Below are 50315 nucleotides of genomic sequence, written 5' to 3'. Positions count from 1 at the left end.
CGGTGATGTCTACCGCCAAGCCGGAGCTTGCTGTCGCTGTGACGTTATACGTGTCAGCTACTATCGGAGTTGATGGCAGGGTACTGCTAAAAGTAATGGTTTGGCTTTGTTTGCTTACCGTCATGGTTTGCTGCACTTGCGGTGCTGCATGGTATTGTGTATTACCCGGTTGATTGGCATTCACAATACAGGTACCTGTAGTATTAAATGTTACGGTGCCGCCACTGATTGAGCATACGCTGCTACTGCTGGCATCCACGGTGATGTCTACCGCCAAGCCGGAGCTTGCTGTCGCTGTGACGTTATACGTGTCAGCTACTATCGGAGTTGATGGCAGGGTACTGCTAAAAGTAATGGTTTGGCTTTGTTTGCTTACCGTCATGGTTTGCTGCACTTGCGGTGCTGCATGGTATTGTGTATTACCCGGTTGATTGGCATTCACAATACAGATACCTGTAGTATTAAATGTTACGGTGTCGCCACTGATTGAGCATACGCCAGCTACTGCTGGCATCCACGGTGATGTCTACCGCCAAACCGGAACTTGCTGTCGCAGCAACGTTATATGTGTTTCCTGGCATTAGGAGAGATGGTGCCACACTGGTAAAGGTAATGGTTTGGTTCTGTTGGCTTACCGTCATGCTTTGTTGCACTTGCGAGGCTGCATGGTGTTGTGCATTACCTGCCTGATTGGCATTCACGATGCATGTTCCTGTCGCGTTAAATGTTACGGTGCTACCACTGATTGAACATACGCTGCTACTGTTGTGGTCTACAGTGATGTCTACCGCCAAGCCAGAACTCGCTGCTGCTGTAACGAGATACGTGCCCCCTGGCATCGGGTTTGATGGCGCGGTACTCGTAAAGGTGAGCGTTTGATTCTGTTTCTGGGTACTTGAATTTAGATGAATTGCCACCGGCGTGTTGTTGGCAGCAAACAAACAATAGCGACCAGGACTAGACTGCAGAGTACATCCAGCTGGCTGATAGCCGTCAGTAAGGATCTTGAGTCCTGCATCAGGATAGTGCCTATTAGTCACTGTACTGATAAGCAGGTTTTGGGCTGATACATGGTAGTTCTGGCAGGATGCTGGGATTTTGCCATTTAAGCATAAAACCAGATCTATTGTTGCAGGAGGGCCTGATTCCGTAATCTTGAAAAAGAGCCCGGCATCGGCATAAGCCAGTGAGCTCAGTAAAATAATGCCCGTGATTAATAAGCTATTGATGATTCGTTGAATCATTATCGTTCCTTGATGTTTCAAATTAAACCTGCGCAACATGAGTGCCTGCTCGCGCGCTCATGTTGCGCTAAAAGCAAATGACTTTCTTTTTAAAGATTTTATTGGAGTCAGCTTAACAAATTAATTGGGTTCGTCAATACATGCCTAATGTTTTGTTGATATTCTGATAAAAAAGATTATAACTGTAAATTTAACAATAAGTTAATGTATTGTTGGCACCTCTACTTCTTATGTATTTGTAATCAGCGATTGACCTTGGGCTTCAGGTCTATAACAAGTCAGTGCTATCTAAAAAGTCTTTTAATTCTCTGTTTTAAAGTAATTTGCAGAACAGCGTTAACCCGTAAATTGTAAACAAGGTGCAAATGAGTGATTGGCATTTGAAGGAGGACTTGGCACTTCGTGGATTAAGGTAGGAACTTGTTGTTCGTTACAACCGAGTGTTGATGAGCAGCCCTGGTTGAAATTGAATGGTATCTATTTCCAATTTGTACGTGAAAAAAAACTGGATAAACTCAATTTCCCTAATCCTTGCTGCTCCACGAAAATATTTTGCAATGAATAAAACCAGGCTGTCTTTTTCCATATAGTCATTACAGTTGATTACCAGTTCTGTTTCGGACAAACTAATCATTTGGCATTCATAAATATTTTCGCCAATTTTAATCGTAACATATACAGGTTGTACGGGTTGAATTAACACCGCAATCTCCCTAATAATATAAAGCTCGTCACATGGCACAAATCGGTATGTTAATTGCCATGTGTTTTAATGGTTCATGCTGATCAATATGAGCTCATATTGTAAGTCTAGCTTAAAAAGAACATTTTTGAGTTTTTTGTCGGGTTCATGATATTGTTCGCGGCAGTAAAATTCGGCCTGTATACTGATGATAGTAATCCGATTTATTGTTCTTAACCGTACTAAAAACGATAAATTACATGATGAGCTAAATTGATTGCATCCAAAGTAATCCTAAGATAGGTTTTATGCACTATTCTTATTTCAAGGGACACATTCATTTGAGACAGGGATTAAATTATGCCAAATGTTGCAGAAGTTTTTGTTGATACTTTGGAAAATGCAGGAATCAAACGAATATACGGTATTGTTGGCGATTCATTAAATGGCATTACTAATGCGCTGCAAAAACGAAAAAATATAGCTTGGGTGCATGTACGCCATGAAGAAGCGGCTGCCTTTGCTGCTGGTGCAGAAGCTCAGTTAACGGGTGAGCTGACGGTTTGTGCCGGCAGTTGTGGACCGGGGAATTTACATTTAATTAATGGGCTCTATGATTGCCAACGCAGTCGGGCACCAGTGTTGGCAATCGCTGCTCATATTCCCAGTGCTGAAATCGGAGGGGATTACTTTCAGGAGACTCATCCGAATCTTTTATTTAAAGACTGCAGCTGCTTTTGCGAAGTAGTGGAAAGCCCGGAGCAGATGCCGAGATTATTGGAAATTGCCATGCAAACCGCGATTGCCAAATCAGGTGTGGCCGTCTTGATTATATCTGGTGATGTTGCTCTTCAATGCGCTCCTCATCTAGCGAACAAAAAAAAATCACTCTATGTCAAACCAGAAGTAGTACCGCCAGTGGCGGTATTACAGGATATCGCAAAGCGCCTGAATGACGCGAAAAACATAACATTATTCTGTGGCATTGGTGCGGCTGACGCTCATGATGTATTGATAAAAATATGTGACACGTTAAAGGCACCTGTTGTGCATACACTCCGTGGTAAGCCATATATTGAGTATGACAATCCTTATGATGTCGGTATGACAGGGCTAATTGGTTTTAGTTCAGGCTATTACGCAATGGAAGCTTGTGATACGTTGCTTTTACTTGGCACCAGCTTCCCTTATCGCCAATTTTATCCTGATAAAGCGCACATTATTCAAATTGATTTGCACGGGGAACAATTAGGAAAACGCACGACCATTGATTTAGGTGTGGTGGGAGACATTAATTGTACTTTAAATGCATTATTGTCGTTGCTAGAGCCCAAGAACGATAGTGAGCATTTAAATAAAGCCAGAGCTCATTATCTTAAAGCGCGTAAAGGATTAGACGCATTGGCAACAAAAACACCTGATAAATCGCCACTTCATCCTCAATTTGTTGCCCAATGTATTAATAGCATTGCTAATGACGATACTGTATTTACAGCTGATGTGGGCACTCCTACTGTATGGGCGGCCCGATATTTACAGATGAATGGTAAACGCAAAATATTAGGCTCATTTAATCATGGTTCCATGGCTAATGCTTTATCACAAGCTATCGGGGTTCAGTCTGTTTATTCTGAACGGCAGGTAATTGCACTGTGTGGTGATGGTGGATTTAGTATGTTAATGGGAGAACTTTTAACCCTGATTCAAGAACAACTCCCTATTAAAATTGTTGTATTTAATAATGGTACTTTGGGTTTTGTTGAAATGGAAATGCATGTTGGCGGTATGCTGGATTACAGCACTGAATTAAAAAATCCAAACTTTGCTTCCATGGCGGAGTCTATCGGTATTAAAGGCTTTCGAGTTGAAAGTGCTTCAACATTACAAGTTGATTTACAACAGGCATTTAGTCATAACGGCCCTGCTTTGGTGGATGTAGTCATTAATCGTAATGAATTAATCATGCCGCCTACTATTGGGATGGAGCACGTCAAAGGATTCAGCCTCTATATGATGAAAGCTATTATTAACGGACAGGGCAATACAATATTAGATTTGATGAAAACAAATTTATGGCGTCCTGAATAACGGAAACAATAATCAATCCAGTCATCCAAGGGAGCAATTGACGAGCATCCCTCGGAACAGTCGCATCTTCATCCGAAGAGCACTCGACCAACCATTGATTCTTCATTGTGAAATCGATCTTCATCTTGTTCCGCATATCCTTGTAGTGCGGTAACAATAGGGCGAGTCACTATACTTATTGCCGATTTTAGGAGGCTGGCAATGGAGAACAGAATCGATGCTACAGAAATCAATAAGAACCCTCCAGCATCGGTTAAATGATCTTCATTATCATTACGTGTAAAGCCTGTTTTAATAGCTAAGGCCTGTGTACTTTCCCATAATGCAGCACTTAATGAGGCGATCGATGTAATAAGGCACAATGCTGGAAGCGCCGTGGCGCCAAGGATTTCATCGAAATAATCGTAGCGATCACGTAGTTGTTCAAACATATTCAATCGTCTAAGCGCTTCTTTGCTTATAAAGTGCAACGCATTTTGTGCGGAGTCCATTTGTTGCAGTTGTAGAAATTTCTGTTCAAATTTTATAATAAGGAACCCTAAATGATCCGAATAGTTCTCAAAAAAATTCTTTTGGGGATCTGGGGTTTTTTGATTAATAAAAAATGAGGTTTTAGGAAAAAAATGGGAAGAGTTTGGCATTTCATAATCCTTATGCGAAAGAACACTGTCATAGCTGTCCTCATCTTATCATTAAGGGGGGCCCATGTGAATTTTGAACAACAACTATAAAGCCAACAATAATTCAAGGAAGGTGCGAACACCCGAGTTGGGCCTCTCCTGCCTCTTTTACCTTTACCCTCTTCAATCATACGTCACCATCAAGTGAACTAGAATAATCTGTTATCAGAATAAGTGATATAAGTTATAAAAAAATCATCTGGACAAGTATGTGCCACATAGATCAAAATTGTCTTGCGCAGTAAAGATATTAGATTGCGCAATATCAACAATTTTTCGACTACAAGGACTCAAACAATGCAAGCGAAGAACAAAGAAAAATCAGTAAAAGCGATGGATGCCAATCATCCTTCGATCAATCCATTTATTACCACACCGAACCATATGGCATTTTCTGCGCAATTACTTTATCCATATTGGGGTTCTTATGTACGCAACACCTTGATTCATTTTTTTCGTGCAGATGAGACGTCTCCATGGACAATAATTGCTCATTCCTGAAAATGATCGCTTCGCTCATGATGCAAATAACAATTCTTTGACCGATTTTGAACAACGATATTTCAAATTTTTAAGCGGCTCAAGGGGAGTGCATTTTACTGAAGAAAGTACTCCTGGGGAAACGGCTCAAAAGGCGTTTAATGCACTACTCGCTTGCTATCCTGCACAAAATCATAATGTTTTAACTGATCCACTCGCTCAACCCCTCTTAATCTCAGCTTTTGTTACAGGGTTTGCTGGCAAATATCCTCTGGTAGAACAAGAAGAAACACTCAAAAGCCCATCTCAAGTGAGAGCGGAACAGCATATACGACAAGCAGGTGTAACGGTTAACGATGTCAATGAATCAGTTAAAATTCATCATGAAAACGAACATCATACCAAGATATTTTTTGGTCCAACAACGTTTAATCTATACCTGATAGGCAATAAAGTGATTGTGCTTGCCGACACTAAGGGCTTTAATTCCTTGGATCAAGGGATGCTCGTTTTAGGTTCTGATCCTGCACAATGGGGCATGGAAATACAAAGCGCTTGGCTTAAGCAACAGGCTCATGTCTTTTTAGGCAGGAAATACAATCCAGAAACCAAGTACGAACCTTCCTATGTAATGCAAACCAGTGTTCCGTTAACCTCAATTTGTAATGCCGCCACGACACTAGTGCAAAACGATAAAGTAGCAAAAGAAGCTATTGGCGTTACGGAATTAGCTAAGAATGCCAATTCATTGACCACCACCTCAACTACCTCTTTGCGCGAAGAATTTAAAAGACAATTACGCTTAGTGGAGGGTAGTAACACCGCACCCGCAGCAATAATGCCAAGTGGTAAGCCTGTCTCTGCAATACAATGGTCTGAGATTGAGCAATACATTCAGGCAGAAAATATGGATGCATTAAACGAACTCATTTCTAGTACCCCAGATATTGTCAATAGCATGGAGAGAGGAGGCAATACACCGCTCATTTCAGCGATTTTAGCGTGTAAACCAAAAGTAATTGCCCTTTTTCTTGAGCATGGCGCTGATTTTAGTCAAAAAGATAATTTCCCTTCGATGTATGGAAGAAAGAGTGCTTGGGAACATGCTATTAGCATCAAAAAATCCTGATATAGCATTATTGGTTAAGTGTGTCGATAAGTATGGGCTTACAGTAGCTCAAGCGACTGCATTGGCCAATGCGAGTGATTCAGATTTTACCTGGATTACGCAAGGTTATGCGAGCACGCCAGGGCTTCTGTTCGATAACATCGTTGAGATTGCATCTCGATTGCTGCATGTTACTTATTATGATGCCACTCAAATTATGTTAACAGCACTGAATATAGTCGATGAGGAAAAAGAAGCGGTAAATTCTGAATCACAGCTTAAAGTAAGCAGCAATGCTTCGGGTTTCTTTTCAGTAAAAGCACCAATTAAGCAATTGGATTTAATTAAACATTTTATTATGGATGAATTATGTTCCAATGGACTCAGCCAAAAAGGCCAATTTAAAGAATTCCAAGCAGGCCACATTGCTGATCGTAAGTATGGCTTTCATCTTGGTATAGGAGCAAATACTGGTTTGGCTTATGTCCGAGACAGGAACTTCAGTATCGAGATTAAAAATGGTAAAGCTTGTTGTGCCAAAGCCGTTTCACGAGAAAGAGGCCAAATCGAATGGAAGCAAATGACTTCAGACGAAATTCAACAGGAGCTTAGAAACGAAAATTCTTTGATTGCTCAAATTGCCAATCATCAGGAAGCAAAACAATCATCGCAACACACACCTAAATAATGTTAAAAACCTCCAGGTTCTGTGTCCTTATTTGTTGTTCTACCCCATTGGGGAGCAGCCTAATGATAAGGGCACGGGTCAGGTGGCTATGAATGTCATCAAATTAGAACTCTTTCTAACAATAGAATTGTTTAAATAGTCATCCCTTTCTGCGTTGGAACAACAAAATTTGCGAGGTAGTGCTCCCCAAGGCACCTTTATGCGATAAATACAATTTGTTAACGGAACTTAGAAATTTGAGCAGACTCCTTTACTTCACAAGTGTCGGTTAACACCAATTGACCAGGCACTGGTTTTATCTTTATTTCAGGAAAAATCACGCGGAAGCCTGGCTCAAGAATTTGGCCTCGTCGATTTTTTGATAGTTCGGATGCTTTAATTTCTTCACGACGCTGCATCAACAATAAAAATAATTTTTTAACCTGCTCTTCGCTTTTTAATTGTTCTACACAATTCCTTAAGAAATTCATTTCGTTTTGCCGGTGGTATTCGGGAGTACGAGCTGCATTAGTGAGCTGGTTTACTAACTCCAGAGCAATGGCATCATGGGACGATTTAACCCCTTGAATAAATTTGTTTTTCCAATCGTTGGCCCAGGTGTTAGGAACATACTTTAGTAAACCACATCGTGCATTGGAGAATATGGGATTGGTCATGTCTACACTTAAAACATCATATGCAAATTTATCATCAATCAACCCTATTTTGATTAGGTGCTCAATTGCACGTTGATCTGATACTGCCTTGATAGGGGTTAACCATGCATGATCTGCATCAGGCAATAAGGTTTCTGGGAAATGACTTCCAGTTAAAGTCAGAGCATGTTCATAAGCGCTTCGCGTGATGGCAATAAATGCAATGTGATTGTCAGTTAATTTTTTATTAATAAAAAATTCAACAGGGATTTTAATATCATTTTCTTTTGCTTCATTTGGCTCCATATCTGATGCTAAGTTGATTTCAACAGGGCAAAATAGTGGCCGTAGTCTTTCTTGCAGTGAGGTTGCATTGTGTATACTCTTACTGTCTTCTAATTTATTCATTCCTAAAATGACGCTTTCTGCTAATCGGGCTGGAGGCAATAAATGTTCAACCATATCAAAAAGCGATTCATTTAATTTTCTCCCGTCAAAATCAAGTTGTCTGATGGGCTCCCACCAGTCATTATAAGGCGGATGAATTTCTTTCATAATCGGGCCGCAGAACCATGGCAACCTGAGCAACGCAGGCGGGTGCCAAATTGAGGATGGGAAGGATCGGGTTGGCGGTGTAACAGCATATTATCGGCATAGATATCGGCAGAATCACCGCGATAGAACCACTGATTATTATTCCCATCACCAATTAATTCATAAAAATTAAATAATTTTTTATTCGCATCCCAGGCAAACGCTTCTATCATAAGCCTGGGTTCAGCAGCAGGGCCTTGATCAGCGGTTAGCTCGTTGTTTTCATCAACCGTTGTAAAATGGCCAAAGAAAAAATCTCCACGTTGAATCATCGTTGCATCAAGCGTTCCTGTTACCACTTCAAAAAAGCTAAAACTTCCTTCTGAGGGATTATGATATCCCCGGTTTGCCACCATTGTGGTTTCAATGGTCAAATGCGCTGTTTTGATTTGTTTACGAAATTCAAATACATCTTTGGGGCATTCTTTGTTGGAAGACAGGAGGATGCTAATACCATCGTTTAAATGTGTAGCCTCTGTGCTCGAGGAAGTGAGAATCGTGCACACTGCAAACACGTTTTGCAGTGCAGTCAACATAACTATTAATGTAAATGATTTTACTATTTTATGATTCATAGAACATACCTATAATTGTCCAAATTCAGGTATGGGATTGTTCTATAGCATAACCGGTTTAAGTTTTATGCCTCGTTGTCGGTTCATTTTCCGACGCTCCCTTGCGCTCATCTCAATAACTTCCCGACATATTGCGATTTGTCCCTCTGCTATTAAGTTAAAATGTTGTAACCCGTCGTAATACAGGGATCCATTCACTAAGGCTGGGCAGTTTTTCCCGCATTACGCTAGGCTAATGCGGGCTACGAAGCAATGTGAAATCCCTTAATTTTTGATGGCAGCGGGGCTTGTTCGCGGTAAGCTGGTACAGTGTTTACCTGATTGATTGAGATGTTACCCCTTCCTTGGCTATTTATTTTTAATGAAAAATAATACTTAGTTTTTGGATCGTTAACAAGCTGATGTCTCGGAATAGTTATTTTCTTTTACCTAGGCTTATTAGAGGTTACGTAATCCTGTGTGTAATAATAGCCCTCTATGAAGGCATTTTTGTAATTGCTCTGGGAATCAAGCTAAGTTGTATTTCAGGATCCGTTCTGCTTAGTTCATCAGTTGTTCAAAAATTTTTTGCAGAGTATTGGGGTTCTCATAATGAATAACCAGAGAGCCTTTGCCTGATTTACCTGGCTTTAATTTAACCTGAGTTTGCAGATGTTGGGCTAAAGAGCTGAGCTTTTCTTTATATAGAGGAGCTGGTTCTTCAACTGGCACTGCTTCTGTTTTACCTGCCTTAACACGCTCTACCAATTTTTCAGTTTCTCTGACTGATAAATTTTTGGCAACGATCAATTGGGCAACCTGGATTTGTTGTTCTTCATCTAACATCAGTAGCGCACGCGCATGTCCCATGTCGATATCACCATGTTCCAACAGTTTTTTGACCGAAACAGAGAGTGAAAGCAAGCGCAGGAAATTACTTACTGCCGTTCTGGACTTGCATAATAAATCGGCAACTTGTTGATGAGTCAGAGCGAACTCGCTGGTTAGTCTCTGCATGGCACGTGCCTGATCCATCGCGTTGAGGTCTTCACGCTGCAGGTTTTCAACCAAAGCCATAGCCATGGCCGTCTCGTCATCAACCTGTCTTAAAATTACAGGGACTTCGGTCAATCCAGCGATTTGACTGGCGCGCCAGCGTCGTTCTCCGGCAATGATTTCGTACTGGCCGCTATTGAGCTTGCGTACTAATAAGGGTTGCAATAGTCCTTGCTTTTTAATTGATTCCGCAAGTTCTTGTAACGGAGCCTGCTCCATTTCACCACGAGGCTGATATTTCCCTGGCTGCAGGCAATTAAGTGCTAATTTAAGAGAATCAGACTGTGGTTTTTCATGTGGTTTCTCATTAAGTAGCGTGCTGCTCGACTGGCTTAATAAGGCGGATAAATTACGCCCCAAACTACTGCGTTTTACTGTCATACATTAACCCCAAATTAGCCTGCTACGGTTTGTTTACTTATCACTTCAGAGGCGAGCACCATATAAGCCGCGGCACCTGCTGATGTTTTATCATATTGTAATGCGGGCAATCCATGACTTGGAGCTTCTGCCAGTCTGACATTACGCGGAACTACCGTTCTATAAACTTTAGTGGAGAAGTGTTCTAATAATTGTTTAGATACTTCTGCACATAAACGGTTACGCGCATCGTACATGGTACGAAGCACACCCTCAAGATGTAAACGAGGATTTACTGATGATTTAACCTGTTCAATGGTTGATAACAGGGCTGCCAATCCTTCAAGGGCATAATATTCGCATTGCATAGGAATGAGTACTGAGTCAGCAGCAACGAATGCATTAATGGTCAGAGTGTTTAATGCCGGCGGACAATCAATGAGAATAAAATCATAATTATTTTTGATGGGCTGTAATGCTTTAAAGAGAAATGTTTCTCTATGGCTTCTATCCATCAGGCTTACTTCAGCTACGGTCAGATCACCATTCCCTGGAATTAAATCATAGCCGCAGGTAGTAGAAAGACAAGCTTGTTCTGCCAGGCAATCACGTAATAATACGTCATTAGTGGTATGAACCAGTTGATTTTTGTCAACGCCGCTTCCCATGGTTGCATTACCTTGAGGATCTAAATCGATGAGCAATACTTGCAGACGGTTTGCAGCAAGTGATGCAGCTAAATTAATTGCAGTCGTAGTTTTACCTACTCCGCCTTTTTGATTGGCAATGGCTATGACTTTCGCCATAATTATTCCTTGGTTGTGTTATCTATAATGATGCAGCAGCGTTCCCCATCAACACCATCTACAGTATAGCGTTCTACTCGGTATTTTTGATGGATCATATCCAATTCAGTATCTGGATAACGTCCTTTCATTGCCAGCCAGATTCCATCTTTGGCAATTAGGTGTTGAGTCCAATGAATCATTTGATCGAGGCTGCTGAATGCCCTACTTGTTACTGTATCAAAACCTTGAGCTGGGTGGTAGTTTTCGACCCGAAATTGTACAATTTCAAGATTTTTTAAATTAAGCTGACGTTTTACTTCGTTTAAAAACCTTATTTTCTTGCCATTACTGTCTAATAAGACAAATTGTTTTTCTGGTTGGGCAATGGCTAATGGAATGCCAGGTAATCCTGGTCCTGTTCCTACATCAAGAATATGGTTTCCTTTGAGCCAGGGTATTATGGCAAGGCTATCCAGTAGATGTTTATTGATCATGGATTCCAGATCACGAACTGCGGTAAGATTATAGGCCGCATTCCATTTTTTCAGCAGAAGCAAATAGTGCATTAATGGAGTGCTAATGGAATTTAATCCAAATTGCGCCAGTCCTTCATTGAGAAGCTGTTCTATTTTTAAATCATCACTCATGCGCTAAGCCGTTGTTTTTTTAAATGAACTAATAATAGGGATAATGCGGCCGGTGTGACTCCTGAAATTCGTCCCGCCTGTGCGATTGACGCTGGTTTTATTTTCGCTAATTTTTGCATCACCTCACTGGAGAGGCCGGTCACCTGGCTGTAATCTAGATGCTCGGGCAGAGCAGTATTCTCATACTTGCGTAACTTCTCAATGTCTTGTTGCTGTCGTTCTATATAGCCGGCATATTTATTTTGAATTTCAATTTGTTCGGTTACATCAACAGGCAAGTCTGGCAAATTTAAATCTTCAAGCATTAATAAGTGTTGGTAATTAATTTCAGGCCGTTTCAGAAATTCAGAAGCACGGTTATCATGCTGCATTGGTTTTTCCAGGACATTTTGCAATGCTTCATTATGTCCTGTTCGCACCCAGGTGTTATGCAATAAAGACTGAGTTGCTTCAATTGATTCCTGTTTCTTAGAAAAAATATTCCAGCGTATATCGCCGACCAAACCTAGCTCGCGCCCTTTAGCCGTTAAACGCAAATCAGCATTATCTTCGCGGAGCAGCAGGCGATACTCTGCCCGAGAGGTAAACATGCGGTAGGGTTCTTGAGTGCCGCAAGTAACCAAATCATCAATGAGCACGCCAATATAGGCTTCATCTCTTCGTGGGCACCATAATTCTTTTTTCTGGACCTGAAGGGCTGCATTCATGCCGGCAATCAGGCCTTGAGCTGCTGCTTCTTCATAACCCGTAGTACCATTTATCTGACCGGCAAAAAATAAATTGGGGATGGCTTTGGTTTGCAGAAATGAAGTTAATCCACGTGGATCAAAGTAATCATATTCTATGGCATAGCCTGGTCGCGTAATATGGGCTTGTTCAAAACCTTTAATGGTTCGTACAAACTGAACTTGAACATCAAAGGGCAGACTGGTTGAAATACCATTGGGGTAGATTTCTTCCGTGGTCAAGCCTTCTGGCTCAACAAATATTTGATGTGATAATTTATCAGCGAAACGAACAATTTTGTCTTCAATAGACGGGCAATAGCGTGGGCCAATACCTTCAATCACCCCTGCGTACATTGGTGATTGGTGCAGATTATTGCGAATAATATCGTGAGTGGCTTCTGTGGTATGGGTTATATGGCAGGGAACCTGCTGGGGGTGATCATCTACTGAGCCAATATAGGAAAAGACGGGCAGCGGCGTATCTCCTGGCTGAACGGTCATTTGACTGTAATCCAAAGAGCGTCTGTCTATGCGGGGAGGAGTTCCAGTTTTTAATCTACCAACAGGAAGTTCCAGATCACGCAGACTGTTGGCCAGAGCGATGGCCGGAGGATCTCCTGCTCGTCCGCCAGCATATTGGCTCATTCCTACATGAATTTTTCCACCTAAAAAAGTGCCTACCGTGAGTACTACGGCACGAGCGTGCATGGTAAAGCCCATTTGGGTCTTTACTCCAGTAACTCTCCCTCCTTCAATCAATAAATCATCAACAGCTTGTTGAAATATAACCAGATTGTCCTGGGATTGTAATTGTTCTCTTATTGCTTCTCGGTAAAGGACGCGATCTGCCTGCGCACGAGTGGCGCGAACCGCAGGCCCCTTGGAGGCATTAAGGATACGAAATTGAATACCTGCTTTATCGGCTGCTTTAGCCATTGCACCATCCAAGGCATCAATTTCTTTAACCAGATGACCTTTACCGATACCACCTATAGCTGGGTTACATGACATTTGGCCAAGCAAGTCCATATTATGTGTTAGTAACAAGGTTTGCATTCCCATGCGGGCTGAAGCGAGTGCTGCTTCAGTGCCTGCATGTCCGCCACCTACTACAATGACATCATAGAGTTTTTCAAGATTCATGTTTGACCATTTATTGTGTAACAAAAAGAGCAATTATACACTTTTTTAGCAATTGTCCCAAGCAAAATCATTTTTTTGCTGGATAAATTATGGTCTTATTTTGATTTTTCTGAACGTCTGTTATGCATATCCTTTGCAAGATCCCGATTCATCATCCTGCAAAGGGTGATCCGGGCTTATATTATCAATATCAGCTGCGTTCGTATCCTTGCTTGTTTTTTCTTCAACTGTGCCGGAAGTTGTATCTCCAGGTTTGAAGAATGTCTGTGTTGCTTTTGCTGTTTTGTTGCTCCAATGATCTGGGTCTTTACAAAAGGCCAAGTATTCTTTTTCATCAAACTCTTTTAAGGCTTCTTTTTCTGGGGTTAATAATTTATTAATTATATAATTGGTTAAAAATGCCAAGCCAATTGACGCACCAATCACTGCAAATCCTACACCTAAAGGCAAAAAGACCAGATTGACGAATATAATAGCCGGAATAAAGGTTTCCAAAATCAACGAACGAACCAAATGGATGCTTTGAAACACTATCATTTGTTGTTGATATTCTGTTTCTGCCATGGTTTTTTTGATCTCGAGGAAGAGCAATTTCTTCTCATTGTCGTCCAGATTGGGGTTCTTCGCTAATAGCTCATGAAATAAAACCAGCTTATTTTTATATTCTTCCCTGGCTTCTTTTTTTGATTCATAAGCTTTATAGATTTCCATGCCTCCTTTGACTGAATTATTAATCACCGTGAATGCAAAGCAGAGTACGGTGCCGGTCACCGCAAAAGCGACTAACAACGGACCCGTAACCGGAAGAAACGGCATGGCTAACATGGCAAACGCTAACATTAATCCGACTGCATAGGCTATATTAGTCGTTAAGGTGATGCCTTGATAATCCCACTCTCTTTGGCATTTCTTTTTGGTTTTTTCCAATGCCTCTAATTGCAAATAAAGCTCTCTTAATCTTTTTTTATCTTCCTCGGTTGCCAGAAGGTTGGACTCAATAGTATTAATCGTTTCTTTTGTCGTTTTTATTTCTTGGTCGAAATTCGCCATTTCTTTCATAAATTGCGTTCTTTGCTCTTCAAAATCCCAAACCGCAAGGCAGATATCAAAGACAAGAAGTCCTAATGTTAAAGCATCTCCCCAAGTACCTAGAGCACCTTTTCCGGTGAGTACGAAATAACAAAGACAATTTCCTGTCGCCCATACAAAATCGTTAAGAAGGGTGAATTTTCTTTGATCCCACTGGGTTAAGAAACGTTCGGTCCAGGGTGTATTGCTTTCTTCCTCACTCATCCAAGGCCCATTAATGGTATGCTTGAGCAATAATGATAAATTAAGGGCTCCTCGGAAATAGTATAATCCCCAGCTCAGTGCGCCAGTGTAAGGATCGGGAGCTCTGACTACGTCGTTTGCTTGCCCCAGATTGAAAAAGTCAGGAGGTAACAAATCCAGAACAGTTTTTAAAAGGCCTCCACCCCAAACCCAATAAAGACGCTTCTCATTAAACCATCCCATGGCCTCTTTAATGGTTTTAGTATGGCCGCTTGCAATAAGTACAATTTTTTCGCCAAACCATAAGGCCAGGTCCAGGAATAAATATTTTTCAATATTACCCTCAGTCAAGTGCCCATATTCAGGCGCCTCCTGAATTTTTTTAGCTTTACATGCGTTTTGATAATTCAGGGCATCGATCAATTGCTGACATTTCTCAATGCTGCTGTCATAGGATTCCAGGTTTTCCGTTTTCTGATGGGTTTGTTCATGTCTTTTTTGCGCAAGTAACAGTAAATAGGTTACTTGCAATTCACGCAGAAGCGCATCTTTTTGCTCCTGACTCATGAACGCAAACAGTACTTTGTCAGTATCTTCCAATACACCAAGGTAATAGGTGAGGGGAGTTAAAAAATCGACGCTTCCCTGCTGTTTTCGACGGACAATAAGATCATCAACCATTTTGTTACGGCGCAGCTCATCCATCTTATCCATATCTACTGTTTGAAGGTAAGATTCTACAATTAAGCTGCCTGTTGCCATAACATCACCCCTTGATTATGTTTATGAGTTTTTGGTGATCACCTTTTAATTATACTAAAAAAAAGCATAAGTGTTCTTTTTTATAACATAGCATGTATTTTAAAAACAAGGATAATGTTCATGGATTTACATTATTGATACTAAATTTTGCATAAATTAGCTAAATTATTACCAATGAAAATCCTGAAATGGGTATTATGGGATAAAATAAAAATTTTATAAGGACTACAGATATTCAGGATGGAACAATACAGTTCCTCTCATTACAGAACAGGCCAATGAGAGGAATTAGTCAAAAGCATTTCAAACGGGTACTGGCTCAAGCCCTGTTCTTGCGTAAATATCATCGAAACGTTTAATATCGTCTTCGCCTAAATAAGAACCACTTTGTACTTCAATGACATAAAGAGGAGTAGTTCCCGGATTACTCAATCGATGCAGTGTATTTTGTGGGATATAGGTGGATTGATTGACGGACAGCAGGATTTTTTGCGTGCCGTTGATGACTTCTGCTTCGCCACCAACAATAACCCAGTGTTCCGCTCGGTGCTGATGTGTTTGTAATGATATTTTTGCTCCGGGTTTAACCATAAGGCGCTTTACCTTAAATGCACCACCTTCGGCCAATATTTCATAATAGCCCCATGGCCTGGGAACCCGTTGGTGATCCTGAGTCAGATGGTGATGGTCTTTGCGTAATGAGTTAACCAATTCTTTCACTTGTTGCGAATATTGTTTATCGGCAACTAAAACGGCATCACTGGTTGCAACAATAATCTGATTTTGAATTCCCACCGTCGTTACAAGTAGGTTTTCACTATTGATTAAGCAGTTATGGCTGTCTTGAGCGATGACTTTCCCGGTAATTGTATTTCCATGTTCATCTTGTTCGTTCGCATCTGCAACAGCAGTCCAGCAGCCAAGGTCACTCCATTGCATGGCGACTGGAATTACCACTGCCTTCTTGGTTTTTTCCATTATGGCATAGTCAATTGATTCTTCTTTGCATTGCGAAAAAGCATCCAGATCAAGCCTTAAAAAATCATGATGTTGTTGCGCTGCGATTAGAGCCTGATTGCTCAAATGATGCATGGCAGGTTCAAATTTATTTAACTCATCCAGATAGGTACCGGCAGTACAGACAAACATACCGCTATTCCAGAAATAATTCCCATCGGCTATAAATTCTGCGGCAGTACGAACATCCGGTTTTTCTCTAAAGCTTGATACCTCTTTTACGTGTTTATTTAATTCGGAACCTGCTTCTATATAGCCATACCCTGTTTTAGGACTGTCGGGTGCGATGCCAAAGGTAACGATTGCTTTGTATTCCTGAGCAAACTGAGCGCCAGCAAGCATGGCCTCACTCCAGGCCTTATCATCAGCTATCCAGTGATCTGAGGGCAGTACTAACATCACGGCATCTTCCCCGGCAATCTGAGCCAGGTGGTGCGCTGCGCAGGCAATCGCCGGAGCGGTATTGCGGACACAGGGTTCCAGCAAATAAGTGGTTTGGGCAGCAAAGTCCTGTAATTGCTCCTGGCAAAGAAAATAATGCGCGTCATTGCTCACGATAATCGAATGCCGGTTTTGGAGGCTTTGAGCACGTTTCATTGTTTGTTGCAGCAAGGACAGCTCGCCGTTTAATGCCAGGAATTGTTTAGGGAAGTTCTGGCGCGATAATGGCCATAAGCGGGTGCCAGAGCCTCCGGCAAGAATTACAGGAAAAAGATTAGTCGTCATCACATTCCAAGTTGTGGCATAATTGGGCAGCATTTTAACAGAGTTTTTTAATAGCAGGCAATGCTCTAAATCAATGAGGCAAAAAATTATGAAAAAGGCGGTAGTGTTACTTTCTGGCGGATTAGACTCTACTACTTGTCTGGCTCTTGCCAAAGCAAAAGGATTTAGCTGTTATGCCTTGAGTTTTTCTTATGGACAAAGACACTCTGCTGAACTTCTCGCCGCAGCGAGAATCGCAGCCCATTTTGAAGTGGCTGACCACAAAATAATAACTCTGGATTCACAATTGTTTACTGGCTCTGCTTTGACTGATGAGCGTATTGACGTCCCTTATTTTCAGGGGAGTTCATCAATACCGGTTACTTATGTGCCTGCTCGTAATACGGTTTTTTTGTCTATGGCTTTAAGTTTTGCTGAGTCCATCGGAGCCAGGGACATCTACATCGGTGCCAGTTCGGTTGATTTTTCTCATTATCCTGATTGCCGGCCAGAGTTTATTGAGGCTTTTCAAACTATGGCCAATCTGGCAACCAAAGCTGGACTTGAAGGGGATGTCTTTCACATTAATGCTCCTTTGCAGCATTTAAGCAAAATTGAAACCATTCAACTGGGGGTTCAATTGGGAGTTGACTATCGTTTGACGGTCTCCTGTTATCAGGCTAACCAAAATGGAGAGGCGTGTGGAACTTGTGATAGCTGTACTTTTAGAAAGCGTGGCTTTGCTGGGGCCGGAATAGACGATCCTACCGCATACCAAAATTCTGTTCATAAATGATTCATTTAGATGGGAAAAATGATATAATCTGAAAAATTTTGCCTTGAGGTCTGGTTATGTGGGTTATGGTAAAGGAGTGGTTTAATCGAAATAAAGGGTATTTGGCGATGCTTTTTCTTTCTTCTTTAGCTATAGGAGCTGGTGTGGCGGCTTTAAGTGCCACATATCCTGCCGTTTTGTCAGCGTTTGTTGGCCTGACCCTTTACGGTGTTGCCCCACTGGCTTTTTTGACTTCGCTGAGTATTCCCTTAGCCGTTTTTACTTTGGGGGTTATCATGGCGGGCGCCAGTTTTGTCTTGTTGTCAGCAAGCCTCGCGTCAATGAAACAATTGATCACTATTGGCAGCCATGTGTATCCTCTTTTGGTCAAGGAAGAGGACGTGGACATAAAGCCTTTATCTGAAGCCTCGTACGATATTTTTAAAAATCATTTAAAGCTACAGACTCCTGAGCATTTTGATGATGTAGATGCTGAAGAGTTTCATGAATTGAGTTCTGACTGCTCTGATGAAGAACAACCACGACCAATCCCTTTAATCTGTCCAGAGGTAACAGGAGCTATCGAGCTCGAAATAGCAACCAACTCTATGTCATTTCGCTAAGGTGGAGAGATTCCAATACCACCTTTGGTTCTGAAGTTTCGCATGCTGTCGACCGATCGCGGTACGTAATTTTACCGCATTTATTGAGATGTGACTAAAAGGAAAATTATTTTAATATCGGTGCAAAATCACCCCACATTATTTTACACTTCTGATACAATGTCTTGCGCATTTTTGGTTCACTTTTAACAACGTCGTTGCTACAATCCGCCTCGATTTATAACCCATTGGAGTAATGACATGATGTTTAAAGACTTTGCAAAAGGTGTGTTTTATCTGCCTGCATATGCTGTTTCCGGTATCAGTGCCTTATTGTTAGGTGCCACTTACCTTGACCAGGAAGGAGAGAAACAGAATTTCCGTGGTATTTTTGGTTTGGCTGTTGATGCCGTTCGATTTGTTGGCAACTTTATTCTTGACGCAACCAAATTTGTTGCACGAGGAATTACGAACTTTATCACAAACCATCAGAAAGCTATTGCCGTTGCATTTTGGTCATCCCTTGTTCTTGCCGGCGCTGCTGCTCTAACCGTCGCATTCTGGCCTGCCGCCTTGGCTGCGGTTACTGAGTTTACTGTAGCCGGTGTTTCAATTGCTTCTCTCGTAGGAACAGGCTATCTGGCTCAGGTGGGTGCAGTTGCTGCTGCTGCAACTGTTGCTACTAGTGCTGTTGTTTATGTTGGCGCTGCTGTTATTAATACATTTACTGCTATCGGGGCGTTCTTTTCTGGTCGTAAAAAGGGTAGTCCATCTGATTTTGAAAAATCAGGAGAGGAAAACCGTACCAAGCTGGATGGCCAATCACGTCGTAACCCCCTATTTGACTTAAATGCCAAGCCAGGCAACACTTCAGGTTTGAATCGTATGAATAGATCAGGTACTTCTTCTGAATCATCTTCAGAGTCTTCTGCTGAAGATACGCAGCCAGTCTATTCTGCTGCTTTATTCCGTAAAGCTCCTGTTAACTTAGAAGCCGTTGGCAAATCAGCTAGTGATGAGCTAGATTCAACCGTAAATGTGACTGCAATGAACGGCACTGGATTTTAAATTAGATTCTATCTAATAATTGGAGACGCGGCTTAGGTCGCGTTTTTTATTCCTCGCCCCACCGTTTAACCAATCCGCTCTCCAAATCAAATAAATCAAGTACCCTTCCTACAGTCTCATCAACCAGATCCGCTATGCTTTGCGGTTTTGTATAAAATGCCGGTACTGGCGGACAAATAATGCCCCCCATTTGGGTAATACTGACCATGTTGTTCAGATGCCCTAAGTGTAATGGGGTTTCGCGCGGCATCAGCACCAGCTTGCGCCGTTCTTTCAACACCACATCAGCCGCTCGGGTGAGCAGGGTGCTGCTGATGCCGTGAGCAATTTCTCCCAGGGTTTTCATGGAGCAAGGGGCGATGATCATGCCTAAGGTTTTAAACGAGCCACTGGCAATGCTGGCACTGATGTTGGTGCAAGGATGATATACATCGGCCAATGCTTTTAACTCGGCGGCACTTAGCTCCGTTTCATAAGCGCGGGTTAATTGTCCTGCTTTGCTGACCACCAAATGGGTTTCAATAGGTAAGTTTTTTAATATCTGTAATAGCCTGATGCCATAGATAATACCTGATGAGCCACTGATGCCTATAATAAGCCGTGGATTATTGGTCATTGTAGTTCACTATCTGAAGTAATTAATTTGATATTAGCAAATTATAAACAATAAAACCTGTCTCAAGCGAGACGTATTGTCAGCCTGCTTCCTATTTTTATTAACGCTGCCTTATATGTTTACAGCATTTAGTTTCTCTTTGCGTTATAATTAGCCGTTTTAAATTTGAGAGTATTCTATATCTATGTCGACACAACGCAAAATGCTGGTGACCAGCGCTCTTCCCTATGCTAATGGACATTTACATCTTGGACATTTGGTGGAACACATACAGACAGATATATGGGTACGTACCCATAAAATGTTGGGAATTGAATGCATCAGTGTGTGTGGTGACGATGCTCACGGTACCCCTATTATGCTTAAAGCAGAGCAGATGGGTATTACTCCTGAAGAGTTGACTGCCGAAATCAAATTAAGTCATGAAAATGATTTTAAGGCCTTTGCCATTGATTATGATTGCTATCATACAACTCATTCACCAGAAAATCAGGCCCTGGCTTCTGCTATCTATGAACAGCTGCAAGCTGGTGGCGATATTGTCAAAAAAACAATTCGTCAGGCTTTTGATCCTGAGAAAAAAATGTTCCTGCCCGATCGTTACGTAAAGGGGACCTGTCCTAAGTGCAGCGCTAAAGATCAATATGGCGATAATTGTGAAGTCTGCGGTGCGACCTATGCCCCTACTGATTTAATCGATCCTGTGTCTGCTATATCTGGCGCCAGACCTATAGAAAAGGATTCGGAACATTATTTTTTTGATTTACCTAAATATGAATCATTGTTGAAAGAATGGACCAAAAATGGTCATTTACAAACAGAGGTAGCTAATAAGCTGGATGAATGGTTTGACGCGGGATTAAAGCAATGGGATATTTCGCGTGATGCTCCTTATTTTGGTTTTCCTATACCAGGAGCCCAAGATAAATATTTTTATGTTTGGCTTGATGCGCCAATAGGGTATATGGCCAGCTTTAAAAAATATTGTGATGAACATGGTGTTGATTTTACCGAGTTTTGGAATAAAGAGTCCCAAACTGAACTTTATCATTTTGTTGGTAAAGACATCGTTTATTTTCATGCCTTGTTTTGGCCTGCGTTGTTGGCTGCCAGTGGCCATAGAATGCCAACGGCAGTGTTTACCCACGGATTTTTAACCGTTGATGGACAAAAAATGTCAAAATCACGTGGAACCTTTTTGGAAGCACGTACTTACCTTGCTCATCTCAATCCCGAATACCTGCGTTATTACTTTGCTGCAAAATTAAATGGACGGGTGGATGATCTGGATCTGAATTTTGACGATTTTACCAATAGAGTCAATGCCGACTTGGTAGGCAAAGTGGTTAACATTGCCAGCCGCTGTGCAGGATTTATCAACAAACGCTTTGATAATCAATTAAGCGATTCTTTATCTGAGCCACAATTGTATGCGGATATATCCGGTGCCAGGGATGCGGTGATTGAGTCATTTGTTGCCCGGGACTATGCACGTGCCGTCCGACAAATTATGGAGTGTGCGGATAAAGTAAATCAGTACATTGATGCTAATAAACCCTGGGTCTTAGCGAAGGAAGCCGATCGTTTGCCTGAGGTTCATGCTATTTGCACCATGGGGATTAATCTATTTCGTATTTTAATGACTTACTTAAAACCGATTTTGCCACAGATGGCACAGGCTGCAGAACACTTTTTAAATTGTGAGCCGCTGACTTGGGAGTCTATCAATAATCCGTTGCTGAATCACAAGATTAGTGCATTTCAACCCTTAATGGTGCGAGTAGAAAAAGAAAAAATTGATGCAATGTTTGCCCAGACTAAGGAAGATGTAATGACAACGGTTGTAGAAAAGGAACCAGTAGCTGACGAAGGCACGATAAGTATTGATGAGTTTGCAAAAGTAGATTTACGAATCGCAAAGATAGTTGCGGCAGAACCAGTGGAAGGCGCTGACAAATTATTGCGCTTAAGCCTTGATTTAGGCGATGCAAAAAAACAGGTCTTTGCCGGAATCAAAAGTGCATATGCTCCTGCAGATTTAGTGGGACGATTAACCGTAATGGTTGCTAATTTGGCTCCACGCACCATGCGATTTGGCGTCTCGGAAGGTATGGTTCTGGCTGCTGGTGATGGTAAAGGGATTTTCTTATTGCAACCTGATGCAGGAGCACTTCCAGGCATGAAGGTGAAGTAATGGCAACAGTAAAAGAGGTGGATGCACTGCTACCGCAAACGCAATGCGGTGAGTGCAGTTATCCCGGATGTATGCCTTATGCCGAGGCTTTGGTGCAAGGCACTGCTTTAATCAATAAATGTCCTCCTGGAGGGATTGCCACGGTCAAATCACTAGGCGCTTTGCTGAGGATAGATCCAGCACCGTATTTGGATGGGGCACGGGAACAAATGCGTCAACCTTCGGTTGCGGTAATCCGGGAGGCAGAATGTATTGGGTGTACCAAATGCATTAAAGCCTGTCCGGTTGATGCAATTATCGGTAGCGGCAAATTGATGCATGCTGTGATTACTCACGAGTGCACCGGGTGTGGATTATGTGTAGAACCATGTCCTGTGGATTGTATTGACATGGTGTCTTTAACTGATTCGCAATATGACCAGGATCTGGCTCGTACCCGATTTAATGCCAAGCAAGCTCGTTTGTTGCGGGAAGAACATGAACAGCAACAAAATTATAGAGAAAAACGTCAGTTGGCGATGCAATCTCAAGATCACGTTGAAGACTTACGAGCAAAACAGGATTATATTCAACAAGCATTGGCTCGAGTAAAAGCGAAAAAAAGTACATGAACAAGCAAAAGCGTCGTGAGATTTTTGAGCGGTTTCGCCAGCAAAATCCTCATCCCACCACTGAATTGAATTACAGTTCTGATTTTGAATTATTAATTGCAGTAATTCTCTCGGCGCAAGCAACTGATGTGAGTGTGAATAAAGCGACTGAACATTTATATGCTGTAGCGAATACACCTCAAGCCATTCTTGACTTAGGGCTGGATCAATTAAAAAATTACATCAAAACTATAGGGCTCTATAACAGCAAAGCCCAGAATGTGATTAAAACCTGTGAATTACTGGTTAAACTCTATAATGGAGAAGTCCCCAACCAGCGCGAAGCATTAGAGTCCTTGCCGGGCGTAGGCCGTAAGACGGCAAATGTAGTGCTTAATACCGCTTTTGGATATCCAACTATGGCCGTAGATACTCATATTTTTCGCGTATCGAACCGAATAGGCTTTGCAAAGGGAAAAACTCCCTTGGCTGTTGAGATGGAGCTATTAAAAAATATTGAACCTGAGTTCTTACAAGATGCACACCACTGGCTTATTTTACATGGACGTTACGTCTGTACGGCTCGTAATCCTCATTGCAGTACCTGTCTGATTCGCGATCTGTGCGAATATAAAAATAAAAATTTATAAATCATTCAGCCTCAAGATACTGGTCAATTTATCGGGTGTTACTGATTGTTAATAAAATATATTTTATATTCTCGCTAAAAAAATTTTAGAGACGCTTCACTGTTCTCAACAGCAGTTTTTTTTTAAAATTGGCTGAATAAAGCCTATTAAAACCTCTGGTATTTCTATTTTTTTACCCCTAGAATGAATTTCCGCTGTTGCAAGGAGAGCATTATGAGCTGGTGGTCATCGGTTGTTGATGGATTTACATCTGTTGGTACGAAAATAAGTAATGGAGTCAAATGGGCTTGGAGCAATGCTTCCCTGTCCAGCATCACTGTAGGGGCAGTTACTTACACCGCAAATACAGCGTTCCAGGTTCTGGAACAAGGTCTCGCCTTACGCAAAGCTGTCCCTACTTTAATCAATAATGCTTCTGCCCGGAAAATTGTCAATGGAATGGGCTATATCCTGGTAAACGGAGTGATTCCCATAGTCGCATTAAACTATGCTAATAATAGTGTCCAGACTTACTTTCGAGAAGGCCATGAAGCTGACGAATGGTATGCGCCGTATTCCATTTTTTTAGGTACTTTATCTCTGGTCGGTTATGGTGTGCAAGCCTATACCATGCGCCAAGGAGCGCAGACCCTTGTTCAAATTACTGTTCTGAATTCAGTGGGGCCTGCAGCATTTAATTCAAACAAACTCGTGCTTCCTCCTTCTTTATGTAAGGAGCAGAAGTGCAATTTTAAGCGCCAGATGAAAGGCGATGGGCGAGCCCCGATTATCCTTGCTGCTAATGATGGGGCTGCTGCTTTGATTAGTTTAATTCCTTATGGAGGGGAGGCAACTGCCTCTGTTCTACGGATTTTTTTCAATGGCCGTTATATTACTCGCTCAGTCACTCCGGAGCGATGTGAACGTCACAAGGCAATGATGTCGGAGTCTGTTCTGGCTTTAGGTTTAACTTATGAAGCGTCAAGCATGCTCATGGATTATGTGCTTGAATCTACTGTTGGCATGCCGCCATTCCTCTATTACAGAACGATGAAATATTTACTGTTGTTATTGCATATGAATGTTGCTGCGCATATGAGCATTCCTTTAGTTGAGGACAAAGATGCGACGTTACCATTTGATCCTTTAAATGCTTATGAACGTGTCTGCCGCTTCATTGCTGATGTTATTTTTGCCGGAGTTATGAAACGAGTGCCTATTGATTTTAAACCAGATAAGGATGCTCCTCCTTTGATCCCCTTATCTCCTGCGTTAAGATACGGCAGCCGTCTATTGAATAGTGATCTGGAAACGGTAAAAAAAGTGTTCCCGGGATTAGTTAAACAGTCATTAATTACAGCACGTGAATGGATTGTACCTCCTATTTTCCAGGCCAATGGTTTGGTTAATGATCCGGTTATTGCCATGTATTGGCCTGATATCCAGAAAGGAAGCTTATATGCCGTAGAAACTTTATTGTCCTACCGGGAAAGCAAGACGAAAACAACGTTGGACTGGATCCCGCCCAAAGGGGTTGCTTTAGCCATCAATCTCAAATTTGGTGTACCCAAAAAATTAACTCAATTTCTCATCATGTTAAGTAAAGAGGAGGATTTTTGGGATTTCTTAAGTTCATTAAAGCACTGGTTGCAACGAAATAAAGTGAAAACGATAGTTGAATTAAGTTCTACCCCACATCTGACTTTGTTGGGAGCTAAATCTCTTGTTACTCTTTTGCCTGAGGAACGCGATAATACTCCAAGCCTTCCGGCAAATCGCTTGGTTTCAGCAAGAGTACAGCCTCTGGCCTTGCTTGGTAGTGAGAAACAAACGGCACTTATTCCATCGTCCAGTGAAGAGTCGCCTACTCTTTCGGCAGAACAATTGATGTCAGCCAGAGCACATCAGCTGGGTTTTTTTGGTAATAAAAGACCAGAGCCTGTTCTTAACTACAGTGATAAAACACCGCATCCTGATGAGGCTCCATTAAGTGCAACAAAACACGAAGTAGCCAGCGCGTCGGTATTAAGGCCTGTACAGAAAGAAACGAACACCATTCATGCTTCTAATTTATTTACTACCAGACGCCGCGTGGTAACTCTTCCTGATACCGAGCCTAGCTCCGGGATACAAGCCACATTAAATGCATCTCAGTAAAAACATCTTAAATGCAGAGTGCTCCAAAAGCACTCTGCCTCGGTTACTGTGAACAAATTTTGTTTATCGCATAAAATCCTACACTAGATTGCTTCACTTTGTTCGCAACGACGACTTATTTGCAACGAATTAAACTTTTGCTAACAGAACCTAGTATAATTTTTTTCGTTTGAAATAGTACAACATGAACACTGCCAGAAACGCCATCCCTGTCATTACTGTTGGATAGCCATAGCGCCATCCTAGTTCAGGCATGTATTCGAAATTCATACCGTAGATACCAACAATAAAAGTTAAAGGGATAAAGATACTGGCAAACATCGTAAGAATTTTCATGGTTTCATTCATGCGGTTGTTAATCGTTGAGAGATAAATGTCCAACATGCTGGAGGACATTTCACGATGTAAATCAATAGATTCAACTAACCGAATACAATGATCGTACAAATCACGAAAATAAAGATTGTAACGATCGTTAATCAGGCCACCGTCATCTTTTAATAACAGATGTACTATGTCGCGCAATGGAGCTATGGTTTTTCTTAAGGTGATTGTACGTCTTTTCGTTGTATATAATGTTTGTAGTTCTATCGTTTCTGGTTTATTGATTAATTGATCTTCTACGCTTTCCAGCAAGTTACCAGTTTCTTCTACAAAATTAAAATAATCATCGACGATATAATCCATTAAAAGATAGGTCAGATAATCACTGCCGTGTTCACGTACCAGTGAATGCTCGGCACTCAGGCGTTTATATAAGGAGGATAAATCGTAACTTTCTGATTCTCTGAACGTTATTAATAAATTTTGCTTTATTATTAAGCTGAACTGTTCTGTTGAGTAGGTTAATTGATCCATTCGAGTTTCTAGTAATTTAAACACCACAAAAAGATAATCATCAATGATATCAAGTTTGGGTCTTTGTCTGGTGTTGAGCAAATCTTCAATTACCAGTGGATGTATTTTATACTCATTACATATCCTGGTGATTTTTTTACTGTCTTCAAGACCTGCTACGTCAATCCAGACATGCTTTCCATCAAGCAATGCACTGTTTATTTTTTCTATCTGGAGTTGGTTTATCTTTTCATAACTGTGGGTGTCATAAATATGAATGATGATCTGAGTTGGTTTGGGTGGATTCTCTCCTACGTACACAGCGGTGCCTGGCAATAATCCGGTTTTTGATGATGAATGTTTTTTATGCTTGCTCATGTCATGCTCGCTATTAATGATTTGGTCACGGTTTTGCTTGGGCAAGGAACTAGCTTAGCAGGAATTTCTGGTTGGAGTCGACCATCATAACTTGATAAGAAATCACTTATTTAGTTCGCTTGCCAATACAAAGATAATGGTGTTATATTCGCGAGCTGACTAGCTTAATAAAGCCCACTCAGGTTTATCAATCCTATGATATTTGAGCTGTAAAAATGGATTAGGAGTATTCTACAAGGATTTGTATTTCACGAATTTGAGTCAAAATGTAACCAGATCCTGAATACGTGCGGTCAATTTGGAGCGTTCACATGGGATCACCTCTCATAATATGGAAAAAATGGAAAATTGCTTGATTCATATAAATCAATCCAGGTCCTCTCAACAAACACCGTGGTTTTTATTTCTGTCCGTTGGCATGATTACCAGTCTGATTTTATTGATTAATGTATCGTTTAAAGTAATAACCTTCCAAGGCCTGGTCTTTGCCACCAGCAGTTTGCTATGCCCATTAATAACAGGGCTTTATTTACTGGCGCTAAGAAATTGTACCTTTAGGGAGCAACGGCACTTACTTAATATCTCTTTAGTGACGCTTTATATTTATTGTATCGGTGTTTATGTGCTGGTCAATCTGCCGGCAGCGGAATTCATGCATGATAATCCCGTGTATCAAATTGTATTTGAAGACATCCCCAAAAAATTTTTTGCTACTACGATTTCTTTCTGTCTAAGCTTTTATTTGCCGCATCAGCTGTTTTGTACCCGAACTACTCATGTTTTGTCTTCCCCTAAACAGTGTGTCATTTTGGCATTATTTGGGGGAGTCGGATTCTTTTCCATCGATTTTTATCTGTTATTTTCAGCACCTCATGCTCATAGTTTTAGACAAGTATTTATTGATTCTTTGATGATTGCCTCTTTATTGTTACTGGTTTTTGGCGTGAGTTATTTGTCCTTTTTACTCTATAATAAACATCAGTTACTCATGGTGCCAAGAGAACAGCATGAGGATACGGGCTCGCTTATTTACCACTGTCTCCTTTGTTTGGCTATTGCAGTCATATTAATGTGTCTGGCTTGTGAATATCGCATTGTTGCATTTACCAAAGACAGTATCCTGGCTGCTAGTTGTATTTTTTTTCCTGTAACGATGATCATCAGCGCCGTCATTGGCGAATTATGGGGGTACAAAGCAAACTTGCAGTTGGCTGTTGCTTTAATCGCAGCTCAATTGATTTTTGACACCTTGCTCATGGGAGTTGTGGCTTTGCCATCTCCTTCATTTTATAATTTAAATCCGTTTTATTACTATATATTACCGAGAGGGTTGCCTGCGGCGACTTTGTCTTTGTGTGTTACCTTTTTCACTAATGCCATGCTGTTACATTATCTAAAATATCTGAAGTGGGGGTTAAATCGCTCCTGTCGTGTATTGATTGCCAGTATCAGTGCGAGTTCTCTTTTATGTTTGGTTGATTACAGTTTATTGTTTGGAGGGATCTATCCTTATGAACAAATACTCAATCTGGCTCTAAATGTTTGGCAATATAAATTGCTAATGTGCTTTGTTTCGTTACCTATTATTTTGGGGCTGTGTACCCGGTTGCAGAAAAATTATGCATTGGTATTGCCTGAACGAATACGTCTGCAATAGGTCGCGATCAAGAATTTTGCCATTAGAGACATCGCCATGAAGTAAAGAAAAGTAGGTCATCCAGGGCATAGCGATGGATCTCCTTAGTCTAGAAGATCTTTCGTCGCTAGCTCCTCAGGATGTCGGTTAAATTCCTTTTCTTCGTTGTTGAAGAGTTTCCTTTATCGTTATGGAATTATATTTTCTTCTCTGGCCTTTTCCACCCATAAACGGTTTTTTGTTTTGAATCGGTTAAGGTCAGTTCTCCTGCTGGAACATTTTTACGAATGGTGCTGCCGGCACCAATGGTTGCATTTTTGCCAACGGTTACTGGTGCGACTAATTGAGTATCAGAGCCAACAAAAGCCCCATCTTCAATAACCGTTTGATGTTTATTTACTCCATCGTAATTACAGGTAATAGTGCCAGCGCCGATGTTTACTCCTTTGCCAATGCTTACATCACCAAGGTAGCTTAGATGGCTGGCTTTGCTGCCCTCATCAAATACTGCTTTTTTAGTTTCAACAAAATTCCCTATTTTGCAGCCTGCTGCCAGCTTTGTACCCGATCTAAGGCGGGCAAAGGGACCAATCTCACTATTGCTTCCTATATGGCAGCCCTCTAATACGCTGTTCGCCTGAATGGTACATCCTGCTTCCAGGGTTACATCTTTTAAGCTGCAATTAGGTCCTATGCTACAGCCATCACCAAGCACGACGCTCCCAGTGAAGACACAATTGATATCGATGTATACGTCCTTACCACATTCCAGACTGCCTCGCAGATCAAAGCGAGTGGCATCAGCGAGCATGACACCTTGCTCGAGTAATTGTTCCGCTGTTCTTCTTTGCCATACGCGTTCCAGTTGCTGTAATTGCAAGCGGTTATTTACCCCCTGAATTTCAAACAGATGCTGGGTTGCTAACGATGTAATCGGTGTTTGATTAGCGACCGCCATCGCGATAATTTCAGTTAAGTAGTATTCACCTTGGGCATTACTGTTGCCTAAGCGAGGCAGCCATACTTCCAAATCTGCTGCTCGTGCACAGCATATACCAGTATAAATTTCTTTTATTTTCTTTTCTTGCTCATTTGCATCCTTTTCTTCTACAATGGTACAAATTTCACCTAGGTTGTTGCGAATAATACGACCAAGACCGCGAGGGTCTTCAAGATGCGCAACCAGGAGTGCTAAGACGGATTGATGTGTGTTTGTTGGTGTTCCACATTCAATGAGTGACTTTAGGGTATCCATTTGAATCAGAGGAACATCTGCAGACAAGATCAAAACTTGTGCTTGTGGCGGAATATGGGGCAGGGCTTGCATCACGGCGTGGCCTGTACCCAGTTGTTCGGCTTGATGTACCCAATGCACAGGTAAATCAGGGAGTGAATTCTTTAATTGTTCACCACCATGCCCATAAATTACATGGATTGCATCAGGATTTAATTGCTGTGCGGTTTCTACTACCCGAGCAAGCATGGCCTTGCCCGCTATCTGGTGAAGAACCTTTGGGGTATTGGAATACATTCGCTTGCCTTGACCCGCAGCTAAAATAATAATTTGTAAATTCATGAGATTTGTGATTTCCTAGGTTAGGTTGTATGAATAGGAGTTGTATTGACCAGTCTGTTTTAAAGTTAATGATGTCAGGACTAGTATAATAAATGAGTTGCTGTTAAAGGAGTAGGGCAATGACAATATTTCTAAGAGTTTTAAAGATACTTATTAAAGAGCAATTAAACAAAACATCCCGTACATTGGAATGGCAAACAGGATATCCCTCTATTTATGACCAGTTATTATCATCGCAAAAAAAAATAATAATCGACGCACTTGAAGAAAAAATAGTTAAATTTGTTGGCACCGGAAATGATGAGGCTGATTCGCAAACCATTAATAAGCTTATCGAGGCGGCACGGGTGTTGGTACAAAAGAGACATGAAGACCACAAAAAACCACGTGATTCTGGTGATACGCTCGATATGCTGAGCAATTTAATTTTTCATACCAATGCATTTTTTTCCAAATTAGATGCATTTAATCAACCAGCAGAAGTCTCTGAAAATGATGATGGTCCTATTAAATTGCGCTTAATCAATCATCCTTATTTTCATACACCTGAAAATATTATTTATGATTATGCTGCACGTTATATCGGTAGCGAAATCTTTGAACCATCAAGCGGTATCGATTCTCAAATAAGAAAGCAAAAAGAAGATGCGGTGCTGACTAGAATTCAAGGCTTAAGTGAGGTTATTAAGCCGCAATTTGGCCTGACGGTCAGAAAGGAACGCTCTCTACAGGCACTTGCTGATTTGGCAAGTGATAATACACGAATTATTACTCCACCCACGACCTCCAGCTTTGGGATACCCTTTCTTTCTATCGGAGGCTTTTTCTCAGTGAAAATGCCAACTAAGCTATTTAATCCTGGAGAGGGTCGTTTTGGTAAATTGTTCAGCTTGGCTGAAAGCTTGGTTTCAGATATGAGCGAATTGGAGTTTCAACCTGCCGAGTTACCTTCGAGTGCCAGTGTAAACCAGCCGACGTAAAATGTCTCATGTAGCTCGTATTGTCGTTAATACGGCTACATTCTTGTGTTAATTCTGCAACTCACCACAGAGGTTGGACTCCATCAGCATTTTGATTTGAGAGATATCCAGATCTTTGCTTAATAAATACAATAATTTGCAATGAGCGGCTTCTGGAGTCATGTCATGGCCGCTGATGATGCCAGCCTGTTTTAAGGTATGCCCTGTGGCGTACTGGCTCATTTCTACTCGCCCTTGCTGGCATTGGGTGCAATTAATAATAATGATGCCCCGATCACAGGCTTCTGTTAGTAATTTTAAAAAACGTGGGTCGTTATTTTGTGCGTTTCCTGCCCCATAGGTTTCCAATATGAGTCCACGTAAGGGTTGGTGCAGAATATAGGTCAATACATCGGTGGCAAATCCAGGAAACAGGCGAAAATTTGCTATAAATTGAGGAGTAATTGTTTGCAGATGAAATGGTTTTTGTGGTGCTTGTTGTAACAGATGCCGATGCAATTCAATGTTGATACCTATCGAGGCCAGGTGAGGGTAGTTTGGCGAGTCAAAGGCATTAAAGCATTGCGCATTTATTTTTTGCGTACGGTTACCGCGCAATAAATGCTGGTTAAAGTAAATGCAGACCTCATGAATGGGTTGATGAGCGCACAGCCACAGTGAGGTAATCACATTATCCATTGCATCATTACGTACTTCTGATAAAGGAATTTGCGATCCGGTTACAATAACGGGCTTGCCTAAATTCTCCAGCATAAAAGACAGAGCAGAGGCGGTATATGCCATGGTGTCGGTTCCATGAAACACGACAAAGCCATCAAAGTGCTCGTATTCTTGAGCAATATCATGAGCGATGCGATTCCACTCTTGAACCGTCATGTTGGAGGAGTCGAGCAATGGCTGATACTCTTTAATCACATAATCAGGCATGTCTTTATGCTTTAAAGCCGAAATTTGGGCCATAGCCGTTTCTACATAGCCAGGAGAAGGTTCATAGCCATGTGGTGTTTTGACGCTGCTAATTGTACCACCGGTATTAATGATTAAAATACGTTTTTTCATCTGCATTAATTTTTCAGTTGTTTGGTTCAATTATATAGCGCTTTTGTCGGGATGGCGAAAAAATCAAAACAGCAGCAATTTTATTGGGAATACTTGACAGCTTTCATGCTGCACTGTAGAAATTAACGCCATAGGGATGTCAAGGAGATGGCAATGCAAAGCAAATGGGATTCAAAAAGTTCAGTACTTTTGCGGCAACAAATTAAAACTGCGATCGATCCACTGATAGCTCGCCATAAATATTATATTTTGGCTAAAGCAAATATGTTGAAAAATGTGGCAGATTATTTTTTTACCGAGAGTAATGAAGACTGCTTTCTGGACGTTACCCGATGGGTAGCCGGTCAGCTCGATGTAGCGCCTGTTGATAAGCAACTTCTGGAGCATCAATTTGAAGGGTGGGAGGATTTTACTGAAACCATTTTGGCAAGTGGATTAGGTTTGGTTCAGGAGGATGATTTTTTTGCGTTTCATTCTTTGGAAGGTATAAAGCCAGATACTATTGAGTTAATGAATAAATTGGCTCTTGCGTTAAGCGCATGCAGAATTTGTATTGGCATAGAACAGATTTATCGTGCTGTATTGGATCATCAGCATATCCAAACTCAAGAATTTGAACAATGTCTTGTTCAAGTGAAGGAATTAGCTAATGACTATAACGCCGGAGCTGGCTCAACGGAAGAATACGCTTTTTATTTAAGAACTTATTATTGCCGTGCCTTAACTTTGCAAAAAGCTTTGAAAGAACAATACATCAAGGTAAATGCGCATAAGGAGGATTTTGCCGAATTGATGCAAAAAGCCTTAGTTACTGTTTGTGAATTAATTAAGCATACTGGGGTAAAATTAATTGCGGAGGCTACTAAGTTTCCGAACAAAACCTGGCGCGGAGATGCTTGGAATGCGTTTTTGGTCAGATTGCTTAGCGAATTAGTTGCTCGATATTACCATTATACTTTTATCGTTTCTGGTTCCCTTTCATTAAATCTTGAGTATCTGGCATTATTAAGTACCGAACAAGCTACTTTTTCCTTAACAATGCAGGACCACATGCCCTATTTGAAATTGGCATTTTTGAATGAAGCAGAAATAGAGCTAGGAGCACTCATGCGCACGATGCAGAATGAGGCAGCACTATCCAGTATCATTTTGGTTGAAGAGCGACCAAAGGCATACAGCAGTGGAATTCTCGATCTATTATTTAGCCCTAAGGATGATCCATGGGGAGGAACAGAGGATTATGGGCCTCAGTATACAAGTCGAAGCTATGAATTCAAATAATATTTGCAGAATCAATTGCCAAGGTCTTGTACTTTGTGGAAAAATCAAGATATTAGCGGTTTAGTCTAAGCAGTGACATCATGGTGATTGATCGTGCCGGTTATCGGTTGAATGTAGGTATTATCCTTGTCAACAGTTCGGATAGAGTATTTTGGGGCAGGCGAAGCGGGCATGATGCCTGGCAATTTCCACAAGGTGGTTTGGCTGCAGGCGAAACGTCGTTACAAGCGATGTTCCGCGAATTGCATGAAGAAGTTGGGTTGGACAAGCATGATGTAGAAGTGATTGGTTCTACCAAGCGCTGGTTAAAATATCGGCTGCCGAAACAATACTTGCGTCATGGCAGTGAACCCTTGGTGATAGGCCAGAAGCAAAAATGGTATCTGTTAAAGCTGGTTTCCAGTGAGCAAAAAGTGAGATTGGATTTAAGTGATTCACCAGAATTTGATAGCTGGCGCTGGATTGATTTCCATGAGCCGGAAGAGCAGGTGATTTTTTTCAAGAGGCAGGTGTATATCCAGGCCTTAAAAGAATTGGAACCCTTATTAAAAACTCGCCGTACTCCGTACGGTTTGAAACGGAAGAGAGGTAATCAAAGGCCCTAGATGCTAAAAGTACTTAAACGGATTGTTCAGGACGTCACCGCGGCCCATCATTTAACTGATGCGCTTGGCATATTGGTGCAACGAATTCATAAAGCCATTAGTGCCGAGGCCGTTTCCGTTTACCTGATAGATAATAAACATGCAGAATATGTTCTCATTGCCACAGAAGGATTAAACAAGCAGGCTGAATTTCGAGTGCGCATTGCGCTTGATAGTGGCCTTATTGGTTTAATCGGCAGACGTGAAGAGCCCATCAATCTAAAAGATGCACCGGATCATCCTGATTTCTATCATAATCCTCTTCTTGGTGAAGAGCATTTAAATGCGTTTCTGGGTGTTCCTATTATTCAGCACCGAAAACTCTATGGGGTTTTAATTGTTCAACAAGTTGAACAACGTGCGTTCGATGATGCAGAAGAATCTTTTTTGATTACTTTGGCGGCTCAGCTGGGTGGAATTATTGCGCACGCGGAAGCAACCGGCGAATTGGCCGAATTGACCCAACCCAAATCATTTGGAACAGTAAGCAAAGTTGAAGTAAGCCAAACTGCTCTGACGGGTATTGGCAGTGTACCAGGTATTGGTATAGGGACTGCAGTTGTAGTTTATCCTATGGCAGATATAGACGCGGTTCCACGAAATCCTGTTGAAGAGTTGGATGAGGAAATAAATACCTTTTATGAGGCATTGGAAGCTGCCAGAGATGACATGCGTCGCCTGAGCAAACGCATGAAAGCAACCGTTGCAGAAGAAGAACATGCCTTATTCGATGTGTATTTACGTATTCTGGATAAAGACAGCTTAGGGGCTGAGGTAGAGCACGTCATCCGTGAAGAAAAAATCAGTGCGCAGGCCGCACTGGCCACCGTTATAAAAAAACATGTGTCGCAATTTGAGAGCATGGAAGATGATTATTTGCGTGAGCGCGCCAGTGATTTTCGTGATTTAGGCCGGAGAGTGCTCGCCGAGCTGCAATTGTCGCAACGCGAAGAAACGGTTTATCCTAAACGTACTATTTTGATTGGTGAGGAAGTCACAGCAGCTGCCTTGGCAGAAGTTCCTGAAGGACAATTGGCTGGGGTCGTCTCGGCAAAGGGCTCCAACAATTCACATGTTGCCATTCTGGCACGTGCTCTGGGCGTTCCTACTGTTATGGGATTGCGTGGTTTAAAGGCTGAATTAGTGTCCCGTAGAGCCTTGATCGTCGATGGATTCTATGGGCATGTTTATATCTCGCCCAACAAAACAATCTTAAGCGAATTTAAACAGCTGGCGCAGGAAGAGCTTGAATTAAATCAAAGTCTGGGCAGTTTACGGGAGAAACCGGCTGAAACCACTGACAGCTATAGAGTATCACTGCAGGTCAATACTGGTTTAGCTATGGATGCCGGCTTGTCGATGAGCGTTGGGGCAGAAGGCGTTGGATTATACCGTTCCGAAGTGCCGTTTATGAGTCGGGATCGTTTTCCTTCAGAAGATGAACAAACCATTATTTACAGACAGACGCTGAAGGCGTTTGCCCCACGTTCTGTGACCATGCGAACGCTGGATATTGGTGGTGATAAGGTGCTTCCCTATTTTCCCGTAGAAGAAGAAAACCCTTATTTGGGATGGCGAGGAATTCGCATCACTCTGGATCATCCTGACGTCTTTCTGGTCCAGGTTCGCGCGATGATGCGAGCGAGCGAAGAGCTGAACAATTTACGTATCATGCTGCCCATGGTGACCAATTTGAGTGAAGTTGAAGAGGCAACCTATTTAATCGAACAAGCATATGAAGAATTATTGGAAGAAGGGTGTGCGATTGAGAAACCCAAATTAGGGGTCATGATTGAGGTACCCGCTGCAGCTTATCTTGCGCGGGAAATGGCCAAACGGGTGGATTTTATTTCGGTGGGCAGTAATGATTTAACTCAATATTTATTAGCGGTGGATCGTAACAATGCCCGGGTTGCCGGCTTGTATGATGCCTTGCATCCTGCCATGCTCCGCGTTCTGCTCAAAGTGGTTGAAGGGGGGCATGCTGCTGGAGTGGAAGTCAGTATTTGTGGTGAGATGGCCAGCGATCCATTAGCGGTGATTTTATTAATTGCTATGGGATTTGATACCTTAAGTATGAACTCAGCCAGTTTACCCCGAGTTAAGTGGGTTATCAGGAATTTTGCTATCGCTAATGCCCGTAAAATTCTTGCTGAAGTGCTGGAGTTTGAGCATCCGGCGGAAATCCGGTTTCATTTGCAAAAAGCGCTGGAGGATGAAGGGCTTGGTGGATTGATCCGGGCAGGTAAATCATAATGTTACCTGATTTGCTGATGAGCGGAATCATTTATGTCTTTATCGGAGCTTTTGCAGGATTAATGTCTGGGGCTATTGGCATTGGTGGCGGGATTGTAATTGTCCCCGGACTGGTTTTTGTTTTTCAACTGAATCATGTTATTCCAGAACAACTAAGTATGCATGTTGCAGCCGCAACGTCATTGGCTGTAATCATCTTTACCTCATTAGTTTCGGTGAGGGTACATTATAAAATTGGTGAAATTCTTTGGCCGGTATTTAATCGGCTGTGGCCAGGGTTGGCTTTGGGGGTTGTGTCTGGGGTGGTCATTGCAGATGCAGTACCTACTTCCTGGCTGAAAATAATGTTTGGTCTTTTTTTGCTCTTTGTTGCTGTGAAAATGCTTACCAATTTGCGTGCAAACAACATAAAAAAAACTCCAGGATTCTGGCTTAATGGAATAATCAGTTATTTTATCGGGGTGTTGTCGGGACTATTGGGGGTGGGAGGAGGAGTTTTGATTGTTCCTTATCTTACCTATTGTGGTGTTGCGGCAAGAAAAATCGTCGGTGTATCCAATTTGTGTACCTTTGTGGTGGGGTTCATCGGTACCATTGTTTTTATGTTAACTGGTCAAAATGACATGGCCAACATAGCGTACTCAACTGGTTATGTATACTGGCCAGCAGTGTTTTTTGTAGGGCTCCCCAGTACTCTGATGGCACCTATTGGCGCCAGGTTACACTATTTATTACCGGTACATTACTTGACCTATGGTTTTATCGTACTATTAATTTTAACTGCTATCAAAATGTTATCTTAAAAAGGAACCTAATAAAGAATGCTCATCTTTCCCAATATTGATCCTGTTGCTTTTTCTTTGGGGCCTGTAAAAATACACTGGTATGGTTTGATGTATCTTATCGGTTTTATCAGTGCCTGGTTATTAGGCTATTGGCGCATTAAGCGTTATAAATTGAATTGGAATGCGGATCAGCTGAGTGATTTGATCTTTTATGGCGCACTTGGGGTTATTCTTGGTGGCCGGATAGGATACATGCTTTTTTATAATTTCCAGGAGTGGATTCATCAGCCCTGGGTTTTATTTAAAATCTGGGAAGGCGGGATGTCCTTTCATGGAGGTTTAATTGGTGTGGCGCTTGCTGTTTGGTTTTTTTCGTATAAATATAAGAAAACTTTTTTAGAGGTAGGCGATTTTGTCGCGCCTTTAGTCCCGGTTGGCTTGGCCGCGGGACGTATTGGTAATTTTATTAATGGCGAGCTGTGGGGGCGAGTAGTAGATGTTCCCTGGGCTATGGTGTTTGGTCATGTTGATAATCAGCCACGCCACCCCTCGCAGTTATATGAATTTGGTCTGGAAGGAATTGGTTTATTTGTTCTAGTATGGTGCTATGCATCGAAACCAAGACCTGTTGGCAGAATATCGGCTTTATTTTTAATTGGCTATTCCATTTGCCGCTTGATTGCAGAGTGCTTTCGACAGCCTGATCCACAAATGGGATTTATTGCTTTTGGATGGCTGACCATGGGACAAATATTATCAATTCCTATGTTATTATTAGGGCTTTGGTTATGGTGGGCTAAACGATGAACACGTACTTACAGTTGCTCGAGCACATATTACAGCACGGTGCTGAAAAAACGGATCGGACTGGAACGGGAACATTATCGGTATTTGGTTACCAAATGCGCTTCGATTTAAAAAAAGGCTTTCCTTTAATCACCACAAAAAAATTGCATATGCGCAGTATTGTGCATGAATTGTTATGGTTTTTAAAAGGTGACACCAATATTGGTTATCTGAAAGACAATGGGGTGACTATATGGGATGAGTGGGCTGACAGCAATGGTGAGCTGGGGCCTGTTTATGGCAGACAGTGGCGCAGTTGGCCAACTGCTGATGGACGAACTATTGATCAACTCAGCGACGTGGTGCAACAAATTAAAAGCAATCCTGATTCTCGCCGCTTAATTGTCAGCGCCTGGAATGTGGGGGAACTGGAGCAAATGGCTTTAATGCCTTGTCATGCTTTGTTCCAATTTTATGTGGCAAATAATCAGTTGTCCTGCCAACTTTATCAACGCTCAGCAGATGTGTTTTTAGGCGTTCCTTTTAACATTGCTTCCTATGCATTGTTGACCCATATGGTGGCGCAGCAATGCAACCTTGATGTCGGTGAGTTTATCTGGACTGGGGGTGATTGTCATTTATATCTTAATCATTTAGAGCAAGCCCGTACTCAGTTAGCCAGAGAACCTTTGCCGCCTCCTCAGCTAAATATTAAGCGCAAGCCCGGGTCTTTATTCGAATATTGTTATGAGGATTTTGAATTTGAAAATTATCAATTCCATCCTGCGATAAAGGCGCCAATTGCTATATAGGATGTTGTGTCTGCTGCCATTGAGCACAAGAGCAAGGCTCAAATAGGTCTGGCTCTCACTGTCACTAAGTTAAGAATAGTACGTCATCCAGAGTATAGCGAAGGATCTTCTGAATCCAGGGAGATCTTTCGTCGCTATCATCCTCTGGATGACGGCCATGTGTTTTTTTATTATACATGAGTTGGATTTTAATTGTCATATGTGGTTTAATGTTGCCGCTATTGACTATTAGAGACTCAATGTTGTGAAAACATTATTAATAATCCTGCTTGTTTCTTTGTGTTCTATTAATGTGCAGGCAAGTAAACTGAGCAAATTTTTAAATAAAATGGATGAAGAGCAAAAACAAAGGGACATACAGGAATGGCAACAAGATATGAATTTTGGTGATTTTGTCTTTCGCTTGCAACAGCGCTATACCGATAATCGGGGACAACGTTGCCGTGATTATGAGTTCCGCGCTCGCTCTAATCCTTATAAACACGGTCATTTTACGGTTTGTGATGAGCGATAATTGAGTGCTTCTCATAGCGAAGCACTTTTTTGTTAGTGATCTGCATGCTCTAACTTAACTCCATCTTGTTCCAGTGTTATAATGAGCGTAACCCAGCAGCCCAAGAAATTTGAACCGATAAGCTTAAATAGGGGAGTGTTCTGGTGTCGGTGTTGTGCTATATCACTTTAATAGTGAGAAGCCTGAACTGGCACGTTTTCTTCCCACCTAAACCCCAGGGTTCAAAGTCTTCGGCTGTTGGAACTTATCCTTTCATCCCCCGCGTCAAAAAATTTAATTGCCAAAAGTAAAGGTAAACAGTTCCAAGCCCGGCGCTTCAGGATTTATGTGCAGTATCCCATTGGTTTGTTTGGGAAAGGCAAGTACTTCATAAAGAGCGTATTTATCTACTAAAACGCTGCTATTGGATACATCGCGTCCTTTATTCATCTCTATTGGTTTACCATTGAAGAGCATCTTAACCGAAATCGGTTTTATGCTGTTATTGCCCATCACAACAAATACGCTCTTGGCATTAAAATGGATCTTTAGCGAAGAGTTTCCAGACATTGCCTTGATTTTCTCTGCACTAACCAGCCATAAACCGTGCAACGACCAGGCGTTGGTATTCAGTTTATCAGAAAAAGAATAGTCAACGGGTTGATCATGGATTAATTCAGGGCTTGATTTGTTCTCAGCGCGGGCAAAACCCAGATAGGTTTCTGGAGTAATTATATTATCGGTCAGTAAATGTTTGGACTCTGACGGCAATTGAGATTTATTAAGTTGTAATAAAAAACGGATATTATTTTCAGTCACGTCATATTCGCCTTCACCGAAGTGTTCATAAACCACTTTTCCTTGTTTGTTGATCAGATAATGAGCTGGCCAAAAGTAATTGGAGTAGTTTTGCCAGGTAGTAAATGAATTATCCAGAGCGACTGGATACTCTATACCGTAATTTTTTACAGCACGAGCGACATTCATCACTTTTTTTTCAAAATCAAATTCGGGAGTATGAATGCCGATAATTACTAATCCCTTATCGTGATAATTTTTATACCAGCGATTTAAATACGGTATTGTTCGTACGCAATTGATGCAGGAGTAGGTCCAAAAATCAATTAATATTACCTTGTTTTTTAAATCAGAGAGTTGTAATGGTGGTGAGTTTAGCCAGTGTTTAATCCCTTCGATTTCTGGTGCATCATAGGGGCGCCATAAACCGCGCTCCAAATAATTAGCGGTACGAATCCCTGATTGGGTAATTACAGTAGATGGAATTAATCCCGCCTCTAGACTGATCATGTAAATTATATTTCCTCCAATGATAAGGCCAAGAATTCTACGAATAAAAGACGAGTGGGTTTTAAAAAAAATGAGTGAGTCTCTGATTTTAAACCCATACAAGGTAATGATAAACATAGGCAGTGCTGCGCCAAGAGTAAAAGCTAATAAGGTTAAGAAGCTGAGAATAGTTGTTTGCTGAATAGCAATTTGTACAATCACTGCAGCAAGAATAGGGCCTGCACAAGGAGTCCAGATGAGCGCAACCAGCGCACCAATGAACAGGCCACTGCACAGCCCATTATTGTTTAAGCTGATGCGGGCATAATAGGAACCTGCCGCGGCAATTTTTTGTGTTAACTGACTAAATCGTTCTGTTAAATAGTCTGAAAGCAAAACCACAGCAAGCACCAGCAGCAATCCATAAGCAAGATAACGAAGCAGATTAAGATCAACTCCTGAAAACTGAACCAATTGGCGGGCAAAATAGGCAAATGCAGAAAAAGTGATGATAAAACCAATGATAATACCGAAAGAGCGCGTCTTCGAGCCAGTTAATGATCCTGCCAGGATAACAGGCAAAATTGACAAGATACAAGGAGAAAGGATGAGGGCAAAGCCCTCAAGAAAACCAAAGAACAGGGTGATTATTTCAGTATTCATCATGAGAGCTGGATTAGTCATAATTTAAGTATAGGCTATCTGATGAACCATAAAATTGACTGGGATAAACAAGGAATTGTCCACACTTATTACATGATTCACTTGTACTATAATTAACACAGGTCTTTTTTTATACAGTTGTTAATTCTTATCATGCCTAGAAATAATATGAATCAGCAGGGATTAAATGAATTATATAAAAACAGCTATGAACAATTGCCCTATGAAGCGTTCATTTTTGATTCAAATGGAGTCGTCCTCTCGGGTAATCAAGCATTTTGCAAGCTGATAGGTTATACCCCTGCAGAACTATCTCAGATGAATTTTATCCAAATTCAGCAAAATGAAGGAGTTGATAACCTGTTCGAACAAGTTAAAGCTCATGGGACAGTTTATAAACAAATCACTATCAGTCATCGAAATGGTACTGTACTTTCTAAACATATAGTGTATCAATTCATAAACTCGAATCAAATACAAGGCGTCATTACCAAAGTACATCATGTCAATAAAATGTTGAGTTCGTTACTCAATAATGAAGAGTTGTATGATGAAATTATTTCTAGCGTTCATGATGTCATCTATTTACTTGATTTAAAAAAGCAAAATGTTTTATATACCAGCCCTGCTTTCGAGCTTTTTTGGCAAGGAGAGCCTCTTAATTTAGCCAGAGGAGATTTTTGGCTTAGCAGCATTCACCCAGAGGATAGAGAACATTTTATACTTGCGTATGCCGAACAAAGGGAAACAGGGATGCTTGACACAATATTTCGTATTATTCAATACAATGGCACTATTCGTTGGCTCCACGTACGTGCCTATCCTGTCTATAATGATCAGCATATACCCTATCGAAGCGTTGGTGTCGCGGAAGACATCTCTACCCAGGTACGTTTAAGCCAGGAGCGGGTTGAGCATGAACATGTTTTGCAAAAAAACTTCAGCGAAACTATTTTTGCCTTAGCTAGTGCGCAGGAACAAAAAGATCCATATACTGTAGGACATCAGGATTCGGTAGCCTCTCTTTCTTTCGCTATCGGCCAGGAATTGAATGTGTCAGAGCATCAACTTACAGGATTAGTTTTTGCTGCTCATTTACATGATATTGGTAAAATTGGTCTTCCTGCCGAATTACTCACTAAACCGACAAAACTGAGTGCCATTGAATTCGAATACATAAAAACACATCCAGAGATTGGGTATAATATTTTAAAAAATATTCATTTTCCTTGGCCTATTGCTGACATTGTTTATCAGCATCATGAACGAATCAACGGTAGTGGTTATCCCAATAAATTAGTTGACCAGGATATTTTGCTGGAGGCTAAAATTATTGCTGTTGCTGACACTATCGATGCGATGGCTACTAATCGACCATATCGTGTTGCCGTTGGAATGAATGTCGCAATGGAGGCGCTTCAAAAAGGAAGAGGTACCGTCTACGATCCTTCAGTGGTCGATGCACTCAATAAATTGTATAAAGACGATAGAGTAACTGCTTATAAATAAATTATCGTATTGCTATAGACTGCATCAATAGAAAAAACTACCAATAAGGTGATCATTGTTGTTTGATGTGTATTGCACGGTGTTATACTGAAAAAGTATATATTGCAAATATAAAAAAAACTGACCGAGGAAGTAAATGGCACGTTTACATTGGATAAAACCCGTTCTGTTTTTTCTTATTAATTCCTTTTATGCTTCTGATTTCGAGCACACAAAGACAGTAACATTGAGTTTGGGGAAATCTTTTAGCCCTGGAGTTACCCATGCAGCATTTTTATAAGCCATCAGGTCTGTTTACTACTCAGTTAATTAATAGGACGAATATTTTATGAAACGGTTTAAATTTGTATTGATCGCCAGTTTGATGTGCCCCTTTCTTTCTCATGCGGCAGAGGCTATTTTTAATATTGTTGCGCGTGTTAAAGCCCCGCAAGTGGTGGTTGATGGCGATAGCCTGCGTGCTGTTTATTCGGTAGTCAATAATGCCGGTTTTAGCTTGCTGAATAATGGGGTGGTTAATCTTCCTTTCGGGGTGACTCAAATAACCAATGAAGCAGGCAGCTGTGGGGTGTCGTTTGATTTGAATCCTGGGGAAAGTTGTACTCTCATTTTAGGCATCAATACTGCATTAATGCCTTTGGGAATAAATTGGGGACCCAAAATTTGTCACAGTTTGAGTTATCCAGTTTATTGTTCTCTACCTTCGTCGTCTGATTTTATTTCTATTCGCAAAAGTCCTGAGATAGATGCAATTTTAGCAAAGCCTATCTATAAAAATTCGATATGGGGTATGCGGGTTATTGACAGTAATACCGGTGAGGTATTAATTGATTTAAACAGCAATTACAATTTTTTTGTCGGCTCCATAAGGAAGCTTTTTTCGATTGGAGAATACCTTCTCCAGGTTGGTGAACACTTCAGGTTTCGCACTCCGGTTAGCTACCAGGGTGTGATTGATAATAATGGCGTATTGCATGGTGATTTAATTCTTACTGCGAGCGGTGATATCACCATGGGCGGACGGAATTTACCCAATAATACAATAGCTTATACTGATCCTGATCATAGTATCGCACAAGCAGCTGGGAATGCTGTGCTCACTACACCCAATCCCCTGGCCGGTTATAACTATCTCGCGCAACAAGTATATAATTTTGGTATCAGGGAAGTCACAGGTGAAGTGATTATAGATGATCGCTTGTTTGTACCCTTTAATTTTAATGGTGAATATGATGTCTCTGCCATTTTTGTTAATGATGATCTGGTTGATGTTTCTATGAGCCCTTCGAGTTTAGGAACTCCGGCAATTGTTGATACAAGACCGGTTTCAGCAGCATTCACCGTGAATTCAACGTTGATGACTTCAGGTCCAGGCACAGAGCCAACTTACACTCTGAATCCTTTCCTTCCTGCTTGTATAGGAACTACTCCGTGCATCGGTACTGTTTCAGGAAATTTGCCTATTGATTTTATTCCTCCTATTACCAATGCATTTCCATTAGTGCAAACGTTTCGGATAGTGCAGCCTGCAAATTATGCACGTACGGTGTTTATCGAGTCGCTGGTTGCGTCTGGTGTAGTCATTAATGCTGCTCCTGTAGCTCAAAACCCGGTCCCGCCAGCAGGCGTTTATATGCCTGTTACAGAGCTGGTTTCACTTCCCTTTTCTCAATTTGCAAAATTTGTTTTAAAAACAAGCTATAACGTGGGTTCTGATACTATTTTTGTTCTGTTTGGCTTAACACAAGGTGTCAATAACATGGCTGATGCCCTGGTGGTCGAACGCAATATGCTGGTGAATCAGTACGGCATCCCTGGAGATCAATTCCTGTTTGTTAATGGCAGTGGCTCTGGAGATACTCTTGCAACGAATAACGCAGTAGTTAAATGGCTGCAGATTATGAGACAACCCCTTACTTTCCCTGCTTTTTTTCATGCTTTGCCAATTATGGGTGTTGATGGCACTCTTAGCGCGGTTAAAGATTTTCAGGCAGATCCTTCTCTTATTGGGGCAACTGGTCAGGTCTATGCAAAAACAGGCACTTATGCCGTGGGACAAGTATTAAAGGGACAGGCATATGCAGGATATATTAATGCCAGATCCGGGCGTCAGCTGACTTATCACGTTGTAGTAAATAATGTACCCGTTAATTCAATTGAAGAGCTCTTTAATATATTTCAGGATCAGGGGACAATCTCAGCCATTTTGTGGCGTGATTTTTAAAGGCATGACGGCTTGCTCTGAGTAAGCCGCCAACTTAATCCGTTTTGTGCCGTATATCTTTTCTCAGGGCGCTGCCATCCGATGGTCTAGGCGCTCACTCTTTAATGACATTTTTAACGTGAGAGCCAAATTTAATACATCATTGGCGCATCAGTTTCATAACTGACGCCAATCCTTCGATACAATCAGCGCTTTGAAACGTCTCGAGAGCTGTCATTAAAAACGATGGTAACTCACACCCCAATGCTTATCAGTACCAACGTGTAACGGCATTTTTTCGGCTTCCTTTCCAGCATCACGATCATCCTGAAAATAAAATATAGCCTGGTGTAAAAGTTTAGTTGATGGTGCCCATGACACAGATTATGAGGATCCTGAGCAAAAATCAGATCATTTGAACCATACATCTATTTTCTGTGTTATAATTATTCTTTTTTGATTTGTAGTACTTATAGGAGAGAAATATATGATTGAGAAGAGTGATATTAGTACGGAGCATGGTTTCGAGCATGGTTTCGAGCATGGTTCTGCTTCCTTTGACGAACATTACTCGCCAACGTTATTTAGTGGGAAACGCACAACAGAGAGCAATAAGTCGTCAAAGGTGTTCGAAACCAACAATACCGACAATTTGCTTAATGCTCAAGGTGTACATGCGGATGGGCATTCATCTAAAAGCCAATCTTGCTGTACAATTTTCTAACCATATTTATTAGTGCCTATCCGGAAAAAAATGGACTCGCACTAGTAATAGCAGAAATGCAACGGAACTCTTATCGCAGTGACTTAACCAATAAGCAATAAGCAATAAGCAATAAGCAATAAGCAATAAGCAATAAGCAATAAGCAATGGCAATTGATAAAAAATCCCATCTACCGTCAGAGAAAGAACGAGGCAGGCCAAGGACGACCGCTCTTCACGAAGTAGTGAACGCACTCATCAATAATAGATTGAGCTAATACATCCTCCAATAAGGGCTCATAATGAGGTAACCACAAAGGAAGTGCTCTCTTTAAACGCTTACCACACATCTCATTCGTAACAAGCCATATCCTGGAGTTGCTTTATATATTGCTATTTTGGCTATTTTTTGTTATCTTCAGGCTCTTTTTTTGCTAAAAAATTAGCCTGTGGAGCGAAGTAAAGAAATGCCGCCTAAAGATATGCCTGTAGTCGATGGAGATAATTTAATGCTCGATGTTATTCCTGTAATGAATACCAACGGATCTAATATTCTTCCAATACCAGAGAAAGGAAAAGTTGTGGAATTGCGATACTTTGATGTTTCTCCTCCTGCGACACCGACAAACAGAGCAGATAGCGTAGGATTTACTCGCCCAAATAATAGCGTAAATGATGAACAGCATTTAGATTTACTCGCCCGTATTTTTTTGCCAGCTAATAAAGAACGCCATGTTAACGAATTGTATCTCAATAAGCCGTATTTGACTGAATATGTTCCTTATGATGATCGTATAGATAAATCCCTAAAATTTTTACGTTTTGATATTGATAACTTAAAAAAGTTGCTCACTGTTTTAAAGGATAAAGAATCCATTATATTTCGGTTTATTATGCGTCGTGGCTATGAGGAACACTCCATCTTGACTCTGTTTTCATATGGCGATGACCAATATACTATGTCTCATGGGCAGACTGCTTACGGAAAAGAGGGGGCAATGGGGCATTGTATGGCAGCGGGAGCTATCCGTTTTACGCGTGTCGGCGACGTTGTTTCCATTGCGTCTCTATCTCATAAATCAGGTCATTTTATGTGTGCGGACCGTTCTTTATTGCTTCCATTTAGAATGATTCTTACTCACTTTAAGGACTACATTAATAATGATATAAGCATTTTGGGAATCAATACAGAGCATGCTCTGGCAAGTCTCTCTAGAGTGGATTTAGAGTCCCGTCTAGCAGCCCTCAATATCCAGGATAAGGTTACTTTTATAACGAGTAGGTTGACTATGGAGCGAGCGAATAAAGCGGTTCAGTATTTACATTATAGCCAAATAATAGATGGCCTGATACGTGATGCAAGAGTGTTGGCTCAACAGATAGGCTATCCAATAACGGAAGAACTAGGTGCTGTTCAGAATTATGACATGGTAACAGTCTTTCACATTAGTGATTTAAAAATACAGTCTTTACAGTTAATTGAACTGATTGCCAAGGGGAAAGCTTTTTTCGGCACACTTACCCTGGATTTTTTATTGCATCACATCGATGGTCTGGAACAAGCCATCACCGAGTGTACTATGGCTGAGTCAATGCAGGATGTATTCGATGCCCAAATGCAACAACCCACTGTCAGTCCACAAGACCAAATTGAGATAAGTTTTTTTCAAAAGGTTGCTAGACCTTCCAGCCTTGGTTTCTTTTCAATACCTCTTATTGGCCAAATGCAGAATAACAATCGGCAGGGCAGCGTCATACATGACCCCAGTCCTGGATGCAAGAAGTAATTCAATAACTTGTTAGATAACGAGATAGAGATGCAGCCGCATACAGCTTCTTGTTTCAGTGCTTTGTCAGCACCTGAGCTCTGATAGGCTTTGCGCTCTTTCTCCTGTAAGGTTCTGAAAGAGCAGAGGTCATACCTGTTTTGTTATCACCGATTAGGGCTGGGTCCATACATGATACTATTATCTGAACGGATACAGCTGCAATTGCGGCTTTTGTCTCAATTAAAATGTGCCTGCGGTACTATTGTTCTTCGAATGTACGGAAAATCTCAGGTAATGGTATGGATTTACCTTGGATATAATCAACCCAGACAACTTTACTCATTCCTTGTGCCATCAGAATTTCATCTTGATAGAGATCGTGATCCATGACCATACTGGACTTGCCTACACTGTGTACGGTGCTGATGATAGTCACCGTCGCAGGGTAGACAACAGGCTTCAGGAAGGTACAGGCTACCTGAATTACCACAGGACCCGTGCTTTCTGTCATGTTAATATTCAGATCTCTTAACCATTCAATCCGAGCTTCCTGAAAATAATCAAAATAGCGGGCATTGTTGACATGGCCTAATGCATCCATATCACCCCAGGCGATGTCAAAAGTTTTCTGATGAACGGTCTTTTTGTTATCGGTCATGATAAATCCATAGGATCAACGTCCACATTCCAGCGAACGCCATTGCTTAGTTTATTTATTGTTAACCACTCACGTAATTGCGTCAATGAACTTTTTAATACTTTTCTTGATGGGGATTTAATTAATAGTTGCATACGATGCTGATTCGCTTTGCGAGGAAGAGGGGCAGGAGCAGGCCCCATAACGGTAAGGGGGTGAATTTTGATTTGATCTTTGGTGGCATGTAAAAATTTTAAAACGCTGCTGACGGAGCTTCCCTGGGCTCTGATCACCGCTAAATAATGATATGGCGGTAATTCGGCTTCCTGACGATTAGTCAGTAATGCTTCCGCAAACTCATCATAGCCTTGTTTGATAAGTACATTAAGTAGTGGATGGCTGGGCAGATGGGTCTGAATGAGCACTTGGCCTGCGTGCTCTGCTCTTCCTGCCCGTCCGGACACCTGAGTTAATAATTGCCCTAAATGCTCTAATGCTCTGAAATCCTGATTGTAAAGTCCGGCATCGGCATCGAGAACAACGACTAGCGATAAACGGGGAAAATGATGTCCTTTGGCCAGCATTTGAGTGCCAACTATAAGTTGTGCTTCTCCATTGGTTATTTTTTCTAAATGCTCATCCAACGCGTTTTTCTTGCGAACCGCGTCACGGTCAATGCGTAACACTTCTGTATTGGGAAAATGTTGGCTAAGAAATTCGTGAACTCGCTGAGTTCCAGCACCTACTGGTATTAATTCCTTGCTGTGGCAGCTTTTACATTGAACGGGCATTCTTTGCGTTAACCCACAATGATGGCAAATCATTTGACCTGATTGCCTATGCAGAGTCAGATGACTGTCACAGGCTTTGCAATCCGCCATCCAGCCGCATTGATGACAGAGTAATACTGGAGCAAAACCTCGACGATTAATAAAGACTAAAACCTGGTTTTGCTTGTTTAAATGCTCAGCAATAACGTGCAGAGTGGGGGAGGCCAGTCCATGTTGCAACTGCTGGGAACGAAGGTCGATTAATTGATAATGCAAGGGCACTGTCGACAGGGCTTTATGATTTAAGCGCAGCAAGGTGTATTTATTTTGTTTGCAATTATGCAGGCTTTCCAGGCTGGGGGTGGCTGAACCAAGAATAATGGGGATATTGGCTAAATGAGCACGCATTAATGCGGTGTCACGGGCAGAATAGCGCACGCCTTCCATTTGTTTTAAAGAGCTGTCATGTTCTTCATCTATAACAATTAATCCCAAGTTTGGCATGGGGGTAAAGACTGCTGCCCGCGTGCCAATCACCATTTTGACATGATTGTCTTTTGCCAATTGCCAGGCTATCTGCCGCTCTGTTTCATTCAGGTTGGAATGAATGACAGCAATAGGTTCTTTAAATCGTGCGGTAAAGCGCGCAAGCAATTGGGGTGTCAAACCAATTTCTGGAACCAGAACTAAAACCTGTTGGCCTTGTTCAAGAACTTGTGCAATCACCTGCAGATAAACTTCAGTTTTGCCACTACCAGTCACTCCTTGTAACAAAAAACATTGAAATTGAGTGCGTTGTCCTAAAATGGTAGTGACTGCAATTGCTTGCTCAGGATTTAGTGCCAACGGAGAACTAAGTGTTTGACTTTCCCGTTCTGGAATGACTATGCATTGGGATAGGGAAATAAGCTCCGCCGAGACTAAAGCCAATAGCTGACTTGAATTAAATCCCATTTTGGTTAATAAGAGTTTTGAAACTGGTTCCGAATGATTATTTAAAAACTCTATTAATTCCAGCTGCTTACGAGAACGCGCTGATATTTTAATTTTTGCCTGTTCCAGAGGGACTGTCAATTGATAAAAATCACCCATTGGTAATTGGCAGGGCTCGCCCAGACGATATTTTTTGGGGATGGCCAAGGGTAATACTTCGGATAATGGAGATTGATAGTAGTTGCCAATCCAGAAACAGAGCTCAAGCAAATCTTTATTAAAAAGAGGCTTTTCATCAATGACCGAGCTAATACTTTTTAATGACTTGGTTGACGTTTCATTTGCCCCTTGGATGTTAACTACGATTCCGAGGCGGGTCTGGTTGCGAAAAGGCACCCAGACTCTGGCACCAATACAGGGCTCAAATCCACCGGCATCGTAGTCAAAATAATCGCG

General features: G+C 41.5%; 44 protein-coding genes. 25 read left to right on the top strand and 19 right to left on the bottom strand.

All coding sequences use genetic code 11. The annotated features are described in order from the left end of the window. The 3 genes from Q0495_RS13990 to Q0495_RS13980 all read right to left on the bottom strand — a co-directional run. The coding region (locus Q0495_RS13990) for a hypothetical protein (RefSeq protein ID WP_298627391.1) at window positions 1-442 on the bottom strand (442 nt) is incomplete at its 3' end. 19 nt (window positions 443-461) lie between these two features. After that, complete coding sequence (locus tag Q0495_RS13985) at window positions 462-1244, bottom strand: hypothetical protein (protein ID WP_298627389.1); 783 nt, start codon at window positions 1242-1244, stop codon at window positions 462-464. Between the two features lie 430 nt (window positions 1245-1674). Further along, window positions 1675-1947, bottom strand: a complete 273-nt coding sequence (locus Q0495_RS13980; RefSeq protein ID WP_298627387.1) for a hypothetical protein — start codon at window positions 1945-1947, stop codon at window positions 1675-1677. Between the two features lie 339 nt (window positions 1948-2286). Between Q0495_RS13980 and poxB the strand changes: the two genes are divergently transcribed. Then, complete coding sequence (poxB, locus tag Q0495_RS13975) at window positions 2287-4014, top strand: ubiquinone-dependent pyruvate dehydrogenase (protein WP_298627386.1); 1728 nt, start codon at window positions 2287-2289, stop codon at window positions 4012-4014. A gap of 68 nt (window positions 4015-4082) precedes the next feature. Here the strand turns inward: poxB and Q0495_RS13970 are convergent, their stop codons facing one another. Beyond that, window positions 4083-4655, bottom strand: coding sequence for a hypothetical protein (locus tag Q0495_RS13970; protein ID WP_298627384.1), 573 nt, complete (start codon window positions 4653-4655; stop codon window positions 4083-4085). Window positions 4656-4991: 336 nt separating this feature from the next. Between Q0495_RS13970 and Q0495_RS13965 the strand changes: the two genes are divergently transcribed. The 3 genes from Q0495_RS13965 to Q0495_RS13955 are packed head-to-tail and all read left to right on the top strand — an operon-like array spanning window position 4992 to window position 6970. Further along, window positions 4992-5195, top strand: coding sequence for a hypothetical protein (locus tag Q0495_RS13965; RefSeq protein ID WP_298627382.1), 204 nt, complete (start codon window positions 4992-4994; stop codon window positions 5193-5195). Beyond that, window positions 5182-6303, top strand: coding sequence for a hypothetical protein (locus Q0495_RS13960; RefSeq protein WP_298627380.1), 1122 nt, complete (start codon window positions 5182-5184; stop codon window positions 6301-6303). The genes Q0495_RS13965 and Q0495_RS13960 overlap by 14 nt, the downstream gene beginning before the upstream one ends. Next, window positions 6278-6970, top strand: a complete 693-nt coding sequence (locus tag Q0495_RS13955) for a hypothetical protein (protein WP_298627378.1) — start codon at window positions 6278-6280, stop codon at window positions 6968-6970. Before Q0495_RS13960 ends, Q0495_RS13955 begins: the two co-directional genes overlap by 26 nt. A 218-nt stretch (window positions 6971-7188) precedes the next feature. Here the strand turns inward: Q0495_RS13955 and Q0495_RS13950 are convergent, their stop codons facing one another. From Q0495_RS13950 to Q0495_RS13915, 8 genes are all read right to left on the bottom strand, one after another. After that, complete coding sequence (locus Q0495_RS13950) at window positions 7189-8160, bottom strand: hypothetical protein (RefSeq protein WP_298627376.1); 972 nt, start codon at window positions 8158-8160, stop codon at window positions 7189-7191. Continuing rightward, window positions 8157-8774 carry a hypothetical protein gene (locus tag Q0495_RS13945; RefSeq protein ID WP_298627374.1) on the bottom strand — a complete coding sequence of 206 codons (618 nt, stop codon included), beginning with the start codon at window positions 8772-8774 and terminating at the stop codon, window positions 8157-8159. The genes Q0495_RS13950 and Q0495_RS13945 overlap by 4 nt, the downstream gene beginning before the upstream one ends. 540 nt (window positions 8775-9314) lie before the next feature. Beyond that, complete coding sequence (locus Q0495_RS13940; RefSeq protein WP_298627372.1) at window positions 9315-10190, bottom strand: ParB/RepB/Spo0J family partition protein; 876 nt, start codon at window positions 10188-10190, stop codon at window positions 9315-9317. Window positions 10191-10204: 14 nt separating this feature from the next. Continuing rightward, entirely contained in the window at window positions 10205-10975 is a 771-nt protein-coding gene (locus Q0495_RS13935) for a ParA family protein (protein WP_298627370.1), read from the bottom strand. A gap of 2 nt (window positions 10976-10977) precedes the next feature. Continuing rightward, window positions 10978-11604, bottom strand: coding sequence for a 16S rRNA (guanine(527)-N(7))-methyltransferase RsmG (rsmG, locus tag Q0495_RS13930; protein ID WP_298627369.1), 627 nt, complete (start codon window positions 11602-11604; stop codon window positions 10978-10980). After that, a complete protein-coding gene (mnmG, locus tag Q0495_RS13925) occupies window positions 11601-13475 on the bottom strand; it encodes a tRNA uridine-5-carboxymethylaminomethyl(34) synthesis enzyme MnmG (RefSeq protein WP_298627367.1) in 1875 nt (624 codons plus the stop codon). Before mnmG ends, rsmG begins: the two co-directional genes overlap by 4 nt. Window positions 13476-13595: 120 nt before the next feature. Beyond that, window positions 13596-15509, bottom strand: coding sequence for a hypothetical protein (locus tag Q0495_RS13920; RefSeq protein WP_298627365.1), 1914 nt, complete (start codon window positions 15507-15509; stop codon window positions 13596-13598). A 303-nt stretch (window positions 15510-15812) separates the two neighbouring features. Then, on the bottom strand, window positions 15813-17252 hold the full coding sequence (locus tag Q0495_RS13915) for a mannose-1-phosphate guanylyltransferase/mannose-6-phosphate isomerase (protein ID WP_298627363.1): 1440 nt from the start codon (window positions 17250-17252) through the stop codon (window positions 15813-15815). Between the two features lie 88 nt (window positions 17253-17340). Here Q0495_RS13915 and queC point away from each other — a divergent pair, with 88 nt between their 5' ends. The 3 genes from queC to Q0495_RS13900 all read left to right on the top strand — a co-directional run bounded on the left by queC (window position 17341) and on the right by Q0495_RS13900 (window position 19676). Beyond that, window positions 17341-18027 carry a 7-cyano-7-deazaguanine synthase QueC gene (gene queC, locus Q0495_RS13910; RefSeq protein WP_298627361.1) on the top strand — a complete coding sequence of 229 codons (687 nt, stop codon included), beginning with the start codon at window positions 17341-17343 and terminating at the stop codon, window positions 18025-18027. Between the two features lie 56 nt (window positions 18028-18083). Further along, window positions 18084-18629: a hypothetical protein gene (locus Q0495_RS13905; RefSeq protein WP_298627359.1), complete on the top strand. Its 546-nt coding sequence runs from the start codon at window positions 18084-18086 to the stop codon at window positions 18627-18629. A 240-nt stretch (window positions 18630-18869) separates the two neighbouring features. Beyond that, window positions 18870-19676, top strand: coding sequence for a hypothetical protein (locus Q0495_RS13900; protein ID WP_298627357.1), 807 nt, complete (start codon window positions 18870-18872; stop codon window positions 19674-19676). A gap of 46 nt (window positions 19677-19722) precedes the next feature. Here the strand turns inward: Q0495_RS13900 and Q0495_RS13895 are convergent, their stop codons facing one another. Further along, window positions 19723-20292, bottom strand: coding sequence for a UbiX family flavin prenyltransferase (locus Q0495_RS13895; RefSeq protein WP_298627355.1), 570 nt, complete (start codon window positions 20290-20292; stop codon window positions 19723-19725). A gap of 184 nt (window positions 20293-20476) precedes the next feature. On the opposite strand from Q0495_RS13895, the gene metG reads away from it, so the two are divergent. The 4 genes from metG to Q0495_RS13875 all read left to right on the top strand — a co-directional run bounded on the left by metG (window position 20477) and on the right by Q0495_RS13875 (window position 25862). Further along, window positions 20477-22486 (top strand): methionine--tRNA ligase, encoded by a 2010-nt coding sequence (gene metG / locus Q0495_RS13890; RefSeq protein ID WP_298627353.1) that lies wholly within the window; start codon window positions 20477-20479, stop codon window positions 22484-22486. Next, a complete protein-coding gene (locus Q0495_RS13885; RefSeq protein ID WP_298627351.1) occupies window positions 22486-23097 on the top strand; it encodes an RnfABCDGE type electron transport complex subunit B in 612 nt (203 codons plus the stop codon). Before metG ends, Q0495_RS13885 begins: the two co-directional genes overlap by 1 nt. Beyond that, complete coding sequence (gene nth / locus Q0495_RS13880) at window positions 23094-23726, top strand: endonuclease III (RefSeq protein WP_298627349.1); 633 nt, start codon at window positions 23094-23096, stop codon at window positions 23724-23726. Before Q0495_RS13885 ends, nth begins: the two co-directional genes overlap by 4 nt. Window positions 23727-23939: 213 nt before the next feature. Beyond that, entirely contained in the window at window positions 23940-25862 is a 1923-nt protein-coding gene (locus Q0495_RS13875) for a hypothetical protein (protein WP_298627347.1), read from the top strand. 150 nt (window positions 25863-26012) lie between these two features. Here Q0495_RS13875 and corA read toward each other — a convergent pair whose 3' ends face one another. Continuing rightward, window positions 26013-27077 carry a magnesium/cobalt transporter CorA gene (corA, locus tag Q0495_RS13870; protein ID WP_298627345.1) on the bottom strand — a complete coding sequence of 355 codons (1065 nt, stop codon included), beginning with the start codon at window positions 27075-27077 and terminating at the stop codon, window positions 26013-26015. Between the two features lie 361 nt (window positions 27078-27438). Between corA and Q0495_RS13865 the strand changes: the two genes are divergently transcribed. After that, the gene (locus Q0495_RS13865) at window positions 27439-28734 is read left to right on the top strand and encodes a VUT family protein (protein ID WP_298627395.1); all 1296 of its coding nucleotides are present in this window, start codon (window positions 27439-27441) and stop codon (window positions 28732-28734) included. 175 nt (window positions 28735-28909) lie between these two features. Here Q0495_RS13865 and glmU read toward each other — a convergent pair whose 3' ends face one another. Then, the gene (glmU, locus tag Q0495_RS13860; protein WP_298627343.1) at window positions 28910-30289 is read right to left on the bottom strand and encodes a bifunctional UDP-N-acetylglucosamine diphosphorylase/glucosamine-1-phosphate N-acetyltransferase GlmU; all 1380 of its coding nucleotides are present in this window, start codon (window positions 30287-30289) and stop codon (window positions 28910-28912) included. Window positions 30290-30408: 119 nt separating this feature from the next. Here glmU and Q0495_RS13855 point away from each other — a divergent pair, with 119 nt between their 5' ends. Continuing rightward, entirely contained in the window at window positions 30409-31269 is an 861-nt protein-coding gene (locus Q0495_RS13855) for a hypothetical protein (protein ID WP_298627341.1), read from the top strand. A 48-nt stretch (window positions 31270-31317) separates the two neighbouring features. Here Q0495_RS13855 and ansA read toward each other — a convergent pair whose 3' ends face one another. Next, a complete protein-coding gene (ansA, locus tag Q0495_RS13850) occupies window positions 31318-32328 on the bottom strand; it encodes an asparaginase (RefSeq protein WP_298627393.1) in 1011 nt (336 codons plus the stop codon). Window positions 32329-32481: 153 nt separating this feature from the next. On the opposite strand from ansA, the gene Q0495_RS13845 reads away from it, so the two are divergent. The 8 genes from Q0495_RS13845 to Q0495_RS13810 all read left to right on the top strand — a co-directional run bounded on the left by Q0495_RS13845 (window position 32482) and on the right by Q0495_RS13810 (window position 39406). Then, window positions 32482-33609 (top strand): hypothetical protein, encoded by a 1128-nt coding sequence (locus Q0495_RS13845; RefSeq protein ID WP_298627340.1) that lies wholly within the window; start codon window positions 32482-32484, stop codon window positions 33607-33609. 83 nt (window positions 33610-33692) lie between these two features. Continuing rightward, window positions 33693-34214 carry an RNA pyrophosphohydrolase gene (locus Q0495_RS13840; RefSeq protein WP_367274433.1) on the top strand — a complete coding sequence of 174 codons (522 nt, stop codon included), beginning with the start codon at window positions 33693-33695 and terminating at the stop codon, window positions 34212-34214. Beyond that, window positions 34215-36509, top strand: coding sequence for a phosphoenolpyruvate--protein phosphotransferase (gene ptsP, locus Q0495_RS13835; RefSeq protein WP_298627336.1), 2295 nt, complete (start codon window positions 34215-34217; stop codon window positions 36507-36509). It abuts the gene before it with no gap. Further along, window positions 36509-37312 carry a sulfite exporter TauE/SafE family protein gene (locus Q0495_RS13830; protein WP_298627334.1) on the top strand — a complete coding sequence of 268 codons (804 nt, stop codon included), beginning with the start codon at window positions 36509-36511 and terminating at the stop codon, window positions 37310-37312. Before ptsP ends, Q0495_RS13830 begins: the two co-directional genes overlap by 1 nt. 18 nt (window positions 37313-37330) lie before the next feature. After that, window positions 37331-38101 carry a prolipoprotein diacylglyceryl transferase gene (lgt, locus tag Q0495_RS13825; RefSeq protein WP_298627332.1) on the top strand — a complete coding sequence of 257 codons (771 nt, stop codon included), beginning with the start codon at window positions 37331-37333 and terminating at the stop codon, window positions 38099-38101. After that, window positions 38098-38892: a thymidylate synthase gene (gene thyA / locus Q0495_RS13820; RefSeq protein ID WP_298627330.1), complete on the top strand. Its 795-nt coding sequence runs from the start codon at window positions 38098-38100 to the stop codon at window positions 38890-38892. Before lgt ends, thyA begins: the two co-directional genes overlap by 4 nt. 6 nt (window positions 38893-38898) lie before the next feature. Further along, window positions 38899-39072, top strand: a complete 174-nt coding sequence (locus tag Q0495_RS13815) for a hypothetical protein (RefSeq protein WP_298627328.1) — start codon at window positions 38899-38901, stop codon at window positions 39070-39072. A gap of 64 nt (window positions 39073-39136) precedes the next feature. Continuing rightward, complete coding sequence (locus tag Q0495_RS13810; protein WP_298627326.1) at window positions 39137-39406, top strand: hypothetical protein; 270 nt, start codon at window positions 39137-39139, stop codon at window positions 39404-39406. A gap of 273 nt (window positions 39407-39679) precedes the next feature. On the opposite strand, the gene Q0495_RS13805 is transcribed toward Q0495_RS13810, so the two are convergent. Next, the gene (locus tag Q0495_RS13805; RefSeq protein WP_298627324.1) at window positions 39680-41338 is read right to left on the bottom strand and encodes a cytochrome c biogenesis protein DipZ; all 1659 of its coding nucleotides are present in this window, start codon (window positions 41336-41338) and stop codon (window positions 39680-39682) included. A 150-nt stretch (window positions 41339-41488) separates the two neighbouring features. On the opposite strand from Q0495_RS13805, the gene Q0495_RS13800 reads away from it, so the two are divergent. The 4 genes from Q0495_RS13800 to Q0495_RS13785 all read left to right on the top strand — a co-directional run bounded on the left by Q0495_RS13800 (window position 41489) and on the right by Q0495_RS13785 (window position 47537). Then, complete coding sequence (locus Q0495_RS13800; RefSeq protein ID WP_298627322.1) at window positions 41489-42844, top strand: HD domain-containing phosphohydrolase; 1356 nt, start codon at window positions 41489-41491, stop codon at window positions 42842-42844. A 328-nt stretch (window positions 42845-43172) separates the two neighbouring features. Further along, window positions 43173-45068: a D-alanyl-D-alanine carboxypeptidase/D-alanyl-D-alanine-endopeptidase gene (locus Q0495_RS13795; protein ID WP_298627320.1), complete on the top strand. Its 1896-nt coding sequence runs from the start codon at window positions 43173-43175 to the stop codon at window positions 45066-45068. A gap of 466 nt (window positions 45069-45534) precedes the next feature. Continuing rightward, a complete protein-coding gene (locus tag Q0495_RS13790) occupies window positions 45535-45771 on the top strand; it encodes a hypothetical protein (protein ID WP_298627318.1) in 237 nt (78 codons plus the stop codon). A 446-nt stretch (window positions 45772-46217) separates the two neighbouring features. Next, window positions 46218-47537 carry a hypothetical protein gene (locus Q0495_RS13785; protein WP_298627316.1) on the top strand — a complete coding sequence of 440 codons (1320 nt, stop codon included), beginning with the start codon at window positions 46218-46220 and terminating at the stop codon, window positions 47535-47537. A 241-nt stretch (window positions 47538-47778) separates the two neighbouring features. Here the strand turns inward: Q0495_RS13785 and Q0495_RS13780 are convergent, their stop codons facing one another. Both Q0495_RS13780 and Q0495_RS13775 read right to left on the bottom strand, forming a co-directional pair. Beyond that, the gene (locus Q0495_RS13780) at window positions 47779-48177 is read right to left on the bottom strand and encodes a thioesterase family protein (RefSeq protein ID WP_298627314.1); all 399 of its coding nucleotides are present in this window, start codon (window positions 48175-48177) and stop codon (window positions 47779-47781) included. Beyond that, a partial coding sequence (locus Q0495_RS13775; RefSeq protein WP_298627312.1) for a primosomal protein N' occupies window positions 48174-50315 on the bottom strand: 2142 nt, incomplete at its 5' end. The genes Q0495_RS13775 and Q0495_RS13780, both read right to left, overlap by 4 nt.

It is taken from the genome of uncultured Legionella sp., from assembly GCF_937871865.1.
GTDB lineage: Bacteria > Pseudomonadota > Gammaproteobacteria > Legionellales > Legionellaceae > Legionella.
Note: the sequence above shows the minus strand (reverse complement) of the source record. Positions and strands in the feature narration are given on the sequence as shown.

What these genes read in the sequence shown, in the direction of transcription:
- metG (WP_298627353.1), top strand. Translation starts at nt 20,477, where the DNA reads ATGTCGACACAACGCAAAATGCTGGTGACCAGCGCTCTTCCCTATGCT.
- Q0495_RS13905 (WP_298627359.1), top strand. Translation starts at nt 18,084, where the DNA reads ATGTGGGTTATGGTAAAGGAGTGGTTTAATCGAAATAAAGGGTATTTG.
- Q0495_RS13915 (WP_298627363.1), bottom strand. Translation starts at nt 17,252, where the DNA reads ATGACGACTAATCTTTTTCCTGTAATTCTTGCCGGAGGCTCTGGCACC.
- mnmG (WP_298627367.1), bottom strand. Translation starts at nt 13,475, where the DNA reads ATGAATCTTGAAAAACTCTATGATGTCATTGTAGTAGGTGGCGGACAT.
- Q0495_RS13985 (WP_298627389.1), bottom strand. Translation starts at nt 1,244, where the DNA reads ATGATTCAACGAATCATCAATAGCTTATTAATCACGGGCATTATTTTA.
- Q0495_RS13955 (WP_298627378.1), top strand. Translation starts at nt 6,278, where the DNA reads ATGCTATTAGCATCAAAAAATCCTGATATAGCATTATTGGTTAAGTGT.
- queC (WP_298627361.1), top strand. Translation starts at nt 17,341, where the DNA reads ATGAAAAAGGCGGTAGTGTTACTTTCTGGCGGATTAGACTCTACTACT.
- ptsP (WP_298627336.1), top strand. Translation starts at nt 34,215, where the DNA reads ATGCTAAAAGTACTTAAACGGATTGTTCAGGACGTCACCGCGGCCCAT.
- Q0495_RS13855 (WP_298627341.1), top strand. Translation starts at nt 30,409, where the DNA reads ATGACAATATTTCTAAGAGTTTTAAAGATACTTATTAAAGAGCAATTA.
- lgt (WP_298627332.1), top strand. Translation starts at nt 37,331, where the DNA reads ATGCTCATCTTTCCCAATATTGATCCTGTTGCTTTTTCTTTGGGGCCT.
- nth (WP_298627349.1), top strand. Translation starts at nt 23,094, where the DNA reads ATGAACAAGCAAAAGCGTCGTGAGATTTTTGAGCGGTTTCGCCAGCAA.
- ansA (WP_298627393.1), bottom strand. Translation starts at nt 32,328, where the DNA reads ATGAAAAAACGTATTTTAATCATTAATACCGGTGGTACAATTAGCAGC.
- Q0495_RS13780 (WP_298627314.1), bottom strand. Translation starts at nt 48,177, where the DNA reads ATGACCGATAACAAAAAGACCGTTCATCAGAAAACTTTTGACATCGCC.
- Q0495_RS13935 (WP_298627370.1), bottom strand. Translation starts at nt 10,975, where the DNA reads ATGGCGAAAGTCATAGCCATTGCCAATCAAAAAGGCGGAGTAGGTAAA.
- Q0495_RS13785 (WP_298627316.1), top strand. Translation starts at nt 46,218, where the DNA reads ATGCCGCCTAAAGATATGCCTGTAGTCGATGGAGATAATTTAATGCTC.
- Q0495_RS13920 (WP_298627365.1), bottom strand. Translation starts at nt 15,509, where the DNA reads ATGGCAACAGGCAGCTTAATTGTAGAATCTTACCTTCAAACAGTAGAT.
- Q0495_RS13800 (WP_298627322.1), top strand. Translation starts at nt 41,489, where the DNA reads ATGCCTAGAAATAATATGAATCAGCAGGGATTAAATGAATTATATAAA.
- rsmG (WP_298627369.1), bottom strand. Translation starts at nt 11,604, where the DNA reads ATGAGTGATGATTTAAAAATAGAACAGCTTCTCAATGAAGGACTGGCG.
- Q0495_RS13845 (WP_298627340.1), top strand. Translation starts at nt 32,482, where the DNA reads ATGCAAAGCAAATGGGATTCAAAAAGTTCAGTACTTTTGCGGCAACAA.
- Q0495_RS13885 (WP_298627351.1), top strand. Translation starts at nt 22,486, where the DNA reads ATGGCAACAGTAAAAGAGGTGGATGCACTGCTACCGCAAACGCAATGC.
- Q0495_RS13875 (WP_298627347.1), top strand. Translation starts at nt 23,940, where the DNA reads ATGAGCTGGTGGTCATCGGTTGTTGATGGATTTACATCTGTTGGTACG.
- Q0495_RS13950 (WP_298627376.1), bottom strand. Translation starts at nt 8,160, where the DNA reads ATGAAAGAAATTCATCCGCCTTATAATGACTGGTGGGAGCCCATCAGA.
- Q0495_RS13805 (WP_298627324.1), bottom strand. Translation starts at nt 41,338, where the DNA reads ATGATGAATACTGAAATAATCACCCTGTTCTTTGGTTTTCTTGAGGGC.
- Q0495_RS13940 (WP_298627372.1), bottom strand. Translation starts at nt 10,190, where the DNA reads ATGACAGTAAAACGCAGTAGTTTGGGGCGTAATTTATCCGCCTTATTA.
- glmU (WP_298627343.1), bottom strand. Translation starts at nt 30,289, where the DNA reads ATGAATTTACAAATTATTATTTTAGCTGCGGGTCAAGGCAAGCGAATG.
- thyA (WP_298627330.1), top strand. Translation starts at nt 38,098, where the DNA reads ATGAACACGTACTTACAGTTGCTCGAGCACATATTACAGCACGGTGCT.
- poxB (WP_298627386.1), top strand. Translation starts at nt 2,287, where the DNA reads ATGCCAAATGTTGCAGAAGTTTTTGTTGATACTTTGGAAAATGCAGGA.
- Q0495_RS13945 (WP_298627374.1), bottom strand. Translation starts at nt 8,774, where the DNA reads ATGAATCATAAAATAGTAAAATCATTTACATTAATAGTTATGTTGACT.
- Q0495_RS13895 (WP_298627355.1), bottom strand. Translation starts at nt 20,292, where the DNA reads ATGACCAATAATCCACGGCTTATTATAGGCATCAGTGGCTCATCAGGT.
- Q0495_RS13970 (WP_298627384.1), bottom strand. Translation starts at nt 4,655, where the DNA reads ATGCCAAACTCTTCCCATTTTTTTCCTAAAACCTCATTTTTTATTAAT.
- Q0495_RS13790 (WP_298627318.1), top strand. Translation starts at nt 45,535, where the DNA reads ATGATTGAGAAGAGTGATATTAGTACGGAGCATGGTTTCGAGCATGGT.
- Q0495_RS13830 (WP_298627334.1), top strand. Translation starts at nt 36,509, where the DNA reads ATGTTACCTGATTTGCTGATGAGCGGAATCATTTATGTCTTTATCGGA.
- corA (WP_298627345.1), bottom strand. Translation starts at nt 27,077, where the DNA reads ATGAGCAAGCATAAAAAACATTCATCATCAAAAACCGGATTATTGCCA.
- Q0495_RS13795 (WP_298627320.1), top strand. Translation starts at nt 43,173, where the DNA reads ATGAAACGGTTTAAATTTGTATTGATCGCCAGTTTGATGTGCCCCTTT.
- Q0495_RS13900 (WP_298627357.1), top strand. Translation starts at nt 18,870, where the DNA reads ATGATGTTTAAAGACTTTGCAAAAGGTGTGTTTTATCTGCCTGCATAT.
- Q0495_RS13965 (WP_298627382.1), top strand. Translation starts at nt 4,992, where the DNA reads ATGCAAGCGAAGAACAAAGAAAAATCAGTAAAAGCGATGGATGCCAAT.